Below are 57,671 nucleotides of genomic sequence, written 5' to 3'. Positions count from 1 at the left end.
ACCGAGGTGAGCTCGGACTCGGCCTCCGCGAGGGTGTCCGGGTCGTCCTCCTCCTCGGCCATCTCGAACAGCACGGCGAGATCATCGATCCGGCCGCGCAGCGCGTCCGCCTTCCTGACCTCGGCCTGGAGGTGGGACAGCTTGCTGGTGATCTTCTGCGCCTCGTCCGGGTTGTCCCACAGGGACGGCGCGGCCGCCTGCTCCTCGAGCACGGCGATGTCTGCCCTCAGCTTGTCGAGGTCCAGAACGGCCTCGATCGACTCCATGGTCGAGGAGAGGGACTTGAGCTCTTCGGATACATCGACGACTGCCACGCCTCCAGCCTAACGGACCCGGCATCCGAGCCCGCCCGGCCTCGACCGCCGAGCCCCGGCGGGCAGGTCCCGGTCCGCCCGACGCGGCCCGCCCGGCCCCGGTCGGCACCGCACAGCCCGTCCGGCGATCGAGGACGGGGCCCCTTCGGCGCAGAGCGGCGGCCGGCGGCGGCAGCCCGGGGTCAGGGAGACGCCGGAGCCGAGTTCTTCGTGTCCTGCGGGGTCGCCCCCGCGTCGTCGCCGGAGGTGGCCGCCCAGGTGCCGATGCCCGCCGCGGCGACCAGTGCCACCGCGGCCGCGCCCAGCGTGATCCGGCGCCGCCGGGTGGCGGAACGGTTCCGTGCCGAGCCGGGGCGGGGGGCGCCGGCCGCCCTCGGCACCCGTGCCGTGCCGTGGGCGCCGCCCGCCAGCTCGTCCGGCGCGGGCACCCGCATCGACGTGTGGGTGTCCCGGTTGGAGTCCGGTTTCGCGCCGGGCACCAGCGGGACCGAACCACGCCGCACCCGCCCGGCGGGAGCCGTGGGCGAGGACACGGAGGGCGCGGTCTCCGCCGGCTCGCCCTCCCCCTCCTCCTGCTCCGGGTCCGGCTCGTCGACGTCCAGCGGCGGCATCCCGGCCAGCGTCGGCAACTGCTCGCGCAGCCGGGCCGCCAGCTCGGAGGCCCGCAGCCGGGACGCCGGCGCCTTCGCCAGGCACTGCACGAGAAGCTGCCACAGCTCGTCCGTGATGCCGGGGAGCGGGGCGACGGACTCCGTGACGTGCCGGCGCAGCACCGCGCCGGGGTGGCCGCCGCCGAACGGCGTGAAGCCCGCGAGGAGCTCGTACAGCACGGTCGCCAGGGCGTAGATGTCCACCGAGGCACGCGGCGGCAGGCCCTCCACGATCTCCGGGGCCAGGTAGTCCGGCGTGCCGATGATCTTGGTGGCGCGGGTCCGTTTGGGGGTGTCGATCAGTTTCGCGACGCCGAAGTCGGTCAGCAGCGCGCGGTGCGAGCCGCCGGGGCCGAGCGGGCCCTGCATGTCGAGCAGGATGTTCTCGGGCTTCACGTCGCGGTGCACGATCCCGGCCGCGTGCGCGGCGGCCAGTCCCTCGGCGATGTCCGCGACGATCGCCACGGCGGCCTCGGGCGCGAGCCGCCGGTCGCGTTCGAGCCGGGTGCGCAGGTCCGTGCCGCGGACGAGGTCCATGACCAGGGCGAGGTCGTTGCCGTCGACCACCAGGTCCCGTACGGACACCACGTGCGGGTGCTCCAGGCCGAGCAGGGCCGTGCGCTCCTGCACGAAGCGGCCCACGAGCTCCTCGTCGGAGGCGAGGTCCTCGCGCAGCAGCTTGACGGCGACGGGCCCGTCCGGTCCCTCGCCCAGCCACACCGTGCCGGCGCTGCCCCGTCCCAGGATCTGGTGGGCGGTGTACCGGCTGCCGATCTTCCGTGCCAAGGCTGCTCCTACAGACGCGTGTTGCCCATCAAAGTACGCGTCCGAGGAGCCAACCTTCACCGCGGAGACGGAAATCACCCGCCGGATGTCGACAAGTACACAAACTCGCGGTCAGGACCGGAGCCCTCACCGGTCGTGGACGCTCCGATCGCCGGTGCTCCGGTCGCCGACGCTCCGATCGCCGGTGCTCCGGTCGCCGACGCTCCGATCGCCGACGCTCCCGGTCGCCGGTGCCTCAGTTGCCGGTGCCGCCCGTGCTGCCGCCGCCGGTCGAGTCGGCCAGGTCGCCGATCCAGCCGGTGACGTCGTTGAACCAGCCGCTGATCAGCTCCCAGTAGTTCTTGCCGGTGCCGATCCAGCCCTGGAGCGGGCTCAGCTCCCAGATCAGCCAGCCGGCCACGAACAGGATGACGATCGTGAACAGGCAGCCCTTCAGGCAGCCCAGTCCGGGGATCTTCATGGGGTTGGCGCTGCGCTGTCTCGGCTCCCGCGGCTGCCGGGGCGCGGGCTCGGGCCGCTGCCTCGGCTGCTGCTGGGGCGGCGCCGAGTACCGCTGGGGCTGCGGCTGCTGCTGCGGCGCGTACTGCTGCTGCGGCGGCTGCCCCGGGTACCCGTAGCCGGGCTGCTGCTGCGGACGCTGCTGAGGCCGCTGGTTGTGCTGGTTCTGGTGCTGCTGGGGGTACGGCTGCTGCGGCTGCTGCTGGCGGGAGACCTGCCGCTGCGGGCGGCGGCGCAGCGGGTCGTCGCCGGGGTCGAGGTACTGCTGGACCTGCGTCGGCTCGTTGCGGTCGCGGGCGGCCCGCATCTGGTTCTGCCAGGGATGCGGCTGTTCGGGCGACTGCCCCTGCTGCCCCTGCTGGTGCGGCGGCACCGGCGGCAGGACGGCGGTCGGGTCGGCGGCACCCGGCGCGCCCCCGCCGGTGTGCGGCAGCACGGCGGTGGGGTCGGCGGCGCCGGCGGGACCGCCCGTGTGCGGCAGGACGCTGGTCGCGGCGTTCGGGTCGTAGCCGCCGCCCGGCACGGTCGCGGGCGCCGGGTCGGGGGCGAGCAGATGGCCGACGCCGTCGGCGGCGGCGATCTGCATCGAGTTCGCGTGCACGCCGATGCCCTCGGCGACGATCCGCAGCCCGCGCGCGAGGTTCTCGGCGCTCGGCCGGTCGTCGGGGTTCTTGCGCAGGCAGCGCTCGATGACCGTCCAGAGCGGGTCGGGGACCGTGGACGGGCGGCGCGGCTCGGCGTTCAGGTGCTGGTGGAGGACCTCGAGGGCGGAGCCGCCGGAGAACGGCGGACGCCCGGTGACCAGCTCGTACAGCAGGATGCCGGCGCCGTAGATGTCCACGGCCGAGGTCTGCGGGCGGCCCTCGGCGGACTCCGGCGCGACATACGCGGGCGTGCCGACGAATTCGCTGGTCCGGGTCAGTCCCGGGGAGTCGGCGAGGCGGGCGATGCCGAAGTCGGTGAGCAGCGGGTGCATCTGCCCGCCGTCCTGCCGCAGCAGGACGTTGGCGGGCTTCAGGTCGCGGTGCACGACGCCGTCGGCGTGACTGGCGGCGAGCGCGTCGGCGACCTGGGCGGTGAGCAGCGCGGCGGCGACGGGCGTGAAGGGGCCGTTCTCGCGCAGGTAGCGGTGCAGGTCGGGGCCTTCGACGAGGTCCATGACCAGCGCCAGCAGATCGCCCTCGACGACCAGGTCCCGGACCCGGACGATGTTCGGGTGGGTCAGGCGCAGCAGCACGGACCGCTCGCGCAGGAAGCGCATCACGACGTCGGGGTCGTTCGCGAGCTCCTCCTTGAGGACCTTGATCGCGACGGTCTCGCCGGGCTGGCCGGCCACGGCCGCCTCGGCGCCCGCGGTCTCGCGCTGGCGGGCTCGCCAGACGGTGCCCGTGGCGCCGCGTCCGAGCGGCTCCTCGAGCAGGTACTTGCTGCCGACTGGCCGCACGTCACGCGCTCCCTGCTGCTTGCTTGGCTGTCCTGTCCGTGTTCCGACCCACTGTAGTGCCGCAGTGCGGACACGGGGCTGTCGTCTTTATCCGAAGGAAAGACGCTCGACGTGGTCGTCCTGGTTGCCGGGACCGGACGTGACCGATCTCAACTGATCGCCGGTGACGCACTTGTCCGGCACTTTTGCGGGCAGAGCCGACCAATCAAGATCACTTGTTCCCGGGTGTGGGGCGCGTTGTCAGTGACAGGTGCGAGGATGCCTTCAGTACTGGCCGCTGTGCTCGTGTGGGGTGGGGGGAAGTCCGCGCCCGTGCAGAAGGGACCGCTGACGGCGATGCAGATCCGGCTGACCGTCGTAGACCCGACGGGCTCGCCCTTCCCCGCGCCGGGCTCCGCTCGCGCGGGAGGACCTCAGGCGCGGGCCCGTGCCGCGAGCTGCGACGTGCTGGTCACGGCGCCCGCCGGCACGGCGCTGGCCGCGGTGGCCTCCGCGCTGGCCGCGGCGGTCTCCGGGGAGGGCGCCCCGTCGGCCTCCTCCGCCGCCGCCGTCGTGCTCTACGCGGGGGTGGAACGGCTCGACACCCAGCGCTGCACGCTCGGCGAGCCGCCGCTGGTCGACGGCGCCGTGCTGTCCCTGGGCGCCCCGGCCGATCCCGAACCGCATCCCGAGGTCGACGACGCCCCGGCCCGGCTGCACGTGGTGGCGGGGCCCGACGCGGGCGGGGTCCATCTGCTGCACGGCGGCCAGGTCCGCGTGGGCCGCTCCGCCGACGCCGACGTGCCCCTCGACGACCCGGACGTCTCCCGCCTGCACTGCGCGGTGACGCTCTCTCCCGAGGGCCGGGTCACGGTCGCCGACCTCGGCTCCACCAACGGCACCACCCTGGACGGCACCCCGGTGCGGACCCGTCCGGTCCGGCTCGTTCCCGGCGCCCTGCTGCGCGTCGGCGAGTCCGCCCTGCGGCTGGCCCCGCCCGGCGGCCCGGGCCCACGGGCGGCGACCACTCCGGACGGCGAGGGACATGTCCGGGTGCCCTGCGCGGGCACGGACCCGGCGGCGGCCGGCGGCCCGTCCGGCGACCGCCCCGACCCGGGCGCGGGCGCCGCACGCGCGCGTGCGGCGGCAACCGGCCCGGTCGGCCGGGAAGGCCCGGCGGGCCCGACCGGCCACGCCTACGGCACGGTGGACCGGCACGGCTCACCGGACGGCCGGGCCGGGCGGACACACGGCGCCGGGGAAACCCGTCCGGCACCTCCGGTGGTGCCCGGCCAGGGCACGGCGCCCCCCATCGAGAGCCGCTCCGGCGGCCCGGCACGCACGGCGGACGCCGGGCGCGGGACACCGCCAGGGGCGGGTCCCTCCGGTGGGCCGGCCGGAGCGGGTGAGGGCTCCTCGGCCACCCACGCGGGCCGCTCGGGCCTCGGTTCGTTCACGGCGCCGTACGACGACGTCCGCGGACCGCACGGCGCGCCGGAGGACGCGGGCCCCGCGTACCGCCCCGCCAACTCCGCCGTCCCGCCCGGCCGGTCCTCCGGCGCGCCGGCCGCGGCCCCCTACGACGACGCCCCCGAAGCCGATCCCCGCATGTCCGCCCACCGCAAGGGCACCCCGCTGCGCGGCACCGACGTGCCCCCGGGAGTCCGCAGACGCGGGGGCCTCTCCGCCTGGGCGCGCCGGCTGGCCGGCGGCCGCGCGGACGCGCAGGACACCGACGTCCCCGGGACCCACGAAGAGGAGGAGACCGCCGGAGCGCAGCCGTACCTGCCCGCCGCCCCCTCCCCCGCGCCCGAGACCTGGCCGGACCCGGCGGCGCTGCTGCTGACGGCGCTGGGCCCGGGCCCCCGGCTGTGGGAACGCGGGCCGGGGCATCCCGAGGCGCTCACGGTGCGCCTCGGCACCGCCGACCGGCCCGCGCCCGACGGTTCGGGCCTGCTGCCCGCCGTACCGGTGACGACCGGGCTGCGCGAGGTCGGCGCGCTCGGGCTGGCCGGGCCGCGCCCGCGGCTGTCCGGGCTGGCGCGGGCGGTGCTGGCCCAGCTCGCCGCGCTGCACTCCCCCGACACCCTGGAAATCGTCCTGATCAGCACGGACCGCGCGCGTTCGGAGGAGGAGCGGGTCGCCGAGTGGTCCTGGCTGGGCTGGCTGCCGCAGCTGCGCCCGGGGCACGGCCAGGACTGCCGTCTCCTGCTCGCCTACGACCGCGACCAGGCCACGGCACGCGCCGACGAGCTGCTGCGCCGCCTTGAGGACCACCTGGCCGACAGCGCGAGCGGTGCGAGCGGCCCGGGCGGTGCGGGGCCGGTCCAGGTGCCCGCGCCCCGCGCCGCCGGACGCCGCCCCTCGTGGGCCGTACCGGACGCGCCGGGCGACGGCGGCTTCCCCGGCCCGTACACCGTCGTCGTCGTTGACGGCGATCCCGGCGGCGCCGACCTGCGCGAGACGGTGGCCCGGCTGGCGGTGGCCGGGCCGCGCGCCGGCATACACGTCGTCTGCCTGGCGGAGACGCCCGCCGCCTCCCCCTCCTCCCCGGTGACCGAGACGTACGAGGCGGCCTGCGCGGCGGCGCCCACCTTCCGCGCGTGCGGGGCCGTCGCACTGCTCAGCGGGGACGTGGCGACGGCGCTGCGGCTGCTGCGGGTCGCGCCGGCCGGGGCGGAGACGGAGCGGCCCGGCCCGGTGGGTCCGGGCACGGTCGGCGCGGTCGACGCGGTCTCGCCCGCCTGGGCCGAACGCTTCGCGCGGGCCCTCGCGCCCCTGCGCCCGGACGGCGCGGGCGGCGGCGGTGAGCGGCTCACCCGGGTGTCGGCTCCGCTGCCCCAGTCGGCCCGGCTGCTGGACAAGCTCGGGCTCGCCCGGGCCACTCCCGCCTCGCTGATGGCCCGCTGGGCGGACGCCGCGGACGACGCCGAGGCGCTGGGCGGACGGGCCTGGGCCGTTCTCGGCGCCGGGCCGCGCGGCCCGGTCGGCGTGGACCTGGTCGCCGAGGGCCCGCACCTGCTGATCGAGGGCCCGACCGGCAGCGGGCGTACGGAGCTGCTGCGGGCGGTCGTGGCCTCGCTGGCCGCCGCGGAGCGACCGGACCGGCTGGGCATCGTCCTGCTGGACGGCCGCGACACCGTGGGCAAGGGCGGCGGAGGTCACGGCGACGGCCTGCGGATCTGTACGGACGTACCGCATGTCACCACCCACCTCACCGCCAACGACCCGGTCCGTATGCGGGAGTTCGCCCAGTCGCTGAGCGCCGAGCTGAAGCGGCGGTCCGAACTGCTGGGCCGGTCCGGCTTCGCGGAGTGGCACACGCAGCGCGCGGTGTCCGGCCGTATCGTCCCGCAACGCACCCCGAACTCCCCGCCCCCGGGAGCCGGCCCCGGCGGCGGCTCCGGCGGCGCCGCCGACATCGAGGCCCCGCCCAGCGCCACCCTGCGGCTGCGCCCCGGAGCGGCCGCCCGGCAGCGGGCCGAGGCCGCGTCGTCCCCGCTGCCCCGCCTGGTGGTGGTCGTCGACGACCTGGACGCGCTCGTCTCCCCGGCCCTCGGTTCGCCGGGCCGGCCGGCCGCCGGCTCGGTCATGCGCGCGCTGGAGGCGGTGGCCCGCGAGGGCGAGCGGCTCGGTGTGCACCTGGTGGCGGCGGCAGGCCCCGGCGGGCGGACGGCGGAGTCGGAACCGGCCCGGCTGTCCACCGTTCGGATCACCCTGGACCCACCGGGTTCCGGCACGGACGAACCGGCGCCGGGCAGGGGCCGCCTCAAGGGGGCGGACGGCCGGCTCACCCCCTTCCAGGGCGGCCGCGTCACGGGCCGCATCCCCCGGACGGCGACGCAGCGCCCCACGGTGGTCCCTCTGGAGTGGCAGCGCATGGGCGACCCCCCGACCCGCCGCCCGGTACGGGAACTGGGCAACGGCCCGACGGATCTCGCCCTGCTGGCCAGCGCCCTGGAGCGCGCCGCGCGGCAGCTCAGCCCGTCCGGAGGCGCACCCGCCGGGAGTGTGTGAGGCCGGCGCCGTGGAGGTGGCGGCGAGTCCGGAGCACCCGGCCGGGGGCGGAAGTCCCCGGCCGACACCCGTGCGGGAACGCGCGTCCTCGCGATCACGACGTGGTCACGATCTCCCGCTCGACAGCACAGGCGCCCTTGCCGAGCTCAGACACCCGGCGTAGACCAGTGCTCACGGGACAGCGCTCCAACGTTCACGAGTCGACGAGGACGAAGAACGGGGCAGTGATGCGCAGCACGAGCAACACCATCAGGACACGCAACACCGTGAAGGCGGCCGCCACGCTCCTGGCGGGGGCCCTCGCGCTCTCGCTCACGGCGTGCGGCAGCGACGACGACAAGAGCGGCGGAAGCGGAAGCAGCACCGGAAGCGAGGAGTCCGGCGGCACCCTCACCCTCCCGAAGCTCGACGGCACCACGCTCGAAGTGGCCGCCGTCTGGACCGGTACCGAACAGGCGAACTTCAAGAAGGTCCTCGCCGAGTTCGAGAAACGCACCGGCGCGAAGATCACCTTCGTGCCCGCCCAGGACCCGATCATCAACTTCCTCGGCTCGAAGATCGCGGGCGGCTCACCGCCGGACGTCGCGATGCTGCCGCAGCCCGGCGCCATCAAACAGGCCGCGGACAAGGGCTGGGCCAAGCCGCTGGGCGCCGAGGCCCTGGCGGAGCTCGCGAAGAACTACTCGCAGGGCTGGCAGGACATCGGGAAGGTGGGCGACAAGCAGTACGGCGTCTACTACAAGGCCGCCAACAAGTCGCTGATCTGGTACAACGCCAAGGTCTTCGAGAACGCGGGCGCCACCGACCCCGCGACGTGGAAGGACCTGCTGGCCACCGCGCAGACGGTGTACGACTCCGGCGTCACCCCGTTCTCGGTCGGGGGCGCCGACGGCTGGACCCTCACCGACTGGTTCGAGAACGTCTATCTCTCCCAGGCGGGCCCGGAGAAGTACGACCAGCTCGCCCAGCACAAGATCAAGTGGACGGACCCCTCCGTGAAGGAGGCCCTGACCACCCTCGCGCAGATCTGGGGCAAGAAGGACTGGGTGGCGGGCGGCGCGAGCGGCGCGCTCCAGACCGAGTTCCCCGCCTCGGTGACCCAGACCTTCACCGGCGGCGAGCAGCCGAAGGCGGCGATGGTCTACGAGGGCGACTTCGTGCAGGTCAACATCGCCGACACCAAGGCGGAGGTCGGCACGGACGCCAAGGTGTTCCCGTTCCCGAAGGTGGGCGACACCGCGCCGGTGGTCTCCGGCGGTGACGCGGCCGTCATCCTGAAGAACTCCAAGGGGGCGCAGGCCCTGGCGACCTTCCTGGCCTCGCCGGACGCGGCGGAGATCCAGGCGAAGCTCGGCGGCTACCTCTCGCCGAACAAGAACGTCGACGTCTCCGTGTACCCCAACGAGGTCCAGCAGACGATCGCCAAGGCGCTGATCGCGGCCGGTGACGACTTCCGCTTCGACATGTCCGACCAGGCCCCGCAGGCCTTCGGCGGCACCCCCGGCAAGGGCGAGTGGAAGGACCTCCAGGACTTCCTGAAGAACCCGACGGACGTGGCCGGCATCCAGGCGAAACTGGAGTCGGACGCGGCGGCGGCGTACGGGAACTGACCCGGCGATGACGACGCCCGCGGCGGCGGGGGCTCCCGGGGCCCCCGCCCCTCCCCGCTCGCGCAAGAGCGTGACCGGCACCCGAAGGACCGTGGCCGCGCTGTTCCTGCTGCCCGCCCTCGTGCTGCTCGGCGCGCTCGTGGTCTACCCGATCGGGTACTCGGTCGTGCGCAGTTTCTACGACCAGTCCGGCGACGGCTTCGCAGGCGTCGACAACTACAAGTCCCTCTTCACGGACGACGGCATCCGCACCGCCCTGAAGAACAACGTGATCTGGGTGGTGTTCGCGCCGACGGTCGCGACCGCGCTCGGTCTGATCTTCGCGGTGCTGACCGAACGGGTGCGCTGGGGCACCGCGTTCAAGCTGGTCGTCTTCATGCCGATGGCGATCTCGATGCTCGCCGCCGGCATCATCTTCCGGCTGGTCTACGACCAGGACCCGGACAAGGGCGTCGCCAACGCGGTGTGGGTGGGCGTGCACGACACGTTCGCCGAGTCGTCGGCGTTCCCCAAGGCCCACCCGGGCCGGGACTCGCCGCTGCGACCCGAGGGCGGCGGCTTCGTCACCGAGACGCCGGTGCGCGTCGGCGTTCCCGTCTCCCTCCCCCTGGTCGGCGTCGCTCCCGACCAGATGCCCGGCGACGCGCAGAAGGCGGTGAAGGCGCGGCCCGCGCAGGGCGAGATCACCGGAACCGCCTGGCAGGACTTCACCCGCGGCAAGGGCGTCGGCACCCTCGGCGCACCCGACCCGTCCGAACTGGGCTACGCCGGGATGCGGATCGAGGCGGTGAAGGACGGCGAGGTGGTGGCCTCGACGAAGGCGTCCGACGACGGCACCTTCACGCTTCCCGGCAAGGCCGACGGCGCACAGCTCCGGCTGCCCGCGAGCAACTTCAAGGAGGCGTACAACGGCCTGGACTGGCTCGGCCCGTCGCTGGTCACACCGGCGATCATCGGCTCGTACATCTGGATGTGGGCGGGCTTCGCGATGGTGCTGATCGCGGCCGGCCTGGCGGGCATCCCGCGCGAGCTGCTCGAAGCGGCCCGGGTGGACGGCGCCAACGAGTGGCAGGTGTTCCGCAGAGTCACCGTGCCGCTCCTGGCGCCGGTCCTCGCGGTGGTCGCCGTCACCCTGATGATCAACGTGCTGAAGGTCTTCGACCTGGTGTTCATCATCGCCCCCGGCTCCTCGCAGGACGACGCGAACGTGCTCGCCCTGGAGCTGTACCGCAAGGGCTTCTCGGAGGACCAGCCGGGCATCGCCAGTGCCATCGCGGTGTTCCTGCTGCTGCTGGTGATCCCGGTGATGTGGTTCAACGTGCGTCGGCTCAGGCGGGAGGTGCGGCGGTGACGGCGTCGACGGGCACGACGGGCACGACCGGGACGACGGAGACCACTGGGTCGGCGGGGGCGAAGGGGAGCGGGAAGCGGCTCGAATGGATCATGGAGAAGCTCAACGGCGGGCTGGTGCGAGCCTTCCTGATCGTCGTCGGCCTGTTCTGGCTGGTGCCGACCGTCGGACTGCTCATCTCCTCCCTCCGCTCCCCCGAGGACATGAGCGCCAGCGGGTGGTGGAAGGTGTTCAGCGAGCCCTCCCAGCTCACCTTCGACAGCTACCGGACGCTGCTGGAGAACGGCGACATCACCAGCTCCCTCGTCAACACCGTGCTGATCACGGTGCCGGCGACGGTCCTGGTCGTCGTCATCGGCGCGCTCGCGGGCTACGCGTTCGCGTGGATGGAGTTCCCGGGCCGGGACTGGTGGTTCCTCGGCGTCGTGGGGCTGCTCGTCGTGCCCGTGCAGGTGGCACTCATCCCGATCGCCGAACTGTTCGGCAAGATCGGCCTGTTCGGGAACATCCTGGGAGTGATCCTGTTCCACGTCGGGTTCGGCCTGCCCTTCGCGGTGTTCCTGCTGCGGAACTTCTTCGCGGAGATCCCCCGCGAACTGCTGGAGGCCGCCCGGCTCGACGGAGCCGGTGAACTGCGCCTGTTCGCCCGCGTCGTGATGCCGCTGGGCGGACCCGCGATCGCCTCGCTCGGCATCTTCCAGTTCCTGTGGGTGTGGAACGACATGCTGGTCGCGCTGGTGTTCACCAACGCCGACAGCCAGCCGATCACGGTCGCGCTCCAGACCCAGGTACGGCAGTTCGGCAACAACATCGACGTGCTCGCGCCCGGCGCGTTCATCTCGATGGTGATCCCGCTGGCCGTGTTCTTCGCGTTCCAGCGGCAGTTCGTGTCCGGGGTGATGGCGGGCGCGGTCAAATAGCGCGGGAGCGCCCTTTACCGCAGGGGCGGGCCGGGTCACCGGCCCGCCCCTTTCCGTTCACCCGCAATTCCCCCGTATGCCGTACGAAACGTAACCGATTCACTCCATCGGCCGTTCCCGGGCAAGGCCATGTCTTCCGCCCGCGCCGACCCATGGATGGATGTCCCTTGCCCAGGTTCAGTGTCATCGTCCCCGCGTACAAGGTTCAGGCGTACCTGCACGAGTGCCTCGAATCGGTGCTGTCCCAGTCGTTCGCCGATCTCGAACTGATCGCCGTCGACGACCGTTCGCCGGACGCCTGCGGCGAGATCATCGACGAGTTCGCGGCCCGCGACGCGCGCGTGCGGGCCGTGCACCTGCCGGAGAACGTCGGCCTCGGGCAGGCCCGCAACGCGGGTCTGGAACACGCGACCGGTGACTACCTGCTGTTCCTGGACTCCGACGACACGCTCACCCCGGACGCGCTGCGCTCCATCGCCGACCGGGTGAAGGAGACGGACGAGCCGGACGTCCTGGTCTACGACTACGCGAGCACGTACTGGTCGGGCCGGACCGTGCGCAACCAGTTCTCGGCGCAGCTCACCGAGGAGGGCCCCGCGCCCTTCCGGCTGGAGGACCGGCCGGGGCTGCTCAGGGTGCTGATGGTGGCCTGGAACAAGGCCTACCGCCGGGAGTTCGTCGAGAGCGTGGGCCTGACGTTCCCGCCCGGCTACTACGAGGACACACCGTGGACCTACCCGGCGCTGATGGCGGCGGAGTCGCTCGCGACGCTCGACCGGGTCTGCGTGCACTACCGGCAGCGCCGCCGGGGCAACATCCTGTCCACCACCAGCCGGGGCCACTTCGACATCTTCGAGCAGTACGACCGCGTCTTCGCGTTCGTCGAGCAGCGGCCCGAACTCGCTCACTGGCGACCGGTGTTGTTCCGCCGCATGATCGACCACCTGTCGACGGTCTTCACCAAGCGGGACCGACTCCCGCGCGGTTCGCGCGCCGAGTTCCTGCGCAGGGCCCGCGCCCACTACCGCCGTTACCGCACCCCGGGCGTCCCGGTCCCGCTGCGTTCCCGGCTGCGCCACACCCTGGTCCACTTCGGCGTGCACCGCACCTACCGGGTGCTCCAGACGTCGATGACCGTACGCCGGCGCACCCACAAGGCCGTCTCCAAGTTCGCCCGCGGGCTGCGGGCCGCCCTCCTCCAGGCCCACTACCGCGTCCAGCTGATGCTGCCGTTGCGCGCCGACCGGGCCGTGTTCGCCGCGTACTGGGGCCGCGGGCACAGCTGCAACCCGGGTGCGCTGGAGGCCGCGTTCCGTACCTTCGCGCCCCAGGTGCGCACCGCGTGGATCGCCCGCCCCGAGCACCTCGCGGCCGTCCCGCCGGGCCCGCGCCGGGTGCGCCCCGGGACGGCCGCCTACTGGACGGCGCTGGCCCGCTCCAAGTACCTGGTCAACAACGTCAACTTCGACCGTAGGCTGGTCAAGCGGCCCGGCCAGGTCTTCGTGCAGACCCAGCACGGCACCCCCCTCAAGCACATGGGCCTCGACCTCCAGGAGCGCCCGGCGGCCGCCCGCGACATGGACTTCGCCGAACTGCTGAGGGGCGTCGACAAGTGGGACTACGTCCTGTCGGCCAACCGCCACACCACCCTCACCTGGGAGCGCGTGTACCCCGGGCGCTACGAGACCCTCGAGTACGGCTACCCCCGCAACGACGTCTTCCAGCGGGCGACCGCGGCGGACGTGGCCCGGCTGCGCGAGTCCCTCGGCATCCCCCGGGACACGGTCGCCCTCCTGTACGCGCCCACCCACCGGGACTACCGCCGCGTCCAGCGCTCCCACCTCGACCTCGAGCGGCTGCTGCGCCGCCTGGGTCCCCGCTTCGTGATCCTGGCCCGCGCCCACTACTGGCAGGAGGCGCCGGCCGGCCGCCCGGTGCCCGGTGTCATCGACGTCACCGACCACCCGAGCGTGGAGTCCCTCTGTCTGGCCTCCGACGCCCTGATCACCGACTACTCGTCCCTCATGTTCGACTACGCCTGCCTGGACCGCCCGATCGTGATCCACGCCGACGACTGGGAGGCCTACGAGGCGGCCCGCGGCACCTACTTCGACCTGCGCGCCTGTCCGCCGGGCGCGGTCGCGCGCAGCGAGGACGAACTGATCGACATCTTCACGACCGGTCACTGGCGCGGCTCGCGCTCGACCCAGTTGCGGGCCGCGTTCCGCGAGCGGTTCTGCCCGTTCGACGACGGCCGCGCCGCCGAGCGCGTCGTACGGCGGGTGGTGCTGGGCGAGACGGCGGTGCCCCCGGTCGTGCCGCTCGCCGAGCGCCGGCCGGTGCCGTCGGCCGCCGCCTCGGCGTCGATGCCCGCGGGGCGCCCGGCGCTGGCCCACGTGCCCCCGCCCGCCGGTCCGGTCCTGCCGGTCACCGACCGGCGCTGAACCCCGCCCGTCCTTCCGGGAGTCGCCATGCCCTCCGGCTCGTCGCGGCCCACCCCGACCCGGCCGTCCACCTGCCGGCCGGCCGGGCGGCCGGGCCGCACCACCTGAAGAACCCCGCGGCGGACCGCGGACCGTGCAGGGTCCGCCGCGGACCGTCCGCCGGCACCGACAGAGAAAGAGCAGAATGCCCCGCTTCAGCATCATCGTCCCGTCCCATGGGGTCGCGGGCCGGTTGTCCCTGGCGCTGGACTCCGTCCTGGCCCAGTCCTTCGGCGACTTCGAGCTGATCCCGGTCAGCGACGCGCCCGGCACCCCGGCCTCGGCCCTCGCCGCCGGGTACGCGCGGCGCGACTCCCGGGTGGCGCCGGTGCACTCGCCGCCGTCCGCCGGACTGAGCGGGGCACGCAACGCCGGGATGCGGACGGCGACCGGCGCGTACCTGCTCTTCCTCGACGGCGACGACGTCCTCGCCCCGGGCGCCCTGGCGACGCTGGACGCCCGGCTGACCGAGACCGGTGACGTCGACGTCCTGTACACCGAGCACGAGCGCACCCCCTGGTGGGACGGCGAACCGGCCAACCCGGCCGCCCCGCTGCTGGCGAGGGCCCCGCAGGGCGCCTTCTCCCCCGCCGAGGCCCCGTACATCACCGGCGTGCGGCTGCCCGCGTGGGGCACCGCCTACCGGCGCTCCTTCGTCACCCGGCACCACCTCGCCTTTCCCGACGGGCACTTCACGGACATCGGCTTCGGCGGCCTGGTCACCGTGCACGCCGAACGGATCGCGGTGCTGCGCTCGGTCGTCGTCCGGCATCTGCTGCGCCGGCAGGGCAACCGGCTGAACCTGCCGGGCGACCACCATCCGGAGCTCCTGGACCGGGCCGAGGCGGTGCTGACGCGGGCCGCCGGACTCGGGCTGTCCGGGGACCGGTCGGGGCCGCTCTTCGAGCAGCTCTTCGCGGCCGTCCTGAAGACGGCCGCCCATCCGGCCCGGCTGACCGGGCGCCGCCGCCGGGCCTTCTTCCGCCGCGCGGGCCGGCTGTACCGGCGCCACCGCCCGGCCGGCTACCGCGGTCCCGGCGGCAGCCTGGGGGTGCAGCACCGGCTGCTGGCAGCCGGCGCGTACACGGCCTTCCGCGCGCTGCGCGGCGCCAACCGGAAGGCCGCGGCCGCCGTCGAGCGCCTCCCGCGCCCCCAGGGGCTGCGCACCCGGCTGCTCTACCGCAGCGCGCTGCGCCGCCGCGTCGACCCGAACCTGGCGGTGTACTGCGCCTACTGGGGGCGCGGCTACGCGTGCAGCCCGGCCGCGATCCACGCCAAGGCCGCCGAACTCGCCCCGCACATCCGCTCGGTGTTCCTCGTCGAGGCCGACCAGGCGCACACCGTGCCCGACGGCGTCGACCACGCCGTCATCGGCAGCCGCCGCTACTGGCAGGTCCTGGCCCGCGCCAAGTACCTCGTCAACAACGCCAACTTCGCGGAGGGCGTGGTCAAGCGCGCGGGCAGCGTGCATGTGCAGACCCAGCACGGCACCCCGCTCAAGAAGATGGGCGTCGACCAGTCGACGTACCCGGTCGTCGCCGCCGCGACCGGCTCCTTCACCAAGCTGCTCGGCCGCGTCGACCGCTGGGACTACAACCTCTCCTCCAACACCCACTCCACCCAGATGTGGGAGCGCGCCTTCCCCGGCTCGTACGAGCAGCTGGAGTACGGCTATCCGCGCAACGACGTCCTCTACACGGCGACCGCCGCCGACGTGACCCGGATCCGGCGGGAACTGGGGGTGCCGGAGGGCGCCACGGCCGTCCTGTACGCGCCCACCCACCGCGACTACCACACCGGCTTCGAGCCGGGCCTGGACCTGGAGGCCTTCTGCGAGGCGGCCGGCGAGGACGTCGTCGTGCTGCTGCGGGCGCACTACTTCTACGACGGGCGCGGCCGGCGCGGCACCGGCCGGATCATCGACGTCACCGGCCACCGCTCCTCCGAGGAGGTGTGTCTGGCCGCCGACGCGCTGGTCACCGACTACTCGTCGATCATGTTCGACTACGCCAACCTGGACCGCCCGATCGTCGTGTACGCCGACGATTGGGACGTCTACCGGGAGACCCGGGGCGTCTACTTCGACCTGATGGCCGCCCCGCCGGGACCGGTCGCGCACACCCCCGAGGAGCTGGCCCGGGTGTTCCGCGACGGCTCGTACGCGGACTCCGGATCCGCCGCCCGACGGGCCGCGTTCCGGTCCCGTTTCTGCCAGTTCGACGACGGCCGGGCCGCCGAACGCGTGGTGCGCCGGGTGCTGCTCGGCGAGCCCCCGGAGGCGATCGAGCCAGTGCGGCCGCTCGCCGAGCGCGTCCCGGCCCCCGCCGCCTCCACCCTCGTAAGGAGCTGACCTCCGCAGTGCCCCGCTTCAGCATCATCGTCCCCTGCTTCAAGGTGCAGGGCTTCCTGCGCGAGTGTCTCGACTCGGTCCTGGAGCAGTCTTACCGGGACATCGAGGTGATCGCCGTCGACGACCGCTCGCCCGACGGCTGCGGCGCGATCCTCGACGAGTACGCGGCCCGCGACGACCGCGTCCGGGTCCTGCACCTGCCGGAGAACGTCGGCCTCGGCCGCGCCCGCAACGCCGGTATGCCGCTCGCGGGCGGCGACTACCTGTTCTTCCTCGACAGCGACGACACCCTCACCCCGGGCGCGCTGCGCGCGACGGCCGACCGGCTCGACGAGACCGGCGACCCGGATGTGCTCGTCTTCGACTACGCGCGCACCCACTGGTGGGGCGGCACCCGCAGGAACGCCCTCGCGCACGTCCTCGCGGAGGCCGGCGAGGGCACCTTCACCGCCGCCGAACGCCCCGAGATCCTCGACCTGTTGATGGTCGTGTGGAACAAGGTCTACCGGCGGGAGTTCGTCGAGGACAACGGCTTCTCCTTCCCGCCCGGCTACTACGAGGACACCCCCTGGACGTTCCCGGTGATGCTCAGCGCGGAGCGGATCGCCACGCTGGACCGGATCTGCCTCCACTACCGGCAGCGGCGCCAGGGCAACATCCTGTCCACCACCAGCCGCAAGCACTTCGACATCCACGACCAGTACGAGCGGGTCTTCGCCTTCGTCGACTCCCGCCCCGCGCTGGCGGGTTGGCGGCCGTACCTGCACCGCAAGATGGGCGAGCACTGCCTCGACATCCTCGCCAAGCCGGACCGGCTGCCACCGTCGGACAAGGGCGAGTTCTTCCGCCGTACGGCCGAGCTGTTCGCCCGCCACCGGCCCGCCGGTGAGCCGGTGCCCGCCGAACTCCGCGTCCTGGAGGGCGGATACACGGCCTACCGGACCAAGCGGAAGGCGATCCGGGCGGGCCGGGAGCTGGCCCGGCGCGGCGGGCAGGCGACCCGGGCGGCGGGCAGGCGGCTGCGCCGGGTCCCGGACGCCGTGCGCGGGCACCGCCCGCCGGACCCGCACCTCGTCCTGTACTCGGCGTTCTCCCACCGGGGCGTGCTCGGCGATCCGGCGGCCGTCTACGACAAGGCGCGCGAGATCGCACCGCAGCTGCGCGGGGTCTGGGTGGTGCGCGACGAGGAGACGGCCGCCCGGCTACCGGCGGGCGTGGAGCATGTGCTGCTCGACTCCCCCGCCTACCGTCGCGTGAGCGCGCGGGCCGGCTTCCTCGTCAACAACGTCAACTGGCCGGGCAGCCTCGCCAAGCGGCCCGGCAGCGTCCACATCCACACCCACCAGGGCACCCCGCTGAAGTACATGGGGGCCGACCTGCTCCAGCGGCCGGGCGCCCGGCTCGGCGTGGACGTACCGCAGATGCTGCGCCGTGCCGACCGCTGGGACTGGAGCCTGGTCGCCAACCAGCACTCCGAACTCGTGTGGGAACGGGCGTACCCCTGCCACTTCACCTCGGCGCGGACCGGGAGCCCGCGCAACGACGTCCTCGTCGACGCCGGTACGGACGGCGGCAGGGCAGCCGGTGCGCGGGCGGGTCTCGCGGTCCGCGCCCGGCTCGGGATCCCGCCCGGTCACACGGTCGTGCTGTACGCGCCGACCCGCCGCGAGTACGTGCGCGGCGGACACGTCGAGCGGTTCGACCTGGCCCGGTTCGCCGCCGACCTGGGCGAGGGGCACACCCTCGTCGTACGGCTGCACCCGTCGCTGGCGGCCGGTCCGGCCCGCGGGACGGGCCTGGCCGACCTGCACCGGCGCGGTGTGCTGGTGGACGCGACGGACGAGCCGCGGGTCGAGGACGTCATGCTCGCCTCCGACGTGCTGGTCACCGACTACTCGGCCCTGATGTTCGACTACGCCAACCTGGACCGGCCGATCGTCGTCCACGCCGACGACTGGGCCGCGTACACGGCGAGCCGGGGCGCCTACTTCGACATCACCGCCGACGCGCCCGGCCATGTGTCGCGCACCTACCGGGAACTGGCCTGGCTGCTGGCCTCGGGCGGCTGGCGCGACGAGGAGTCGGCGAGGCTGCGGGCGGGTTTCCGGGAGCGGTTCTGCGCCTACGACGACGGGCGGGCCGCCGAGCGGGTCGTACGGCGGCTGCTGCTGGGCGAGGAGTTCCCCGAGGGGGCCGTCCGGCCGAGGATTCCCGGGCCCGCGGCGGCGCGTGATCTGTACGCGTCGACGTGAGGAACCCGCCGCGGACGCGCACCTGGGTGCTGGTCCTGGCCGCCGTGTTCGCGCTGTTCCAGCTCGCGAACGTGACCGGCCGGGCCACCCCGGACAGCAAGAACTACCTGTCGTACGCGCTGAGTCTGCGCGGTGAGGGCAAGCGCGAGGCGGCGGCCGCGACCATCGCCTACTTCTGCGCGGGCGAGGGTTCGGCCGCGGCCCGGCGGCAGAGCGTGGACGTGCTCCGCTTCGACGCTCCCGACCCGGGCCGACGGGTCGCCGCCGCGTGCCGGCAGCGGGAGTGGCGCGCCGTCGACGCGCGGCTGCGGGCGGGGCAGACCGGCGGTCACACCACGCCGTTCATGCCGGAGCGCTTCATGCGGATCTTCGAGGCGCGCCCCGGCTACCCGGTGTTCCTGCTGCCGTTCCTGACCCTGTTCGGCGTGACCTGGGGCGTGTGGCTGGCGGGGGTCGTGGTGACGGCGGCGGGCGGGGTGCTGGTGTTCCTGATCCTGCGCACCCGGCGTCTGCCGGCCGGGGCCTGTCTGACCGGGCAGGCCCTGTACTACGTGCTGCCGTGCGGGACGACCGCCATGCGCCCCATGACCGAGGGACTGCTGCTGGCGCTGACGCTGGCCGCGCTGTGGGGGTGCGCGCTGGCGCTCGACGGTGAGGTGCGGGCCGGAGTGTGGCTGGTCGGCGGTTCGCTGGCCGTCCTGTTCACCGTGAAGCACTCGCAGGCGCTGTTCCTCGGGCTGTGTCTGGCGGGCGCGGGCGCGCTGGTCGCCGTGCGGCAGCGGCGGCGGGGCGGGCCGGTGGGTGCGGGGGTGGTCGCGGTCGCCGTCACGGGTGGTTTCGGGGTGCTGGGGACGCTGGTACTGGCGAGGCTGCTGCACTGTCCGTCCGGGTCGGAGAGCCTCCAGGATCTGCTGACCCACCACTACGACCGGCCCGACCGCGCTCGGGTGTGGCCGGAGTTCCTGCGGCTCCAGGGGAACTTCTGGGTGGAGTGGCTGCGCCGGCAGCTGTGGGAGCCGCTGTTCCTGGCGGCGCTGGCGGCCGGGGCCCGGGGGGTGACGCGGGGGCGGCGGCGGGCGTTCGGTGTCTTCGTGCTCGGCGGCGCCTGCACCGGGTTCCTCACCCAGGCCGGGCACCCGGACATCGGCATCGGGGGCGGCCGGCTGATCGTGCTGGCGTGGCTGCTGCCGGTGCTGGGGGTGCCGCTGCTGCTGGAGCCCGTGCTGCGGGGGCGGGTGGCCCTGCCGGCCCAAGAAGGCTCCGTTCGGACTCACTCGTTGAGGTGACTTCCGGCAAGGCCGTTGACGGGGCGGGAAGGTAGGGCCAATGCCCCTCTTCGCCCAGCTCGGACCCCGGCACGGTGCGCTGTCGCGCCCCCTGCCCGGTTCCCCGCCCGACTCCCTCCCCGGCACGACCGGCACGACCCGATGCGGCACGGCCGGATGCGACGCGGTGCGGTCCGGTGTGGCCGGATGCGGTGCGGCCCGGGTCGGCGTGGTCCGGTCCGGTGCCGTCCGGTCGGGTGGGGGCGGGTCCGGTGCCGTCCGGTCCGGTGCCGTCCGGTCGGGCGGAGTCGGGTCCGGTACCGTCCGGTCCGGTGCGGTCCGTTGAGCACGGGTGTCGTGCTCCGGCGGGCCGCGCGCGGCGGGACGGCGCTGCGCGGCGGGCGGGGGTGGCGGCCGACCCCGTACCAGGTCTTCGGCTTCCTGTTCTGGCTGGTGATGTCGCTGGCGTACTGGCGGGTGCCGCAGTGCTGTGACGCCGGCCAGCACGCGGCGGTCGTCGAGCGTCTGAAGGACCGCCTCCTGGACCCGCGGCACCCGATGGGTGATCTGCCGGGCGCGGGCAGCCCGTACTACTCGCCGTACGCGGTGGCGGAGGGCGCGTTCGCCCGGGTGAGCGGGCTGACGGGCTGGGCGGTGCTGCGGGTCGCCGGGCCGGTGAACCTGCTGGTGCTGCTGACCGGCATCGGCCGCTTCACGCGCGTGCTGACGCCGAGACCGTGGGCGCCGGTGCTCGGGCTGGCGGCGATGACGCTGCTGTGGGGCACGGAGCGGGCCTGGTGGAGCGGCTATCTGGGCCTGATGTCGATGACCGGCAATCTCGGCTACCCGTCCACCTTCGCCATCGGACTCACCTTCTGGGCGTGGGCCCTGGCGGGCACGCGCGCGCGGGACGCCCGCCGGGTGCGCTACGTGGGTCCGAGCGGGCTGCGCGGCTACACCGGGTACGCGGCACTGGGTGTGCTGTACGGGGTGATCCTGCTGGTGCATCCGATCACGTCGATCGCGGCGGTGGCCGGGGGCGCGGCCTTCGTCGTGGGCCGGCAGCGGGGATGGCGGGCCGCGGTGGCCGCCCGATGGGCGGTGGCGGCGGCCGTGGCGCTGCTGGTGGCGGCGGTCTGGCCGTACTTCGACGTGTTCGGGCTGGCCGGGGACGGCAGCGTGGACGCGATGCACCGGCGGCTGTACGACGGGCTGCCGGGCCACTTCTGGCTGGCGCTGCTGGGGCTGCCGGCGCTGTGGGCGCGGGGCCGCCGCTCGCGGCGCGATCCGCTGGTGCTGATGTTCGTCCTGGAGTGCCTGGTGGTGGCGTACGGCTTCGTCAGCGGCCACTACACCTACGGGCGGATCCTGGGGCTCACCCTGGTGCCGCTCCAGTTCGCCCTGGCCGTGGAACTGGCGGCGCCCCGGCCCTGGCGGGCGGGGCGGCGGGTGCTGGGCGTGGTCGCGGCGGGCGCGGCCTGTCTCGGCTTCCTCACGGTGCAGGCGGGGGCGGTCGTGCCGCGCGCGCTGGACCCGGTCGGCTTCGAGCCCCCGCCGCGCTGGCCCACGTACGACTGGGCCGCCGCGTACATCGGGCCCGGCGAGGTGGTGGTCACCGACGGGTACCACGCGGTGCACGCGATCGCCGGGTACGGGCCGAACCTGGCCGCGCCGGCCTGGCCGGACGCGGCCCTGGACGAACGGGAGCGGCTGCGCCGGCTCGACGACGTCCGCACCTATCTCTCCCGCGGATCGACCCGCGCCGAGCGGATGGGGATCGCCCACCGCTACCGCATCCGCTGGCTGCTGCTGACGCGCCGGCACCCGGTGCCCGAGGAGGCCGTGGTGGTGGCGTGGAGCAGGCGGACGGGGGAGGTGCTGGCGCGGGTCGGGAGCCGCTGAACCGCCCGGAGGCGGCCGGCGACTACTCGATGACGAGGTCGACCTCGATGTTGCCGCGGGTGGCGTTGGAGTAGGGGCAGACCTGGTGGGCGGTCTCGACGAGCTTGCGGCCGGTCGCCTCGTCCAGGCCGTCGGGGAGCTCGACGCGCAGCGTCACCTTGAGGCCGAAGCCCTCGCCCTGCTTGCCTATGCCGACCTCGGCGGTCACGGCGGCGTCGGTGACGTCGACCTTCGCCTGGCGTCCGACGAGACCGAGGGCGCTGCCGAAGCAGGCCGCGTAACCGGCGGCGAAGAGCTGCTCGGGGTTGGTGCCCTGACCGTTGCCGCCCAGCTCCACCGGCGGGGCCAGCTGGAGGTCGATCCTGCCGTCGGAGGAGACGGCGCGACCGTCGCGGCCGTGGGTGGCGGTGGCGACTGCGGTGTAGAGCGCGTCCATGGATGAACCATCCCTCTCGGAAGTCGTGTCGGGGGGTGGCCGGCCCTCGCGCCGTTTCGCGTCCGGACCGCCTCACGGAGATAAGTAGAGCACACAACTCAGTTGTGCACAACTAAATGGCTCGCTAGAGCTACCCTGGACACATGACCGCGACGCCCCCACCCGCAGCGCAGGAGAACACCGAGGAGAACTGGCTCCGCCTGGACAGCCAGATCTGCTTCTCCCTGCACGCCGCATCGCGCGCCTTCAACGGCGTGTACCGCGTGATCCTCAAGGAACTCGGGCTGACCTACCCGCAGTACCTGGTGCTGCTGGTCCTGTGGGAGCACGGCGAACTGCCCGTCAAGAAGCTGGGCGAACACCTCCGCCTCGACTCCGGCACGCTCTCCCCGCTGCTCAAGCGGCTGGAGTCGGCCGGCCTGGTGCGCAGGGAGCGCAGCTCGCGCGACGAGCGCTCGGTGGAGATCCGGCTCACCGAGGAGGGCACCGCGCTGCGTCGGCGGGCGCTGCGGGTACCGCGCCGGATCGTCGCGGCGACCGGCTTCGGCCTGGACGAGATCCAGGAACTGCGCGAACACCTCGACCAGCTCACCTCCGCCCTCGACGCGGCGGCCCTGGAGGGAGCCCCGGAACACGACTGAGGAGCGGCCCTGGCCCACTCACGCGCAACGACCAGCCGGGCACGGGACCGGTCGCGACGCGCGCGGGACGGGTCACGGCGGGCGCGGGACCGGTACGGCCGAGCACGGGACCGGTTGCGGGGGCGCGGAACCGGTTGCGGGGGGCGCGGAACCGGTTGCGGGGGGCGCGGAACCGGTTGCGGCGGGCGCGGAACCGGTTGCGGCGGGCGCGGAACCGGTCTCGCCGGGCACGGGACCGGTTGCGGCGGCGCCGTAATGACCGCCCCCACACGGGCCTGACGGCATCGGGCACGAAGCCGGTGGCGGCACGTGCGGAACCGGTGCCGCCGGGCACGGCCTGACGGCATCAGGCACGGAACCGGTGCGGCCGCGCACGGAACCGGTGCGGCCGCGCACGGAACCGGTGCGGCCGCGCACGGAACCGGTGCGGCCGCGCACGGGACCGGTCGCGGCGGGCGCGGGAACGGCGCTGCCGTCGCGGCGGGTCAGGCGTGGTTCAGGTACGCCGGGGCGGCCGGCCCGGCAGGGCGTCGCCCCCGGCCGTGACGACCGGCCGTCACAGCACCTCGGCTGCGGGCAGGGCGCCCGCGCCGCTCACAGCGCCTTGATCGCCTCGGTGGTCGCACGGGCCAGCGCGCCCAGGTAGCCCTTGGGCAGCTTCGGGCTGCGGATCACCACCGAACGCCAGTAGAGCGGACCCGAGATCAGGTCGAGCGCCAGCTCCTCGTTCAGCCCCTCGCGGACCTCGCCGCGCCGCTCGGCCGCCGCGACGATCTTCAGGGCGACCTCCTCCTGCCCCTGCTTCAGCGCCTTCTGCAAGGCCTCGGCGATCTCCGGGTTGCGGGCCGCCTCGGCCTGGAGGTCGGGGATGATCTGCGAGGCCACCGGATGCCGCAGAGCCCGGGAGCTCACCTCGTAGAGCATGCGCAGATCGCCCTCCAGACTGCCCGTCTCCGGAGCCGGGAGCCCCTCCACGGCGATCACCGAGACGATGTCGAGGACCAGATGCAGCTTGGAGCGCCAGCGCCGGTACACCGCGGTCTTGCCCACCCCGGCGCGCCGGGCGATGCCCTCGATGGACATCCGCGCGTAGCCGACGGCCGCGAGTTCCTCGAACACGGCGGCCCGGATGGCCTCCGTCACGTCCTCGCGGAGCACGGCCGCGCCCGCGGGGGCCCGGCGGCGCGGACGCACCTGGGGTCCATCGGCGTTCGTCGCGTTCGTCGTCATACGGACCAGCATAGGGCGTGACGACGAAACGGTTGCGTTCCGACGGCGAATCGGCCTACTCTCACGTTGCGACGATACGGTCCCGTCCCGACGTAAGAAAACGTAAAGAAAAGCGTAAGGAAACGTCGAGCGGCCCCGGAAACGCCGCCGCCAGCACCCCCCTCCCCCGAGCGAAAGCAGCGGATGTGAGTCAGGTCCTCCACACACCGCCCCAGACACAGGCCGCCCCGCACGGCGACCTCGCGGCTCTGGCCGCCCGTCACGGCCTCACGGTCAGCGGCGCCCGCCCGTCCCTGCCCGCGTACATCCGCCAGCTCTGGGCGCGTCGCCACTTCATCACCGCGTTCGCCACCGCCAAACTCACCGCCCAGTACAGCCAGGCGAAGCTGGGCCAGGTCTGGCAGGTGATGACCCCACTGCTGAACGCGGCGGTCTACTACTTCATCTTCGGTGTCCTGCTGGAGACCAAGAAGGGCGTCGCGGACTTCATCCCGTTCCTGGTCACGGGTGTGTTCGTCTGGACGTTCACGCAGAGCTCGATCATGGCGGGCACCCGGGCCATCGGCGGCAGCATCGGTCTGGTGCGGGCGCTGCACTTCCCCCGGGCCGCCCTGCCGATCTCGTTCTGTCTCCAGCAGCTCCAGCAGCTGCTGTTCTCGATGGCCGCCCTGCTGATCATCCTGTTCGCCGTGGGCGTGCCGCCGGCGCTGTCCTGGGTCCTCGTCATTCCGGCCCTGACGCTCCAGTTCGTCTTCAACGCCGGCGTCTCGATGATCCTGGCCCGGCTCGGCGCGAACACCCCGGACATCTCCCAGCTGATGCCGTTCATCCTGCGCACCTGGATGTACATCTCGGGCGTGATGTGGAGCATCGACAACCTGCTCGAGAAGCACCAGGGCATGCCGACCTGGGTCGCCGACCTGCTGCGGGCCAACCCCGCCGCCGTCTACATCGACCTGATGCGCTTCGCGCTGATCGACAGCTTCCACGCCGACCAGCTGCCGCCCCACGTGTGGCTGGTCGCGACCGGCTGGGCGCTGCTCGCCGGTGTCGGCGGCTTCATCTACTTCTGGAAGGCTGAGGAGACGTACGGCCGTGGCTGAGAACGCAACGCGCACCGCGCCCACCGCGCCCGCGGCGCCCACCGAGCCCGTCGACGAGCGGGCCCCCACCGTCATCGCCGACGGCGTCGACATCGTCTACCGGATCAACGGCACCGGCAGCGGCCGGGGCAGCGCGACGGCCGCCCTCAACCGCATCCTGCGGCCGCGGCAGGCCCAGAAGGCCGCCGGCATGCGCACGGTGCACGCCGTCAAGAACGTCAGCTTCGTCGCGTACAAGGGCGAGGCGATCGGCCTCATCGGCACCAACGGCTCCGGCAAGTCGACCCTGCTCAAAGGCATCGCCGGTCTCCAGCCGGTGGAGAACGGCAAGATCTACACCGACGGCCAGCCCTCCCTCCTCGGCGTCAACGCCGCCCTGATGGGCGATCTGACCGGCGAACGCAACGTCTACCTCGGCGGACTCGCCATGGGGATGACGCGCGAGCAGATCAAGGAGCGCTACCAGGAGATCGTCGACTTCTCCGGCATCAACGAGAAGGGCGACTTCATCTCCCTGCCGATGCGCACCTACTCCTCCGGCATGGGCTCCCGGCTGCGCTTCTCCATCGCCGCCGCCAAGGACCACGACGTCCTGCTCATCGACGAGGCACTATCGACCGGCGACGCCCGGTTCCAGGCGCGTTCGGCCGAGCGCATCCAGGAGATGCGCGCCCACGCCGGCACCGTCTTCCTGGTCAGCCACAGCAACGCCGCGATCCGCGACACCTGCGACCGGGTCCTGTGGCTGGAGCGCGGCGAGCTGCGCATGGACGGCCCGACGGAGGAGGTCCTGGAGGCGTACGAGGCGTTCACCGGCGACAAGAAGAAGAAGCCCAAGCCGAAGCCCGCCTGACGGACGGCCCGAAGGAGAGAACGGGGTGCCCCCGAGCCGCGACGGCTCGGGGGCACCCCGTTCTCTCCTTGTTCCCCTGGTGTCCTACGAGTGCGTCCGCAGCAGCGTGCGCATCGTCCGCATGGCCACCGACAGGTTGGCCAGGTCGAACGTCTCCGAGCCCTGGATCTCCTCCAGCGTGGTGCGCGCCCGGCCCAGGATCGCCGCGTTCTTCTCCTCCCACGCCTTGAAACGCTGCTCGGGCGTCGAGGTGCCGTTGCCGACAGCCAGCACGTCCGCCGTCAGCGCCGCGTGGGCCGCGTACAGGTCCTCACGGATGGAGGCGCGGGCCATGGACTGCCAGCGGTCGGCCCGCGGCAGCTCGATGATGCGGTCCATCAGCTGGCTGATGTGCAGACGGTCGGCGAGGTCGTAGTACACCTCGGCGACGTCCAGCGGGTCCCGCCCCATGCGGTCGGCCACCGAGACGATGTCCAGCGCCGGGAAGGCCGAGGAGAACCCGGCCACCCGGGTGGCCAGCTCCTCCGGGACCCCGGCGTCCGCCAGCTCGTCGTGGATCCGCTGCCACCACTCCAGGTCCGCGCCCCGCAGCAGCTTCGTCAGCTGCGACCACACCTGCTCGACGCGCTCCGCGAAGAACTCGACGGTCTCGGCGAGCTGGAGCGGCTGCGGCCGGTTGTTCAGCAGCCAGCGCGTACCGCGCTCGACGAGCCGCCGCGAGTGCAGCCGGATACGGGTCTGGACCTCGGCCTCGACCTGGTTGTCGAGATCCTCCACCGCGTCCCACACCGGCGCCGACCGGAAGATCGCCCGGGCCGCGGTCTGGGCCCGCACGATCTCCTCCAGCGAGGCGCCGGTCTCCTCCCGCAGCCGGTGCAGATACGTCGTACCGCCCGTGTTGACCGTGTCGTTGACCAGGACGGTCGTGGTGATCTCACGGCGCAGCGGGTGGCTGTCGATGCTCTCGGCGAACCGCTCGCGCAACGCCGTCGGGAAGTACGCGTGCAGCAGACCGCGCAGGTACAGGTCGTCGGGCAGCGAGGTGTGCAGCAGCTCGTCCGACACCGTGATCTTGGTGTAGGCCATCAGGACGGCCGTCTCCGGGCTGGTCAGGCCCTGGCCGGCGCCGAGACGCTCACGGATCTGCCGGTCGGTGGGCAGGAACTCCAGGGCCCGGTCCAGGTGCTTCTCCCTGACCAGGTGGCGCATGAAGCGCTGCTGGGCGTGGAGCATGTCCTTGGACTGGGCGAGGGCGTTGGCGATCGCCGTGTTCTGCGCGTAGTTGTTGCGCAGCACGAGCGCGCCGACCTCGTCGGTCATCTCCGCGAGCAGCTTGTTGCGCTGCTTGACGGTCATGTCCCCCTCGCCGACCAGGCCGTTGAGCAGGATCTTGATGTTCACCTCGTGGTCGGAGGTGTCCACGCCCGCGCTGTTGTCGATGGCGTCGGTGTTGATCTTGCCGCCGTGCAGCGCGAACTCGATCCGGCCGAGCTGGGTCAGGCCCAGGTTGCCGCCCTCGCCGACGACCCGGACGCGCAGATCGGCGCCGTCCACCCGGATCGGGTCGTTGGCCTTGTCACCGACGTCGGCGTTCGACTCCGCGCCGGACTTCACGTAGGTGCCGATGCCGCCGTTCCACAGCAGGTCCACCCGCGCCCGCAGGATCGCCTTCATCAGGTCGGCCGGCGTCAGCTTGGTGACACCCGCCTCGATGCCCAGCGCCTCCCGGATGTGCCCGTTGACCGGGATCGCCTTCGCCGTACGCGGGAAGACACCGCCGCCGGCCGAGATCAGGTCACTGTCGTAGTCGGCCCAGCTGGAGCGGGGCAGCTCGAACAGACGGCGGCGCTCGGCGTAGGAGGTCGCCGCGTCCGGCTTCGGGTCGATGAAGATGTGCCGGTGGTCGAAGGCGGCGACCAGGCGGATGTGCTCGCTGAGCAGCATGCCGTTGCCGAAGACGTCACCGGACATGTCACCGATGCCGACGACCGTGAAGTCCTCGGCCTGCGTGTTCACGCCCAGCTCCCGGAAGTGCCGCTTCACGGACTCCCAGGCACCGCGGGCGGTGATGCCCATGCCCTTGTGGTCGTAGCCGGCCGAGCCGCCCGACGCGAAGGCGTCACCGAGCCAGAAGTTGTACGACTCGGCGACCTGGTTGGCGATGTCGGAGAACGTCGCCGTGCCCTTGTCGGCGGCGACCACCAGGTAGGTGTCGTCCTCGTCGTGCCGCACGACGTCGGCCGGCGGCACGACCTCCCCGCCCACCATGTTGTCGGTGATGTCGAGCAGCGCCGAGATGAACGTCTTGTAGCTGGAGATGCCCTCGGCCAGCCACGCGTCACGGTCCACGGCCGGATCGGGCAGCTGCTTGGCCACGAAGCCGCCCTTGGCGCCGACCGGCACGATGACGGTGTTCTTCACCATCTGCGCCTTCACCAGGCCGAGGACCTCGGTACGGAAGTCCTCCCGCCGGTCGGACCAGCGCAGACCACCGCGCGCGACCTTCCCGAACCGCAGGTGCACGCCCTCGACCTGCGGCGAGTACACCCAGATCTCGAACGCGGGCCGGGGCGCCGGCAGGTCCGGGATGGCCTGCGGGTCGAACTTCATGGAGACGTAGTCGTGCGGCTCGCCGCCCGCCCGCTCCTGGAAGAAGTTCGTCCGCAGGGTCGCCTTGATGACGGTGAGGAAGGACCGCAGGATCCGGTCCTCGTCCAGCGACGCGACCTGGTCGAGAGCGGCCTCCAGCTCCTCGAGCAGCGCGTCGACGATCTCGTGCCCGGCACGCTGCCGGTCGGGCGACATCCGCGCCTCGAACAGCGACACCAGCAGCCGGGTGGTGTGGACGTTGGTACGGAGGGTGTCCTCCATGTAGTCCTGGCTGAACGTGGACCCGGCCTGGCGCAGGTACTTGGCGTACGCGCGCAGCACCATCGCCTGCCGCCAGTGCAGCCCGGCACCCAGCACCAGCGCGTTGAACCCGTCGTTCTCCGCCTTGCCGGTCCAGGTCGCCGAGAACGCCTCCTGGAACCGCTCGCGCCCGTCGTCACCGAGGTCGCCCCCGGGACCCGCCAGCGACTTGGGGATCCGCAGACCGAAGTCGTAGATCCAGGCGTTGGTGCGGTCCGAGCAGCGCAGTTCGTACGGCCGCTCGTCGATGACCTCGACGCCGAGCCGGTTCAGCACCGGCAGCACCGCCGACAGGGAGATCGCGTCACCCTTGCGGTAGATCTTGAAGCGACGCTCGCCGGGCGCGGCACCCACCGGCTCGTACAGGCTGAGCGAGAAGTTCCGCTCCTCGGTGAGCCGCTCCAGGTGGCACAGGTCGGCGACGGCGGAACGCGGGCTGTGGTCGGCCTTGTACCCCTCCGCGAACGCATTGCCGTAGCGCCGCAGCAGCTCCGCGGCCCGCTCCTCGCCGAGCTCGGCCGTGAGCGCCTCCTGGAAGGCGTCCGCCCAGGAACGCGCCGCCTCGACCAGCCGCGCCTCGATGCGCTCCTTGTCGGCGTCGGACAGCTCCGGCAGCTCGGTGCCCTGCGGGACCCGCACGACGAAGTGCAGCCGGGACAGGATCGACTCGGTGTTCCAGGCGGTGAAGTCGACGTTCGTCCCGCCCAGCTCCTCCTTGAGGATGTCGATGATCCGCAGCCGCACGCCCGTGGTGTAGCGGTCGCGGGGCAGGTAGACGATCGCCGAGTAGTAGCGCCCGTACTCGTCCTGGCGCAGGTACAGCCGCAGCCGGCGCCGCTCCTGGAGATAGAGCACGGAGGTGACGATGGAACGCAGTTCGTCCACCGGCGTCTGGAAGAGCTCGTCGCGCGGGTAGGTCTCCATGATCTGGAGCAGGTCGCGCCCGTCATGGCTGTTGGGCGAGAACCCGGCGCCCTTCAGCACCGCCTCGACCTTGCGCCGTACGACCGGCACCCGCACCACGGACTCGGTGTAGGCGGCGGAGGAGAACAGCCCGAGGAAGCGCCGCTCCCCGACGACGTTGCCCTCCGCGTCGAACTTCTTCACGCCGATGTAGTCGAGGTAGGAGGGCCGGTGCACGGTGGCCCGGCTGTTCGCCTTGGTCAGCACCAGCAGCTTGTGCTCACGCGCCTTGGCGCGGGCGTCGGCGGGCAGCCGCTCGAAGGAGGGGCTGACGGGGTGGCTGTGGTGACTGTCGGCGTCGACGTGCTGCGGGTCGGAGCGCAGGATGCCGAGCCCGGTCCCGGGAACGGCGGCGAGGGAGTCGTCCCCGCGCAGCTGGTACTCCCGGTAGCCGAGGAACGTGAAGTGGTCGGCGGCCAGCCAGCGCAGCAGCTCACGGGCCTCGTCGACCTCGGGCCGCGCCAGATCACCGGGGACGGGCTCCTCCTGGAGCCCGTCGGCGACCCGCAGCGCGGTGTCCCGCATCTTCTCCCAGTCCTCGACGGCCTCCCGGACGTCGGACAGGACGCGCACCAGGTCCGCGGTGATCTGCTTGAGGTCGGCGCGGTCGGTCTCCCGGTCGATCTCGACGTGGATCCACGACTCGACGTGCCCGTCGTGCGGCAGGTCCGCGGCGGCGGGCGTGGAGCTGAGCACCTCGATGAGCTTGCCGGTCACATCGCGCCGCACGACGATCTGCGGGTGGATGACGAGGTGGATGCCCCGGCCCTGCCGGGTCAGCTCGTTGGTGACGGAGTCGACGAGGAACGGCATGTCGTCGGTCACGACCTCGACGACCGAGTGACTGCACGTCCACCCGTTCTCCTCGACGGTCGGCGTGTGCACCCGGACGTTGGCCGTCCCCTGCGGCCGGTTCTCGGCCAGCCGGTAGTGCGAGAGCGCGGCTCCGAAGACGTCGACCGGGTCACGGCCGCTCAGGTCCTCCGGAGCGGTGTGCAGGTAGTAGCGCTGGAGGAACGCGAGAAGGGTGGCGTGGTCCGGGGTTCCCGGAGCACCGCCGCCCTCGCCCGTCGTCCCAGTCGGTAGATGCCCCCCTACCGGGCTGTTCTCAGCGACCCGCGCCGCCCTCTCGAGCAGCTCGGCCTTGGCTTCGTCCAGCTTGGTCTGCATGGTCCTCTGGCTCCTGTCGCGCGCCGTTGCGTGACGTAGAAGGAAGTACTGCCTCTTCCCCTGCGGCTCGACGCCACGGCCCGGGTTCTCCGGTCTGCTCCGACGCTATGCCGCAAGGTGGGATGAGCGGGGGGTTATCAGCCATTCTCGACACCACTCCCGGGTGTGACGCTGCTCTCCGCGCCAGGTGCATCCGGGGTGAGTACGGCGTCCTGGGGGCCCTCTCGGCCCCGTCCCGCCCGCGCCGACCAGCGTCCGCCGCCCGGCTGCGGAGATGGTCCGCACACACCGGGCGCAGGGCGGGGACGACAAGGCCCCCGCGAACTATCGCGCTGATCACGCCACCAAGGCTATCGCCCCTCCCGGCCCTCCCGTCATGAGCCGTATGTGTACAAAACCCGACCCAGAACTTTGCCGTTCTGCACAGAGGCAAAACACCCCATGACATGGGAGAGGACAGCATTCCCCCCACCCACCCGAGCCCTCCGAGCAGGACGCGAGGGGTGGTGCGCGAGGGCACCGAGGGGGTAAGGGCCGACGCCTCGGGCAACTCGGGGCCGACCGCCCCCGGCGGGAAGGGGAACGCGGGCAGGGGCGCAGCCCCGGAGGGGTCCAGCCCCGGAGGGGTCCAGGGGCGCAGCCCCTGGGATGGGACGGGTAGGGGCGGCGGGGGCGGGAAAAGTCGACGGCGCCCCCACTCCGCGGGACGCTGAAAGCGCCCCCTCTTGGCAAGCCCACCCCCAAGAGACACGCTGCCCCTGGCAACGCCCGCCCGAGAGGAGCGCCCACCATGACAGCGAAAATCCTCATCGTCACCGGCGACGCAGCGGAATCCCTGGAAGTCCTCTACCCCTACCAGCGCCTGCGCGAGGAAGGCTACGAGGTCCACATCGCCGCCCCCACCCGCAAAAAGCTCCAGTTCGTCGTCCACGACTTCGAACCCGGCTTCGACACCTACACCGAGAAGCCCGGCTACACCTGGCCCGCCGACCTCGCCTTCTCCGAGGTCGACCCCGGCCAGTACGCCGCCGTCGTCATCCCCGGCGGCCGGGCCCCCGAATACCTCCGCAACGACCCCGAACTCCGCAAGATCCTCAAGTCGTTCTTCGACGCCGACAAACCGGTCGCCCAGATCTGCCACGGCCCCCTGCTCACCGCGGCCGCCGACGCCCTCCACGGCCGACGCGTCACGGCGTACCCGGCCCTGGAGCTCGACATGCAGTCGGCGGGCGCCACCTTCCAGGACGCCGAGGCAGTGGTCGACGGCACCCTGGTCTCCGCCCGCGCCTGGCCGGACCACTCGGCCTGGATGCGCGAGTTCCTGAAGGTGCTGCGCACCAAGGCCCCGGCGACGTGACCTGACCTGCCCCACCCGAGACTGATCCGTCCCGAGACCCGCCCGCCGGTCCACCGAAGCCGAACGACAGGGTCACCCCGCGGCGCCCTCGGACCACCGAGGACGCCGCACCCGACCCGCCACGCCCGCCACCCGACACCCGCCACGGCCGCCGCCACGGCTGCCGACACGGCTGCCGACACGGCCTGTCGACACCCCCTACGCGGCCGTGGCCAACCGCGCCGCGAGCTCCACCGCCTCCCCCAGCGTGTCCACCACGGGCACGCCCACGCCCTCCAGACTGGCCCGGCTGTGCGACCCGCCGGTGTAGAGGACCGCCCGCGCGCCCACATGCAACGCGGCCACCGCGTCGTCGGCGGCGTCCCCGATCACCACCGTGCGCTCCGCCCGCACCCCGGTCAGCGCCTGGAGGTGGCGGACCATGTGCTCGGCCTTGCTGCCCCCGGAGGGCCCGATCCGCCCCTCGACCCGCAGGAAGTGCGGCTCGATCCCGAACCCCCGGACCAGCGGGACGAGTTCGTCATGCACGTACATGCTCAGCAGGGACTGACTGTGCCCCGCCGACCGCCACCCCGCGAGCAGCTCCACCGCGCCCTCGGTGAGCCCGCACCGCACCCGGTGCTCGGCGTAGTACCGGTGGAAGACGTCGTCCATGACCTGCCACTCGGCATCGGTGGGCAGCCTGCCCATCAGCCGCTCGTAGAACTTCGGCACCGGAACGCAGTACAGCGCCCGATAGCGCTCCAGCGTGATCGGCTCCAGCCCCAGCTCGACGAACGCCGCGTTCGTCGCCCCGATGATCGCTTCGTTGTCGTGGAACAGCGTCCCGTTCCAGTCCCAGACGATATGCGCCGCTTTCTGCTTCCCCATACCCGCAAACGTACCCGTCGGCGACGAGCCGGACTCAGTCGCCCGACCCCACCAGCGTCGGGATCTCCTGCCCGGCGAACCACAGCAGCTCATGGTCCTCGGCCCCGTCGACGACGAACTGCGCGTCGTCGTCCCCGCCGTCCGCCGCCTCGACCGCCTCCGCCGCGGCGGCCACGTCCGTCTCCGCGTCCCCGGAGTCGACGTGCACCGCGGCCGCCTTGGCCAGCGGCACCGCACCCGTCACCCGCACCTCGCCCAGCGCCGCCGGATCGAGCCCCCGGTCGGGGTCCGCGACGGCCGCGCGGTCGGGCACGTCGACGGCGACGACGACCCGGCGCCGCGGAGCACCCGGGTCCGCCGCGAGCAGCCGCAGCGAGGCGAGCGCCGCCCTGCTGAGCGCCGCGTACTCCAGCTCCTCGATGTCGTCGGAGAGGTACCACTCGCGCAGCGCGGGCGTGACGGCGTACGCGGCGAGCGGCCCGGGCCCCAGCTCACCCGTCTTGTGCGCCTCGGCGAGGCCGGGGAGGGTCAGGGGGACGTAGACGCGCATGGCTGGCCGCTCTTTCGTGGTCGCAGGCTCGGACGACTCGGACTCGACTACCCGGGGCGGGCGGTTCCCCGCGTCCCGAGGGCCTTCAGGATACGTGCGGCCGTCCTCTTTCGGGCCCCTGCCCACACCCCCGCGACCGTCAACCCCGACCCCCGCCTCTCACCCGGGGCGCCCCCGTGACACCGGGCTCCGGCGACCCCGCACTCACACTGATAGGTGAATCCCCGGCCCGGCGACGGGAACTCTCCGCTTCCTTGCCGTCACACACCGCAACCCCGTACAAGATCCACAACGGCAAGTTACCGACCGGTAGAGCCGAGCCCAGCGAACGGGGACATCCATGAACAAGGTCATGACGAGGACGCAGCGCCATTCGGGCAACCGGCCTCCCGGCCGCCACGACACCCGCCGCCCCGCGGGCGCCCCGCCCCGCACCCCGAGCGGCGGCACCCCCCGCACGGCACCCGGCGGCGGCCGCCCACCCGGTCCCCCCGGCACCGGCACCGCCGCCCCCACCCGCCCCGCCGACGGCCGTCCCGCGACCCCTCACTCCCTCACCCGCCGCCCGGCTCCCCGCCCCGACAACACGGGAACCGGTACCGGCACCGGCCCGGGCACCGGTACCGGTCCGGGAGCCGGCACGGGCACCACACCGTCCGCCCCCGCCCAGCCCCGCCCCACAGACCTCTTCGCCGACCGACTCCTCGCGGTCCTGACCGGCCGTCGCCCCGTGCACTTCATGCTCCGGCACACCCTCGGCCACGCCTACGACGACCTCGCCCACCTCGCCGAACGCGGCCCCCTGCGCACCGCCCACGGCGCCCGCGCCGTCGTCCGGGACATCGGCTACTACGTCCCCCGCCCCGGCGCCATCGAGGCCTTCGCCCGCATCGGCGCCGGCGACCGCCTGCGGGCCATGGCCTTCCGGCTGGAACTCGGCACCGACCGCCGCTGGCGCTGCACCGCCGTGGAACTCGACGGCACCCGCGGGCCCCGCCCCCAGGACGACTGAGCCGCCCCCGCACCGCCCCACGGCACGCCCCCGCACCGCCCCACGGCAAAGGGCCGGACCACCCGAAGGTGACCCGGCCCCAAGCCGCTACGCGGCCCGCGGCGCCGACGGCGCCGCGGGCACCCGTGCCCTACTTCTTGCGGCGCCGCCCGGCCTTCGCCTGCTTGCGGCGCTCCGCGCGCGTGAGGCCGTCGGCCTCGGAACGCACCGGCTCGTCCTCGTCACTGTCGAAGTCGCCCTCGATCGTGCCGCCCTCGCCGTCCACCGTCGGAGCCGAGAAGTGCAGCTGACGACGCTGCGGAGCGTCCAGACCCTTCGCCCGGATCTCCGGACGCGAACCCGCCTGCGCCGGCACCACGTCCTGCTTCTCCATGTCGACCGGCGCGGCGTCCTGCACCGGCACCTCCTCGACCTGCTGCTCGACCTGGACCTCCAGGTTGAACAGGTAGCCGACGGACTCCTCCTTGATGCCGTCCATCATCGCGGAGAACATGTCGAAGCCCTCACGCTGGTACTCGACCAGCGGGTCCTTCTGCGCCATCGCGCGCAGACCGATGCCCTCCTGGAGGTAGTCCATCTCGTAGAGGTGCTCGCGCCACTTGCGGTCCAGGACCGACAGCACGACCCGACGCTCCAGCTCGCGCATGATCTCGGAGCCGAGCTGCGACTCCCGCGACTCGTACTGCTCGCGGATGTCGTCCTTGATGGACTCGGAGATGAACTCGGCGGTCAGACCGGCCCGGTCACCGGCCGCCTCCTCCAGCTCCTCGACCGTGACCTTCACCGGGTAGAGCTGCTTGAAAGCGCCCCACAGCCGGTCCAGGTCCCAGTCCTCCGGGAAGCCCTCGGCGGTCTCCGCGCCGACGTACGCGTCGATCGTGTCGTCCATGAAGTGGTGGATCTGCTCCTGGAGGTCCTCGCCCTCCAGAACGCGGCGCCGCTCACCGTAGATGACCTCACGCTGACGGTTGAGCACCTCGTCGTACTTCAGGACGTTCTTACGCGTCTCGAAGTTCTGCTGCTCCACCTGCGACTGCGCGGACGCGATGGCCCGCGTGACCATCTTGTTCTCGATCGGCACGTCGTCCGGCACGTTCGCCATCGACATCACGCGCTCGACCATCTGCGCCTTGAACAGCCGCATCAGGTCGTCACCCAGCGACAGGTAGAAACGGGACTCGCCCGGGTCGCCCTGACGGCCGGAACGACCGCGCAGCTGGTTGTCGATACGACGCGACTCGTGCCGCTCGGTACCCAGCACGTAGAGGCCGCCCAGCTCCTTGACCTCGTCGAACTCGGCCTTGACCGCCTGCTCGGCCTTCTCCAGGGCGGCGGGCAGCGCGGCCGCCCACTCCTCGATGTGCTCCTCGGGGTCCAGGCCGCGCTGGCGCAGCTCCGCCTCCGCGAGGTCGTCGGGGTTGCCGCCGAGCTTGATGTCGGTACCACGGCCGGCCATGTTGGTCGCGACCGTCACAGCGCCCTTGCGGCCGGCCTGGGCGACGATCGACGCCTCCCGCTCGTGGTGCTTGGCGTTCAGCACCTCGTGCTGCACACCCCGCTTGGAGAGCTGCTGCGACAGGTACTCGGACTTCTCGACCGACGTCGTACCGACGAGGATCGGCTGGCCCTTCTCGTGCTTCTCGGCGATGTCGTCGACGACCGCCTCGAACTTCGCGACCTCGGTCCGGTAGATCAGGTCGGACTGGTCCTTGCGGACCATCGGCCGGTTCGTCGGGATCGGGACCACGCCGAGCTTGTAGATCTGGTGGAACTCGGCGGCCTCGGTCATCGCCGTACCGGTCATGCCGGACAGACCGGGCTCTTCCTTGCCCTCGTGGTTGTGCCGCTTGTAGAGGCGGAAGAAGTTCTGAAGGGTGATCGTGGCGAGCGTCTGGTTCTCGTCCTTGATGTCCACCCCTTCCTTCGCCTCGATCGCCTGGTGCATGCCCTCGTTGTAGCGGCGGCCCGCGAGGATACGGCCCGTGTGCTCGTCGACGATCATGACTTCGCCGTCCATGACGACGTAGTCCTTGTCCTTCTTGAAGAGCTCCTTCGCCTTGATGGCGTTGTTCAGGTAGCCCACCAGAGGGGTGTTCACCGACTCGTAGAGGTTGTCGATGCCCAGCCAGTCCTCGACCTTGCTGACACCGGCCTCGTGGATGGCGACCGTGCGCTTCTTCTCGTCGACCTCGTAGTCGCCGGTCTCCTCGATGCCCTTGAGCGGGTTGCCGGCCTCGCCCTTCTTCAGGCGCGTCACCAGCTTGGCGAAGTCGCCGTACCACTTGGTCGCCTGGTCGGCCGGACCCGAGATGATCAGCGGCGTACGCGCCTCGTCGACCAGGATGGAGTCGACCTCGTCGACGATGGCGAAGTTGTGACCCCGCTGCACCAGCTCGTCCTGCGCCCACGCCATGTTGTCGCGCAGGTAGTCGAAGCCGAACTCGTTGTTCGTGCCGTACGTGATGTCGCACGCGTACATCGCACGGCGCTGCGCCGGCGTCATGTTCGCGAGGATGCAGCCGACTTCCAGGCCCAGGAACTTGTGGACACGACCCATCATCTCGGAGTCGCGCTCGGCCAGGTAGTCGTTGACCGTGATGAGGTGGACGCCCTTGCCGGACAGCGCGTTCAGATACGCGGGCAGCGTGCCGACCAGCGTCTTGCCCTCACCGGTCTTCATCTCGGCCACATAGCCGAGGTGCAGGGCGGCACCACCCATGATCTGTACGTCGTAGTGGCGCTGGCCGAGGACACGCTTGGCGGCCTCGCGCACGGTGGCGAACGCCTCGGGCAGCAGGTCGTCCAAGCTCTCACCGTCGGCGTACCGCTGCTTGTACTCATCGGTGAGGGCCCGCAGCTCGGCGTCGGAGAGGTCGACGAAGTCCTCTTCGATGGAGTTGACCTGGTCCGCGATGCGGTGCAGCTTGCGCAGGATCTTGCCTTCGCCTGCACGCATGATCTTCGAGAGGACGGACACGGGGGTTGGTCTCCTTGCCGGTCGGGCCTGGGACGGTCGGTTTCCAATGGACTAACTGAGCAACGGCCATCGTATGCGAGGACCCCGCCACCCCGGGAGGCCTGCCGCGACGAGGACCGCACACTGCTGCGCACCTGCTCCAAAATCTTCTTCGAAGGGGACAACGGCCGGGCCCCGCCGATGGTGCCGCGTCCGCCGGACGAATTGCGCGAATTGTGATCACGCGCTCACCCACGGCAAAGGAATGGCGCCCACCGGGACACCCCGCGCAGAATCGGCCGATGGAGCCCGAGCCCGTCACCCTCACCACCCCCCGTCTCGTCCTGCGCCCCCTCGACCCGCGCGACACCGACGCCGTGTACACCGCCGCCCAGGACCCCGACATCCAGCGCTGGACCACGATCCCCTCCCCCTACCTCCCCGAGCACGCCCGCAACTTCACCGAACTGCTCGCCCCGCAGGGCTGGGCGAGCGGCTCCATGTTCACCTTCGGCGTCTTCCTCCCCGACGGCGCCCTCACCGGCGCCCTCAGCCTCACCATGCGCTCCCCGGGCACGGCCGAGGTCGGCTTCTGGGCCGCCAAGGAACACCGCGGGCACGGCTACATCACCGAGGCCACCCTCACCGCGGCCCGCTGGGCCTTCACCACCCTCCCCGTCGACCGCGTCGAATGGCGGGCCGAGATCGGCAACACCGCCTCCCGCGCGGTCGCCGAGAACGCCGGCTTCACCCTGGAGGGCACCCTCCGCTCCGCCATCGCCAACAAGGGCGTGCGCCGCGACTGCTGGCTCGCCTCCCTGCTCCCCTCGGACCTGGGCCTCCCGTCGACCGCCCCGTACCTCCCGGCACCCGACGCCACCTCCCCCTGAAGGCCGACACCCCACCCCGGCCCCACGCACCCTCCCCCCGGGCCCCGACACCCCGCCCCAGAGGCACGAACGAGGGCGCGAACGGGAAGGGGCGGCGGAGGCGGAACCCCTCACCCGCACCCCACCTCCCCCGAACCCCCAGCTCACCCCGCACTGTCAGTCCCACCCCCTATCGTGCGAGCCATGACGACCCCGCGCCCCGACACCACCCTCTCGGCAGACGAAGCCCGCCGCATCGCCCTGCGCGCACAGGGCTTCCTCGGCACACCCGACCGCAAGGCCGGCGTCCGCGGCGTCCTCCGTCACCTCGGCGCGGTCCAGCTCGACACCATCTCGGTCCTGGCCCGCTCCCACGAACTGATCCCCTACGCCCGCCTCGGAGCCGTGGGCCGCAAGACGGTCGAGGACGCGTACTGGAAACCGGAGGCCCCGGGCACCCCCGCCGCCCGCCCGCACGCCTTCGAGTACTGGTCCCACGCCGCCTGCATCCTCCCCGTCGAGGAATGGCCCCACTTCGCCTTCCGCCGCCGCGCCTACCGGGCCCGCCCGCACTGGAACCACGCGCTCCCCGACGGCACGTACGACCAGGTCATCAAGCAACTGCGCACCGAAGGCCCCCTCACGGCAACCGAGTTGGGCGGCGCGAAGAAGACCAGCGAATGGTGGGACTGGTCCGGCACCAAGGTCGCCGTGGAGCGCGCGCTGATGTACGGCGAGGTGGTCTGCGTGGAGCGCCGCGGCTGGAAGCGCGTGTACGACCTCGCCGAGCGCGCCGTACCCGCCGACCTGCTGCACGACGAACTGGACGACACCGAGTGCCTGCGCCGCCTCGTCCGCCTGGCCGGCCAGTCCCTCGGCGTGGGCACCCGCGCGGACATCGCCGACTACCACCGCCTCCGGGGCGAGCAGGTCGACACCGTGATCGCCGACTCCGGCCTGGTCCCGGTCACCGTCGAGGGCTGGGGCAAACCCGCCTGGGCCGACCCGTCGGCGCTGGCGACACCCCCGCGCGGCCGCCACCGCACCACGCTGCTGTCCCCCTTCGACTCCCTCGTCTGGGAGCGGGCGCGCACCGAGCGGATCTTCGGCTTCACGCACCGCCTGGAGGCCTACGTCCCCAAGCCGAAACGGATCCACGGCTACTTCGCGATGCCGGTCCTGGCCGGCGGCCGGCTCGTCGGCCGCGTGGACCCGGCCCGCGAGGGCCGCACCCTGATCGCCCGGCAGGTCACCCTGGACGGCCCGAAGGCGGTCCCGGCGGTGGCCCAGGCCCTGCTCGAAGCGGCGACCTGGGTGGACTGCACGGACGTACGCGTGGAGCGCGTGGACGCCCCGGACCTGCGCGAGCCCCTCGTCGGAGAACTCACCCGCGCACTGGCCTGACCCGGATCCGAGCCGCGCCCGAGCCGGGCTTCACAGCCCCGGCTCACCGGGGCACCGCGGCACCGTCTCGGCAGCAGGCTCAGCGGATCTCGAGAATCTTCTCCCGCATCGCGTACACGACCGCCTCCATCCTGGAGTGCAGCTGAAGCTTCTCCAGGATGTTGCGCACATGGTTCTTCACGGTGTTCTCGGAGATGAACAACTCCTTGGCGATGTCACGGTTGTTCATTCCCGTGGCGACCAGCTTGAGCACCTCCAGCTCCCGGTCCGTAAGCCGCGGCGCGGGCACGAGACGACGCTCGTCGGTCCGCTGGATCATCGACTTGAACTCGGTGAGGAGCTTCGACGCCATGGAGGGGCTGATCTGTGACTGCCCGTCGGCGACCGCGCGGATCGCGGTGGCGACCTCGTCCGTGGAGATCTCCTTGAGGAGATAGCCGGTCGCACCGGCCTTGATCGCCTCGTAGAGGTCGGCCTCCTCGTCACTGATCGTCAACATGATGATCTTCGCGCTGGGGGCCACCTCCTTGATGGAGGTGCACGCCTCGATACCACCGCGCTTGGGCATCCGCACGTCCATCAGCACGATGTCGGGCAGCAGGTCGGCCGCCTTGTCCACGGCCTCGGCGCCGTCCCCCGCCTCACCGACGACCTGGATGTCCTCCTCGGCCGCGAGCACGATCTCCAGTCCACGGCGGAACAGGGCGTGGTCGTCCACGACAAGGACTCTGATCGGCTCCTTGCGTGAGGTGCCCCCGTCCGGGCCCATGCCGACGACGCCGTCGTCGGCATCGTCGTCCCGCATCGGTCCGAAGCTGTCCGCCATCGTTCCTCCCCCTGAAGGCTGTGGCCGTGGTCCTGTGCCGTCGCCAACCCAAGGCAGCGGCCCACCGGTTGAGCCGCCAGGCCATGATTCCATGCCCGGACGACAACGCGGTGACAGAGCGGTGCCCGAAGGGGTCGCACACGGGTGCCCCTGGGGGCGCACACAGCGCTCCAGGGGCACACCGCTCAGCTGTCACCGGGCAGCGTCAGCCACCCAACGCCCCGCCCGCGTCGGGCGAGTGCGCCTGGGCCACCATCGGGTCGGTGTCGAGGTAGATCACGCCGTAGTCGTAGGCGTGCCGCCGGTAGACGACGCTGGGCTGCTTGGTCTCGGAGTCGACGAACAGGTAGAAGTCGTGTCCGACCAGTTCCATCTCGTAGAGGGCCTGGTCGAGGGTCATCGGAGCGGCGACGTGGGTCTTCTCGCGCACCACGAGGGGGCCGTCGCCCTGCACCTCCAGCGAGCCGATCCGCTTGGTCGGCACGCTGTCCGACTCGTCGGCGGGGACGGGACGGCCGTTGCCGTTGAGCGTCGCCACGCCCGGAACGTAGTCGGAAACCTCCGCCGCGGAGATCCTGCGGGCGCCGCGGCGCGTGTATCGCTTGTCGTGCTGCTTGCGCAGCTGGGCATCCAGCTTCTCCGCCGCCAGGTCGAGTGCCGCGTAAGCGTCGCTGGCAGCCGCCTCCGCCCGGATCACAGGGCCGCGGGACCGGAGTGTGATCTCCACCCGGTCGCACCGGTCGGCCTGTCGGGGGTTGGGCTCCTTGGACACCTCCACGTCGAGGCTGATCACCTTGCCGTCGAGCTTCTGGATCTTCTCCAGGTTCAGCTTGTCGGCCACGTGCTTGCGGAACCGCTCGGGCACCTCGGTCTTGCGGCCCTTGACGACGATGTCCACGCAGAACTCCGTTCCCGGATCACTCCGCTTCCGTGCGGAGCGTCTCCCTTTTGCACCAGGTTCCGGTGAGCACCGGAACCTCGGACTCGGTGACTTCCACCTCCTCCTCCCCCATGGGCGAGATCTACACCCCAGGTGCCGCGGAAGATTACGAAAACCGCAGCACGGCATTCGGATTTGAGAGGTGTGGCCTGCGGCTTTCCCTCACAACCGAACATATCTCGCCCGGACGGATGTCGTCACCCTCTACTGCGGCGTACCTCCGATCAGGCGAATTGGCCCTCTCATTACCTGCAACGACGCAACTTCCCGCTCAGTTCCGGTTTATTTCGAAAGAGTCCGGAGACGCGGCGACGACGGCCGCGCAGAGCACGTCACCGGCTCCGCCCGCGATCTCGAGCGACCTCGGCGGCGCACCGCCCACGTCTGCCGTGCCTTCCACACCTTCCCTGTCTTCCGCACCGTCCATGCCCTCTACGCCTGCCTCCTCGGCTCCGGACGGCTCCTTGCTGTCTTCCCGACTGATACCCACGTACCCGGCCGTCGCCCCTTCACCACACAACGCTCCCTTGACCTCCTCCCCGTACCGCCCACTCTCCCCCCGTCCCGCCCGCTCCGCCGCCGCAGCCGCCCCCGCAGCCGCCCCCACGAGCCGCACGGCCCGCGCCGCCCGGACCGCCCGCGCGGCCTCCGCCAGCGAGGCGCCCGTCGTGACCACGTCGTCCACGAGCACCACCGGCCCACCGCACAGCACCCGCGCACCCCCGGGCACCACCGTCAGCGCGCCCACCAGGTTGTCCAGCCGCCCCCGGGAGTCCAGCCCCGACTGGTCGGCCACGGCCCGCCGCTGCCGCAACACCGCGGCCACCCGCGCCGGCACCCCCGCCCGCCGCAACGCGCCGGCCGCCGCCAACGCGATCCGCCGCGCCGGATCATGCCCGCGCGCCCGGACGACGGCACGGGCGGAGGGGACGGGGACGAGCAGCAGATCGCCGCGCGGTGGGGGGCCCTCCCCCTCCCCCCACCCCACCTCCCCCACCCCCGCCCGCACAGCCCCCGCCAACGCCTCGCCCAGCGGTCGTGCCAGGGCCAGCGCGCCGCGTTCCTTGTGGGCCAGCAGCGCGGCGCGTACCTCGTCCGCGTAGCGGGCCGCCGCGTGCACGGCGGGCAGCCCCGGCGGTTCCGGCAGCGGACGGACCCGGAACGGCTCGGCCCCGCCCAGCGCCGCACGGCACTGCGGGCAGAGCACCGTGCGCGCACTTCCGCAGCCCCCGCACTCGGCGGGCAGCACCAGGCCGGCGAGTTCCTGCCACCACCTGCGAACGCCTTCCACGTCGCCTACTGTGCCGAGGACGGGAGCGACCTGGCCACCCCTGTGGAAAACCATGGGGAGCGGGCTGTGGAAAACTTTCGGGAAGGCGGCCGTAAGGCGCTCGAAGCGAGCGCGGCGCCAAAAGGAGCGGGTGAAAAGCAGCCCCCGGGAAACCCGGGGCCAAAGAGAAGAAGGCCCAGGAGTTGCCCCGGAACTCCTGGGCCCCTGCGGCCCCCCGCGTTGCGCAACCCGAGCGAATGATCACCCGCCCCCGAGGATCACCCGGGGTAGAACGTGACCGAAGCGGTCTCCTTCAGCGTCCGCCAGCCGCTTCCGCCGGGCAGCCACAGCAGCCCGTCCTTGGAGGTCGCGAAGAGCGGGATCTCGGTGTCCTCGGAGGCGGCGATGCTCGTGACCTCCGTGAGTCCGGGGAGGGTTCCCGCCTCGGGGATCGAACCGTCGCACTGCACGTACTGCACCTGCTGCACGCCCCCGGACTCGCGCCCGACGACCACGAGCCGGCTGTCCCCGGCCCAGGACATCGCGGTGACCTGTTCCAACTCCGGTGTCGCGGAACGCAGTTCCTGGAGCGACACGGACTGCTGCTCGCCGCTGCCCGGGCCTCGCTCGATCCGCCCGATGAGCAGGGACTGCTTGCCGCCCTTGTCCACGACGAGCGCGATCCGCACCCCGTCGGCCGCCACCCGTACGGCGTTGATACGGCCGTCGAGTCCCGGGGTGAGCACCTCCAGCGGCTGCCCGCCGCCCTTCTCCAGCAGGAGCAGCCGGGGAGCGGCGGGGTCGCGGTCGGCCACCCACAGGTCCCCCTGGGTGTCCCAGCTGGGGGTGGTGAGCCGGTCGGTCTCCGTCTTGCCCTTGCTCTGGAGCACGGGGTCGCCGATGGAGCTGCCGGAGACGGTGGAGGTGACGTAGAGCGTCTTGCCGTCGAGGGCGACTCCGGCGGCGCTGTGTTCGTCGCGGGCCACGGCCACCGAGCGCAGCGCCTTGGCGCCGTCCCCGAGCGCTCCGGGCACGGGTTCGGCCTTGGTGTTGCCGCTGCCGCTCGTCATCCGTTCGAGGCGGTGCTGCCCGTCGATGAAGTACAGGTAGCCGGGGTTGGTCTCGGAGCCGCGTGCGGCGACCGTCGCCGCCCGCTCCTCGGTGAGGGAGCACAGCTGGGTGCCGCCGGAGCGCAGGGCGATCTCGTCGACGGCGGGGGCCAGGCTGCGGAGGGAGAACAGCAGCTGGGCCGCCATCTCCTCGCACTTGCCCTGTCCGATGTGGGCGGCCTTGTCGTTCAGCGGCACCGTGAGTTTGTTCTGGTCGTCGGGGGTCAGAGCGGTGACGCCCTTGGGCAGCGCGGTTCCGGTGGGGAAGCTGGATCTGACGACGGGGCGGAGCCAGTTGGTGGGTCCCGTGAGGACGGAGCGCACCATCTGCGTCATCGGGTCGACGCGCTCTCGGACGTAGACGGGGTCGGCGACGGCCATCGGCTGCCGGGCGCCGTCGGCGGTGGTGTTGGAGGCGAAGTAGTACTTGTTGACGGACACGTAGTTGCGCTGGAAGTCCGACTTGCCCATGACGACGCCCTGGGGGAGGGCGTCGATGCGCCACTGCCCGTTCTTCTTGTCGCGGCTGAGGTGGACCGCCTGGCCGTACTGGCCCGAGGCGGGCGCGTACGACTGCTGTGCGTCGACGGTGGCGACCCGGGTGCCGGTCAGGGTGTACGAGTAGTCGTCGCCGTCGTCCCTGCTCCCGGTGGGCCCGGCGTCGGTCGCCGGGCCGTCCGCGAGGACCGTGGTGGACCGTTCGGGCTCCCATTTCTGGGCGGCCTTCTCGGTCAGGTACTGCCGTGCCGTCGCGTAGCCGGGGTCGTCGCTGGTGAGCGCTTCGAGGAAGCCCTGGACGATCTCCAGGGGCTGCGCGTCGTCCCGGGGCGGCATCGCGAACACCCGTACCTGGGTGTCCTGGCGGGGCGTGGACTCGACGCCGCGCAGGTCCCCGCTGTCGGGCATCGAGGCGCATCCGGCCAGCAGGACGACGCCGCAGGTGGCGTAGGCCACCGTGCGCCCCGGCGTACGCCGGGTTCCCCCCTCGCGCCACTCAGCGCCCACGAAATGCCTCCCCTTGCTCGTTCGCGCCCTCCGCCCCGGCTCTGTGCCGGTCCGAAGTCCCCCTGAGTGCCGTTTCACGCGCGTCACCCGTGCCACCGTCGTCCGGGCCGTCCGGGTCCCCTGCCCCGGCCGTGTCCGTCCGGTTCGGGCTGTCGCCGCGTACCGTCCCGCCTGTCCCCGCGCCGACGCCCGTGCTCGTTCCCGCGCCCGTCCTCGGTCCCGTGCCCGGGCTCGGGGAGGGGCGGGGCACCACGCGCGCGCCGTTGCCGGGCAGCGCCGTCGGGTCGGCCGTGGCCGCGCCGGCCGTCCGGGGCGTGAGCGTGCTCCGTGCGGCCGACTGCTGTTCGCCGACGGGCTGTACCGGCACCGTCGCGCTCTTCTGGCCGCCGCCGCGCGGCAGGCCGGCGTCGTCGAGGTCTCCCCGGTTGCGGCGGGAGTCCTTGGGCTCGAGCGGTATCGGTGAGCCCCGCAGCGGCTCGTCGGCGGTCCTCGGCAGCGTCAGCCGGAACTGCGAGCCGCCACCGGGCTCTCCCCAGGCCTGGAGCCAGCCGCCGTGCAGCCGGGCGTCCTCCAGGGCGATGGACAGCCCCAGACCGGTACCGCCGGTGGTACGCGCGCGTGCCGGGTCGGCGCGCCAGAACCGGCTGAAGACGCGGGTGGCCTCGCCGGGCTTGAGGCCGACGCCGTAGTCGCGCACGGCGATCGCGACGGCCCCGCCCGCGGCGGCCAGTTTGACGATGACGTCCTTGCCCTCGCCGTGCTCCACGGCGTTGACCACCAGGTTCCGCAGCACCCGCTCCACCCGCCGGGCGTCGGCCTCGGCGACGACGGGCTGCTGGTCGCCGATGACGCGGACGGTCGTCCCCTTGCGTTCGGCGAGCGGCGCCGCCCCGCTGACGACCCGCCGGACGACCTCCCTGAGGTCGATCGGCTCGGCCTCGAGGGCGGCGGCGCCGGCGTCGAAGCGGCTGATCTCCAGCAGGTCGGCGAGGAGTGTCTCGAAACGGTCGAGCTGGTCGGCGAGGAGTTCGGCGGACCGCGCGGTGACGGGGTCGAAGTCGACCCGGGCGTCGTGGATGACGTCGGCGGCCATGCGTACGGTCGTCAGCGGTGTCCGCAGTTCGTGCGAGACGTCGGACACGAACCGCCGCTGCATCCGTGACAGGTCCTCCAGTTGCTGGATCTTCAGCTGGAGGTTCTGGGCCATCTTGTTGAAGGCCTCGCCGAGGCGGGCGATGTCGTCCTCACCGGTGACCTTCATCCGTTCCTGGAGGCGCCCGGCGGAGAGCCGCTCGGCGATGCCCGCGGCCATCCGCACCGGCGTGACCACCTGGCGCACCACGAGCCAGGCGATGGCTCCGAGGAGTACGACGACGAAAAGCCCGGCGGTCGCCAGCGTCCCCTTGACCAGGCTCAGCGACTTCTCCTCCTGGGTGAGCGGGAAGAGGTAGTACAGCTCGTACGGGTCGCCGTTGGGGTCGTTGACCTGCTTGCCGATGACCAGGGCCGGCTGGGATTCCTTGTCGCTGAGATAGATGATCCGCGAGTAGCTCTGGGCGGCGCCGGTGCTGCTGTTGACCTGCTCGCGCAGCTTCTCCGGGACGCTCTTGTCGGGGTCGACGAAGCCGGAGGCGCGCGGCCCGCGGGCGACGCCGCTGACGTCGCCGGGGGGCAGGGTGACCACGTCGAAGGCGCCCTGGCCACCACTGGACAGCGACAGCACGAGCTCGCTCATCCATTCGATGACGTTCTGCGAGGCGCCGCCGTCGGCCGGGGTCCCGTCGTCGGCGGACGCGCCGGCGGCCTCGTCGGCCTTCTGCTTGGCGACGGCGAACCCACCGGTGGCCTGGCTCTGGGACGCCTTCACCTTGGCGTCCAGCAGCCCGTTGCGCACCTGTCCGATGACGACGAAGCCGAGCAGCAGGACGACGCCCAGCGACATCAGCAGCGTCGTGGCGACGACCTTGAGCTGGATGTTGCGCCGCCACAGCCGCATGACGGGCAGCAGCGGCCGGCGCACCCAGCGCAGCAGCAGCCTCAGGACGGGGCTGCCCTGCACCCCGCCGTGCAGCAGCCCGCCTGCGAGGAGGCGTGCGAAGCGTGAACCCGGCGTCCTACGGCCGACAGGCCGCTCCGGACGGGCCCCGGAGCGTCCGGGGGCCGAAGCGGCACTGTCTCCGGACATGTCAGCTCGGTCCTGCCTTGTATCCGACACCACGGACGGTCACCACGATCTCCGGCCGCTCGGGGTCCTTCTCGACCTTGGAGCGCAGCCGCTGGACGTGCACGTTCACCAGGCGGGTGTCGGCGGCGTGCCGGTATCCCCACACCTGTTCCAGGAGCACCTCGCGGGTGAACACCTGCCAGGGCTTGCGCGCCAGCGCGACCAGCAGGTCGAACTCCAGCGGCGTCAGCGCGATCGACTGGCCCTCCCGCTTCACGGAGTGACCGGCCACGTCGATGACGAGGTCGCCTATGGCGAGCTGTTCCGGTGCCGGCTCCTCGGAGCGCCGCAGGCGCGCCCGGATGCGGGCGACCAGCTCCTTCGGCTTGAACGGCTTCACGATGTAGTCGTCGGCGCCGGACTCCAGCCCGACGACGACGTCGACGGTGTCGCTCTTCGCCGTGAGCATCACGATCGGCACCCCGGACTCCGCCCTGATCAGGCGGCACACCTCGATGCCGTCACGGCCGGGCAGCATCAGGTCCAGCAGCACCAGGTCGGGCTTCGCCTCCCGGAAAGCGGCCAGCGCCTTGTCACCGTCGGCGACGAAAGACGGTTCAAAACCTTCACCACGCAGCACAATGCCGAGCATCTCGGCCAGTGCGGTGTCGTCGTCGACGACAAGGACTCGTCCCTTCATAAACGACATCATCCCATTCTCATAACAGTGAAGGTGGCGCAGGTGAGAAGGCTCACCGGCCAGTGACGATAGTCGTACGGGGCGGTCACTGTCTGCCCCGGTTCCGCCGCCGTCGATGTCGGCACCGGTGTCGGACGGTCACGAGAAGCGACTCGTCGCCCGGGCGCCGTGACGCAGAGGAATCGCCTGCCGTCGTCGCGTGACGAGGAGAGATCCGGCTGCCTCCTCATCAGGTCGTGCTCGCGGGCTGTCGGCAGCACCGGTCGCACCGGTCGGCTCGCGCCGAGCCTCGGCTTCCTGTCACCGGTTCAGCGGCTCTCCGTCCGGTCCGAACACGTTGCCGAAACCCCACTCGACCCGCACGCTCACGCCTGCCGCCCACGTTCGCATCACGGCCTCGACGGCGGGGAACCCGACGGCGGCCGGCACCGTCACGACGATGAACCGCCGGTCGGCAGGCGCCTCCACCAGGCCGCCCAGCGAGGCGAAGGCATCGGTCAGGGATTCCAGTGCCCCGGCGTCGAAGGGCGGCTCGCCGAATGCCTGGACGCAGAAGTTCGGGCCTCGTCGCTCCACCCGGAAGCACCCGTCGGCGTCGATCTCCAGCAGGTCCCCGGCCGCGCAGCCCTCGACCATGCCCGGGCTGCCCGTCAGTTCGTACCGGCCGGGACCGACAGCCAGGGCAGGCAGCGTCTCGAACACCGGCTTCCCGGAACCGCCGAACCCGACGCGCAGCGCCACGTGGCAGTGATGGGAGGACTCCGAACTCTCGATGCTCATCCCGGCATCGTCGCAAAAGCGCTCCGCGCCGAGAAACCCGGCCTCCTTCACCCGGCCGGCACCGCGGGTGCTCCCAGCGGCCCGACAGGGCGGGACCGGCGCGGGTGCGGGCGGCGTCAGGGGCGGGACCGGCGCAGGCGCAGGTGGCGTCAGGGGTAGGACCGCGCGCAGGTGCGGGCGGCGGTCCCGGCGGGAAATCCCGGTGCGGCGCGGCACCGTCCAATGGTGGGATGCGCCGCATGAGCGACCCGTTGCGCGACCGCATCGAGCGGTACTACGCCACCGTGCCCCTGCTGTTCGCCGACGCCGAGGACTTCGGCTCCCTGCGCCTGTTCGTACGCAAGGAGCCCGGCGCCCCGTACTACGGCGGCCCCAGCCACGCCCAGCCCACCGGCGCGGCTTCGGTGGACGCCGCCGACATCGCCCGGGTGCGTGCCCGGCAGCGGGAGCTCGGCGTGCCACAGGCGTTCGAATGGCTGGCCGAGTCGGCACCCGCGCTCCGCGCCGAGATCGAGGCCGCCGGGCTCCTGGTGCTGCGCCGCCCGCTGATGGTGCTGCCGCCCCCGCACCCGCTGCCTCCGCAACCCCTGCCGGACGGCGTGACCCTGCGCGCGCTGACCGCGGACGACCCCGCGCTGCCCGCGGCCCTCGCCCTCCCGCGGCTGGCTTTCGCCGAGGAGTCCCCAGCCGGGGAGACCGGCGCCGCCGCACACCCGTCGGACCGCGCACGGTTGTCGAGGCTCGCCGAGGCGCTGACCGCGGACGGCACGGTGGCCGCCGTCCGCCCCACGATCCGCGCCGGACACAAGACCCTCGTCGCCGCCCTCGCCCCGGACGGCACCCCGCTGGCCACCGGCCACTACCACCCGTCGAACGCCACCACGGAGATCGGTGGGATCGGGACCCTCCCCTCCGCCCGCCGTCAGGGCCTGGCCGCCGCGGTGACGGCGGGCCTGGTCGCCCATGCCCGCGCCCACGGCGTCGAGACGGTCTTCCTCGCCTACGCGCGGGAATCCGTCGCCCGCCTCTACGCCCGCCTGGGCTTCCGCCCCACCGCCACGACCCTCCTGATCGCCGACCAGCCCGCCCGCTCATAGACCCCGGGCCGCCCCGCACGCCGAGCGCGCCCGAAAACCACCAGGACACCAAGGAACGCCCGGACGGCCACGAACACACCCAGGACGCCAGACGGGCCGCCGGACGCCCGGGCCGGCCCGACCGCCCGACGACCCGACGACCCGACCGCCCGACGACCCGACCGCCCGATGATGCACCGCCGACCGGCAACCAACGACCAGCAGCCGAAGGCCGACAGCCGACAGCCGATGACCAACCGCCGTACAAGCACCGGACGCTCAGCAACCATCAGCCACCCAGCGACCACCGCCGCTCAGCGCCCACCAGCCGCCCAGCGACCACCGGCCGCCCTGCAACCGCCGGACGGTCAAAGTGCCGCCCCCGCCTCCCCCCGGCGCGCCCCGCCGCACAGCTCGGCGAGCGCGTCGGCCGTCACCGGCGACACCACACCCTCCTCCGTGACGATCGCCGTCACCAGCTCGGGCGGTGTCACGTCGAACGCGGGGTTGTACGCCTGGGTCCCCAGCGGCGCCACCGGAATCCCGCCGCCCGCTCCCGTCACCGGCGCCTGGGCCACCATGGCCTCCGTCACCTCGAACCCGGGGCGCTGCTCCACCTCGATGGACGTCCCGTCCGGTGTCTCCAGGTCCACCGTCGTCACCGGCGCCACCACGATGAACGGCACATGGTGGTACCGCGCCAGCACGGCGAGCGGATAGCTCCCCACCTTGTTGGCCACCGACCCGTCGGCCGCGATGCGATCCGCCCCGATCAGCACGGCGTCCACCTCGCCCGCCGCGAAGAGCGAACCCGCCGCGTTGTCCGTCAGCAGGGTGTAGGCCATGCCGTTGCGGGCCGCCTCGTACGCCGTGAGGCGGGCGCCCTGGAGCAGCGGACGGGTCTCGTCCACCCACAGTCGGCGAAGCCGGCCCACCCGGTGCGCCGCGAGCGCCACCGCGAACGCCGTCCCCTCCCCGCCCGACACCAGCGCACCGGTGTTGCAGTGCGTGAGGACTCGATGTCCGCCGCCCGGCAGCAGCTCGTCGAGGAGCGCCAGCCCGTGCCCGGCCATCCGGACGCTGGCGTCGGCGTCCTCCCGGTGGAGCTGCCGCGCGGCCACGAGCGCGGCCCGCGCGCCCTGCGCCGGATCGCCGGTCTCGGCGAGCCCGGCCTGGTACGCGGCGAGCGCCCGGCGCACGCCGACGGACAGGTTCACCGCGGTGGGCCGGGCATTCGACAGCGCGTCCGCGGCCTCGTCCACGCCGAAGCCGCGTGCGGCGGCGAGCGCGACGCCGTACGCCCCGGCGATCCCGAGCAGCGGCGCCCCGCGCACGGCCAGCGATCGGATCGCCTCGACCAGCACGGACGCGTCCGTACACACCAGTTCGACTTCTTCGGCCGGCAGTCTCGTCTGGTCGAGGAGCACCAGTACGGGACCTTCGGGCAACTCCTCCCAACGGATCGCCGGTATCTCGGCCGGCCGCTTGTCCTCGCCGGATTGCGCGTACTGATCAGCCATGCGGTCAGTCTGCCCCCGATCCGGCGGAGAATTGAAGGTGTGCAGCCCCTACCTCGGCCGGTCGACCGAAGGGCACCCCATGGCACGATGGCTCCCAACCTGCCGCCGCGACCGCGGACGGGCACCGTGAAGGAGCGACGATGAAAGACACTCCGGGCTGGGCCTCGCCCGGATCCGCCCCGTCCGACGGACAGGAGCCCGGCGCGTCCCACCCCGCCGAGCCCACGGACCGCCCCGCCGACGCACCCCCCGCGGACCAGCCGGGCACGCATCCGGAGCGCCCCGGCGCGAAGTGGTCCAAGGAGCAGCCGCCGCCCGGCGCCGGCCAGTGGTCCGCGCCCGCGGGCCCCACGGACCAGAGCCGCGACCCGGGTCAGACCCCGCCGCCCCCGCCGCCTCCGCCGCCCGGCTCCGGCTGGGGCAGTTACCCGCCCGCGGGACCCGGCGGCGGCTACCCCGGCGGCCCGGCAGGCCCCGGGCAGGGCGGCTACGGCGGCTACGGCGCCCCCGGCTGGGGTGCGGGCTGGGGCGGCCCGCCGCCCGCGGCGAAGCCCGGCGTGATCCCGCTGCGCCCGCTCGCCGTAGGTGAGATCCTCGACGGCGCCGTCACCACGATGCGCACCTACTGGCGCACGGTCCTCGGCATCTCCCTGACCGTCGCCGTCATCACCCAGGTCTTCGTCGTCCTGTTGCAGGGTCTCGTCCTCGACGCCACCACGGACACCACCGCGCTCGGCGACCCGAGCGCCACCGCCGACGAGCAGCTCAACGCCATGGGCGACGCCATGCGCGCCTCCGGCCCCGTCCTCCTCATCACCCTCATCGGCACCATCACGGCGACCGCCCTCCTCACCGCCGTCACCAGCCGGGCGGTGCTCGGCAAACCGGTCACCCTCGGCGAGGCCTGGCGCGACGCCCGCCCCCAGGTCCTCAAGCTGTTCGGCCTGATCTTCCTGCTGATGTTCGCCGCCGCCGCCACCGTCCTCGTGTGCCTGCTGCCGGGCATCCTGGTGAGCGCCGCCGGGAACTCCGACGCGGGGGCCGCGCTCAAGGCCTTCGGCATCCTCGGCTCGATCGTCCTGGTGCTGGGGGTGCTGATCCGCTTCTCCCTCGCCTCGCCCGCGCTGATGCTGGAGAAGCAGAGCATCAAGAAGGCCCTGGGCCGTTCCGCGAAGCTCACCCGCGGCTCCTGGTGGCGCGTCTTCGGCATCCAGCTGCTGGCCCTGATCATCGCGAACGTCGTCGCGATGATCGTCGTCGTCCCGTTCGCCCTCCTCGGCGCCGCCCTGAGCGACGGGGGCGTCAGCGGCATGGTCGACGCGAGCAGCGACTACGGCTGGACCTACCTGATCGTCAGCGGCATCGGTTCGGTCATCGGCTCCATGATCACCTTCCCCATCTCGGCAGGCGTCACCGTGCTCCTCTACGTCGACCAGCGCATCCGCCGCGAAGCGCTCGACCTCGACCTGGCCCGCGCCGCGGGCCTCCAGGGCTACGGCACCACCACCCCCGGCACCACCCCGGGGAGTTGATGCGGTGAGCCCGGCGGGGGGAGTTCTCACAGCGGTACCGCTCCCGGGCACCCGGCCCGTCGGGGCACCGCTGACCGGCATCACAGACGCGGCCCCGGCCGCCCTGTCCCGCGTCGCCGACGGGGCCGTGGCCGCCCTGCTGCGGGCGGGCGACGCGGCCCTGCGGGCCCTGCCGGCCCGCTCGGACGACACCCCGCCGCTCACCGTCCCGCGCGACCCCGCGCGGGAGGCCGCCCGCCGTGAACTGTCCAAGGACCTGTACCACCAGAACGACCCCGGCCTGTTCCAGCGCGCCCTGGACACCCTCTGGGACTGGATCGGCGACCTGTTCGACACCGCCTCGACCGCCACCCCCCGCGGCACCCTCGGCCTGGTGGTCGTCGTCCTGGCCGTCGCAGCCGTCGTCGGCGCCCTGTGGTGGCGCCTGGGCTCCCCGCGCCGCCGTCCCACCTCCCCCGCCTCCCTCTTCGACGACCGCCCCCGCAGCGCCGCCGAACACCGCGCGGCCGCCGAGGCACACGCCGCCCAGGGCCACTGGAACCAGGCCGTCCAGGAACGCATGCGCGCCATGGTCCGCTCCCTCGAGGAACGCGCCCTCCTCGACATCCGCCCCGGCCGCACGGCCGACGAGGCCGCCGCCGACGCCGGCCGCACCCTGCCCGACCACACCGACCGGCTCCGCGCCGCCGCCCGCGACTTCGACGACGTGACATACGGCGGCCGCAGCGCCACCCGCCAGTCGTACGCAGGCATGGCCGAACTCGACCTCGACCTCGAACGCACCAAGCCCCGACTGACGACGAGCAGCACCCACGCCACGGCCCCCACCGCCCACCGGGGAGCCGCCGGATGACGACCGAGGCCACCCTCCCGTCCACGTCGGCCTCGCCCACCGCCCTGCGGCTGTGGACCCGCGCGCGCGGCATCACCCTCGCCCTCGTCCTGCTCCTCGCAGGAGCCGTCACCCTCGCCGCACTCCGGTCCGACGCCCGCCACGGCGCCCTCGACCCGCGCTCCGCCGACCCCTACGGAAGCCGCGCGGTCGCCCAACTCCTCGCCGCCCGCGGCGTCTCCACCCGCGTGGTGACCACCCTGGCCGAGGCCCGCGCCGCGGCCCGCCCCGACACCACACTCCTCGTCGCCGCCCCCGACCTCCTGGCGGAACGTCAACAGCGGGACCTCCATGCGGCGATCGCCGGCTCGGGCGGCCGCACCCTCCTCGTCGCCCCCGGCGGCTGGTCCGTGGAGACCCTCGCCCCCGGCGTGACCGCGGACCCCGCCACCAGCCGCGGCTCCGCGCTCTCCCCCGACTGCGCGCTGCCCGCCGCCCGCCGCGCCGGCACCGCCGAGACCGGCGGCATCCGTTACACCACCCGCCACCCCGACGCCGACCGGTGCTACCCCAGCGAACGCCTCGCCACCCTGCTGCGCGTCCCGGACGCCTCCGGCGACGGCGACACCGTCGTCCTCGGCGCGCCCGACATCCTCTACAACAACCGCCTCGACGAACAGGGCAACGCCTCGCTCGCCCTCCAACTCCTCGGCTCCCGCAGCCATCTGGTCTGGTACCTCCCCTCGCTCTCCGACACCGCCGCCACCGACCCGGACGACGAGAAAAGCCTCTTCGACCTGCTCCCCTCCGGCTGGCTCTGGGGCACACTCCAGCTGTTCGTCGCGGCAGCCCTCGCCGCCCTCTGGCGGGCACGCCGACTCGGCCCCCTCGTGCCCGAGAAACTCCCCGTGGCGATCCGCGCCTCCGAAACCGTCGAAGGCCGCGCCCGCCTCTACCGCAAAGCCAACGCCCGCGACCGCGCGGCCACCGCTCTTCGCTCCACCACCCGCACCCGCCTCGCCCCTCTCCTCGGCCTCCCCGCCACCCAGGCGCACACGCCCGAGGCACTCGTCCCCGCCCTGTCCGCCCACCTCCACGGCGACGGACAGCCCCTGCACTTCCTCCTCTTCGGCCCACCACCATCCGACGACGCGGCCCTCATCGCGCTCGCCGACCAACTCGACGCCCTCGAAAGAGAGGTACGCCGTCCATGATGGACCCGACCACTGACAACGCCGGGAACACCGGGGACGCGGGCCGCGCCCGCGCCTCCCTGGAAGCCCTGCGCGCCGAGATCTCCAAGGCCGTGGTCGGCCAGGACCCCGCCGTGACGGGCCTCGTCGTCGCCCTCCTGTGCCGCGGGCACGTCCTCCTGGAAGGCGTCCCCGGAGTGGCCAAGACCCTGCTCGTCCGCGCCCTCGCCTCCGCCCTCGAACTCGACACCAAACGCGTCCAGTTCACCCCCGACCTCATGCCGAGCGACATCACCGGCTCCCTGGTCTACGACACCCGCACCGCCGAGTTCTCCTTCCAGCCCGGCCCCGTCTTCACCCACCTCCTCCTCGCCGACGAGATCAACCGCACCCCGCCGAAAACCCAGTCGTCCCTCCTCGAAGCGATGGAGGAACGCCAGGTCACCGTCGACGGCACCCCGCGCCCCCTCCCCGACCCCTTCCTGGTCGCGGCGACCCAGAACCCCGTCGAGTACGAGGGCACCTACCCCCTCCCCGAAGCCCAACTGGACCGCTTCCTCCTCAAACTTACGATCCCGCTCCCCTCCCGACAGGAGGAGATCGACGTCCTCACCCGCCACGCCGAGGGCTTCAACCCCCGCGACCTCCGCGCCGCCGGCGTACGCCCCGTCGCGGGACCGGCCGACCTCGAAGCGGCCCGCGCCGCCGTCGCCAAGACGACGATCTCCCCCGAGATCACCGCCTACGTCGTCGACATCTGCCGCGCCACCCGCGAGTCCCCGTCCCTCACCCTCGGCGTGTCACCCCGGGGCGCTACGGCCCTCCTCGCCACCGCCCGCGCCTGGGCCTGGCTCACCGGCCGCGACTACGTCATCCCCGACGACGTCAAAGCCCTCGCCCTCCCCACCCTCCGCCACCGCGTGCAACTCCGTCCGGAAGCCGAGATGGAAGGCGTGACGGCCGACTCCGTCATCACCGCGATCCTCACCCACGTCCCCGTACCCCGCTGATGGCGCTCACCGGACGCACCGCACTCCTCGCGGCCCTCGGCGCCCTCCCCGTCGGCATCTGGGACGCCGGCTGGACAGGCATGCTCGCCGTCAACGCCCCCCTGGCCGTCGCCTGCGCCTGCGACTTCGCCCTGGCCGCCCCCGTACGCCGACTGGGCCTGACCCGCTCCGGCGACACCACCGCCCGCCTCGGCGACCCGGCCGACGTCACCCTCACCCTCACCAACCCCTCCCGCCGCCCCCTGCGCGCCCACCTCCGCGACGCCTGGCCCCCCAGCAGCTGGCAACCGGGAACGGAGACGGCAGCATCCCGCCACCGCCTGACGGTCCCGCCCGGCGAACGCCGCCGCATCACCACCCGCCTACACCCCACCCGCCGCGGCGACCACCGGTCCGACCGCGTCACGATCCGCTCCTACGGCCCCTTAGGCCTCTTCTTCCGCCAGGGCACCCACAAGGTCCCCTGGACCGTACGCGCCCTCCCCCCGTTCACCAGCCGCAAGCACCTCCCCTCGAAACTGGCCCGCCTGCGCGAACTGGACGGCCGCACCAGCGTCCTCACCCGCGGCGAAGGCACCGAGTTCGACAGCCTGCGCGAATACGTCCCCGGCGACGACACCCGCTCCATCGACTGGCGCGCCACCGCCCGCCACGCATCCGTGGCCGTCCGTACTTGGCGCCCCGAACGCGACCGCCACATCCTGCTCGTCCTCGACACCGGCCGCACCTCCGCGGGACGGGTCGGCGACGCCCCCCGTCTGGACGCCTCCCTGGACGCGGCACTCCTCCTCGCCGCCCTGGCATCCCGCGCCGGCGACCGGGTCGACCTCCTCGCCTACGACCGCCGCGTACGGGCCCTCGTCCAGGGCAGGACTGCCCGCAACGTCCTCCCGTCCCTGGTCGACGCCATGGCCACCCTCGAACCCGAACTGGTCGAAACGGACTCCCGAGGCCTCACCGCGACAGCCCTGCGTACGGCGCCCCGCCGTTCCCTCATCGTCCTGATGACCACACTGGACGCGGCCCCGGTCGAGGAAGGCCTCCTCCCCGTCCTCCCCCAGCTCACCCGACGCCATACGGTTTTGGTGGCATCGGTCGCCGATCCCCACATCGCCCATATGGCCACCTCCCGCGGCGACGCCGAGGCCGTTTTCGACGCGGCGGCGGCAGCCCAAGCCCAGACAGAACGCCGGCACACAGCCGACCAACTCCGCCGACACGGCGTCACCGTCGTCGACGCGACCCCGGACCAACTGGCCCCCGCACTCGCAGACGCCTACCTGGCCCTGAAAGCAGCAGGACGCCTGTAAAGAAAGTGGGCTCTGCCGAAACAGAGCCCACTCGATCAAAACGCTCGTGCCCCTGAAACGCAGAAAACCCCCGCACCGTGAGGTGCGGGGGTTTCCCGTAATATTTGTTCGGCGGTGTCCTACTCTCCCACAGGGTCCCCCCTGCAGTACCATCGGCGCTGTAAGGCTTAGCTTCCGGGTTCGGAATGTAACCGGGCGTTTCCCTCACGCTATGACCACCGAAACACTATGAAACTGTCCAGCCGCACCATGTGTGGCA

39 protein-coding genes and 1 rRNA gene (1 of these 40 running past the window's edge) are annotated in these 57,671 nt (G+C 72.6%); 22 read left to right on the top strand and 18 right to left on the bottom strand.

Annotated elements, in window-relative coordinates:
• From prfB to AOQ37_RS27465, 3 genes are all read right to left on the bottom strand, one after another.
• Positions 1-314 carry the 5' portion of a peptide chain release factor 2 gene (gene prfB, locus AOQ37_RS27475; RefSeq protein WP_062647954.1) on the bottom strand. It extends 793 nt beyond the left edge of the window, so the window shows 314 of its 1,107 coding nt (coding positions 1-314); it begins with the start codon at positions 312-314; its stop codon lies beyond the left edge, outside the window.
• Between the two features lie 182 nt (positions 315-496).
• Positions 497-1,750, bottom strand: coding sequence for a serine/threonine-protein kinase (locus tag AOQ37_RS27470; protein ID WP_062647952.1), 1,254 nt, complete (start codon positions 1,748-1,750; stop codon positions 497-499).
• A 235-nt stretch (positions 1,751-1,985) separates the two neighbouring features.
• Positions 1,986-3,692, bottom strand: a complete 1,707-nt coding sequence (locus AOQ37_RS27465) for a serine/threonine-protein kinase (protein WP_062647950.1) — start codon at positions 3,690-3,692, stop codon at positions 1,986-1,988.
• A 336-nt stretch (positions 3,693-4,028) separates the two neighbouring features.
• On the opposite strand from AOQ37_RS27465, the gene AOQ37_RS27460 reads away from it, so the two are divergent.
• The 9 genes from AOQ37_RS27460 to AOQ37_RS27415 all read left to right on the top strand — a co-directional run bounded on the left by AOQ37_RS27460 (position 4,029) and on the right by AOQ37_RS27415 (position 21,821).
• On the top strand, positions 4,029-7,688 hold the full coding sequence (locus tag AOQ37_RS27460) for an FHA domain-containing protein (RefSeq protein ID WP_062648433.1): 3,660 nt from the start codon (positions 4,029-4,031) through the stop codon (positions 7,686-7,688).
• Positions 7,689-7,915: 227 nt separating this feature from the next.
• Entirely contained in the window at positions 7,916-9,298 is a 1,383-nt protein-coding gene (locus tag AOQ37_RS27455) for an ABC transporter substrate-binding protein (RefSeq protein WP_062647948.1), read from the top strand.
• Positions 9,299-9,305: 7 nt separating this feature from the next.
• Positions 9,306-10,649 (top strand): carbohydrate ABC transporter permease, encoded by a 1,344-nt coding sequence (locus tag AOQ37_RS27450; protein ID WP_078890383.1) that lies wholly within the window; start codon positions 9,306-9,308, stop codon positions 10,647-10,649.
• A 92-nt stretch (positions 10,650-10,741) separates the two neighbouring features.
• The gene (locus tag AOQ37_RS27445) at positions 10,742-11,569 is read left to right on the top strand and encodes a carbohydrate ABC transporter permease (protein ID WP_062647946.1); all 828 of its coding nucleotides are present in this window, start codon (positions 10,742-10,744) and stop codon (positions 11,567-11,569) included.
• A gap of 167 nt (positions 11,570-11,736) precedes the next feature.
• Positions 11,737-14,013 (top strand): bifunctional glycosyltransferase/CDP-glycerol:glycerophosphate glycerophosphotransferase, encoded by a 2,277-nt coding sequence (locus tag AOQ37_RS27440; protein ID WP_062647944.1) that lies wholly within the window; start codon positions 11,737-11,739, stop codon positions 14,011-14,013.
• Between the two features lie 184 nt (positions 14,014-14,197).
• Positions 14,198-16,402 (top strand): bifunctional glycosyltransferase/CDP-glycerol:glycerophosphate glycerophosphotransferase, encoded by a 2,205-nt coding sequence (locus tag AOQ37_RS27435; protein WP_062647942.1) that lies wholly within the window; start codon positions 14,198-14,200, stop codon positions 16,400-16,402.
• Positions 16,403-16,410: 8 nt separating this feature from the next.
• Complete coding sequence (locus AOQ37_RS27430; protein ID WP_062647940.1) at positions 16,411-18,654, top strand: bifunctional glycosyltransferase/CDP-glycerol:glycerophosphate glycerophosphotransferase; 2,244 nt, start codon at positions 16,411-16,413, stop codon at positions 18,652-18,654.
• Between the two features lie 26 nt (positions 18,655-18,680).
• The gene (locus AOQ37_RS27425; protein WP_107085312.1) at positions 18,681-19,940 is read left to right on the top strand and encodes a hypothetical protein; all 1,260 of its coding nucleotides are present in this window, start codon (positions 18,681-18,683) and stop codon (positions 19,938-19,940) included.
• 321 nt (positions 19,941-20,261) lie between these two features.
• A complete protein-coding gene (locus AOQ37_RS27415) occupies positions 20,262-21,821 on the top strand; it encodes a hypothetical protein (RefSeq protein WP_062647934.1) in 1,560 nt (519 codons plus the stop codon).
• Positions 21,822-21,843: 22 nt separating this feature from the next.
• Here the strand turns inward: AOQ37_RS27415 and AOQ37_RS27410 are convergent, their stop codons facing one another.
• Positions 21,844-22,257, bottom strand: coding sequence for an organic hydroperoxide resistance protein (locus tag AOQ37_RS27410; protein WP_062647933.1), 414 nt, complete (start codon positions 22,255-22,257; stop codon positions 21,844-21,846).
• Positions 22,258-22,400: 143 nt separating this feature from the next.
• Between AOQ37_RS27410 and AOQ37_RS27405 the strand changes: the two genes are divergently transcribed.
• Positions 22,401-22,898, top strand: a complete 498-nt coding sequence (locus AOQ37_RS27405) for a MarR family winged helix-turn-helix transcriptional regulator (protein ID WP_062647930.1) — start codon at positions 22,401-22,403, stop codon at positions 22,896-22,898.
• A 594-nt stretch (positions 22,899-23,492) separates the two neighbouring features.
• Here the strand turns inward: AOQ37_RS27405 and AOQ37_RS27400 are convergent.
• Positions 23,493-24,140, bottom strand: a complete 648-nt coding sequence (locus AOQ37_RS27400; protein WP_062647929.1) for a TetR/AcrR family transcriptional regulator — start codon at positions 24,138-24,140, stop codon at positions 23,493-23,495.
• 173 nt (positions 24,141-24,313) lie between these two features.
• Here AOQ37_RS27400 and AOQ37_RS27395 point away from each other — a divergent pair, with 173 nt between their 5' ends.
• On the top strand, positions 24,314-25,231 hold the full coding sequence (locus AOQ37_RS27395; RefSeq protein WP_062647927.1) for an ABC transporter permease: 918 nt from the start codon (positions 24,314-24,316) through the stop codon (positions 25,229-25,231).
• Positions 25,224-26,084 carry an ABC transporter ATP-binding protein gene (locus AOQ37_RS27390; protein WP_062647926.1) on the top strand — a complete coding sequence of 287 codons (861 nt, stop codon included), beginning with the start codon at positions 25,224-25,226 and terminating at the stop codon, positions 26,082-26,084. Before AOQ37_RS27395 ends, AOQ37_RS27390 begins: the two co-directional genes overlap by 8 nt.
• A gap of 84 nt (positions 26,085-26,168) precedes the next feature.
• Here the strand turns inward: AOQ37_RS27390 and AOQ37_RS27385 are convergent, their stop codons facing one another.
• Positions 26,169-31,127: an NAD-glutamate dehydrogenase gene (locus AOQ37_RS27385; protein WP_062647924.1), complete on the bottom strand. Its 4,959-nt coding sequence runs from the start codon at positions 31,125-31,127 to the stop codon at positions 26,169-26,171.
• Between the two features lie 790 nt (positions 31,128-31,917).
• Between AOQ37_RS27385 and AOQ37_RS27380 the strand changes: the two genes are divergently transcribed.
• Positions 31,918-32,484 (top strand): DJ-1/PfpI family protein, encoded by a 567-nt coding sequence (locus tag AOQ37_RS27380; RefSeq protein ID WP_062647922.1) that lies wholly within the window; start codon positions 31,918-31,920, stop codon positions 32,482-32,484.
• A 198-nt stretch (positions 32,485-32,682) separates the two neighbouring features.
• Here AOQ37_RS27380 and AOQ37_RS27375 read toward each other — a convergent pair whose 3' ends face one another.
• Positions 32,683-33,354: an HAD family hydrolase gene (locus AOQ37_RS27375; RefSeq protein WP_062647919.1), complete on the bottom strand. Its 672-nt coding sequence runs from the start codon at positions 33,352-33,354 to the stop codon at positions 32,683-32,685.
• Between the two features lie 34 nt (positions 33,355-33,388).
• Positions 33,389-33,904 (bottom strand): DUF6912 family protein, encoded by a 516-nt coding sequence (locus AOQ37_RS27370; protein ID WP_062647917.1) that lies wholly within the window; start codon positions 33,902-33,904, stop codon positions 33,389-33,391.
• Positions 33,905-34,244: 340 nt separating this feature from the next.
• Here AOQ37_RS27370 and AOQ37_RS27365 point away from each other — a divergent pair, with 340 nt between their 5' ends.
• Complete coding sequence (locus tag AOQ37_RS27365; protein ID WP_062647915.1) at positions 34,245-34,916, top strand: Rv3235 family protein; 672 nt, start codon at positions 34,245-34,247, stop codon at positions 34,914-34,916.
• Positions 34,917-35,046: 130 nt separating this feature from the next.
• On the opposite strand, the gene secA is transcribed toward AOQ37_RS27365, so the two are convergent.
• Entirely contained in the window at positions 35,047-37,893 is a 2,847-nt protein-coding gene (secA, locus tag AOQ37_RS27360; protein WP_062647913.1) for a preprotein translocase subunit SecA, read from the bottom strand.
• A gap of 281 nt (positions 37,894-38,174) precedes the next feature.
• Here secA and AOQ37_RS27355 point away from each other — a divergent pair, with 281 nt between their 5' ends.
• Complete coding sequence (locus tag AOQ37_RS27355; protein WP_062647911.1) at positions 38,175-38,762, top strand: GNAT family N-acetyltransferase; 588 nt, start codon at positions 38,175-38,177, stop codon at positions 38,760-38,762.
• Positions 38,763-38,945: 183 nt separating this feature from the next.
• Complete coding sequence (locus AOQ37_RS27350; protein WP_062647909.1) at positions 38,946-40,145, top strand: winged helix-turn-helix domain-containing protein; 1,200 nt, start codon at positions 38,946-38,948, stop codon at positions 40,143-40,145.
• Between the two features lie 79 nt (positions 40,146-40,224).
• Here the strand turns inward: AOQ37_RS27350 and AOQ37_RS27345 are convergent, their stop codons facing one another.
• From AOQ37_RS27345 to AOQ37_RS27315, 7 genes are all read right to left on the bottom strand, one after another.
• Positions 40,225-40,971 carry a response regulator gene (locus AOQ37_RS27345; protein WP_020133042.1) on the bottom strand — a complete coding sequence of 249 codons (747 nt, stop codon included), beginning with the start codon at positions 40,969-40,971 and terminating at the stop codon, positions 40,225-40,227.
• Between the two features lie 205 nt (positions 40,972-41,176).
• Positions 41,177-41,869, bottom strand: a complete 693-nt coding sequence (hpf, locus tag AOQ37_RS27340) for a ribosome hibernation-promoting factor, HPF/YfiA family (RefSeq protein WP_062647907.1) — start codon at positions 41,867-41,869, stop codon at positions 41,177-41,179.
• 313 nt (positions 41,870-42,182) lie between these two features.
• A complete protein-coding gene (locus AOQ37_RS27335) occupies positions 42,183-43,202 on the bottom strand; it encodes a ComF family protein (protein ID WP_062648429.1) in 1,020 nt (339 codons plus the stop codon).
• A 257-nt stretch (positions 43,203-43,459) separates the two neighbouring features.
• The gene (locus AOQ37_RS27330; protein ID WP_062647905.1) at positions 43,460-45,295 is read right to left on the bottom strand and encodes an LpqB family beta-propeller domain-containing protein; all 1,836 of its coding nucleotides are present in this window, start codon (positions 45,293-45,295) and stop codon (positions 43,460-43,462) included.
• On the bottom strand, positions 45,285-47,480 hold the full coding sequence (gene mtrB / locus AOQ37_RS27325; RefSeq protein ID WP_078890380.1) for an MtrAB system histidine kinase MtrB: 2,196 nt from the start codon (positions 47,478-47,480) through the stop codon (positions 45,285-45,287). The genes AOQ37_RS27330 and mtrB overlap by 11 nt, the downstream gene beginning before the upstream one ends.
• Position 47,481: 1 nt before the next feature.
• Entirely contained in the window at positions 47,482-48,171 is a 690-nt protein-coding gene (gene mtrA / locus AOQ37_RS27320; RefSeq protein ID WP_187281934.1) for a two-component system response regulator MtrA, read from the bottom strand.
• Positions 48,172-48,459: 288 nt separating this feature from the next.
• Positions 48,460-48,939: a DUF4265 domain-containing protein gene (locus tag AOQ37_RS27315; protein WP_062647903.1), complete on the bottom strand. Its 480-nt coding sequence runs from the start codon at positions 48,937-48,939 to the stop codon at positions 48,460-48,462.
• A gap of 230 nt (positions 48,940-49,169) precedes the next feature.
• Here AOQ37_RS27315 and AOQ37_RS27310 point away from each other — a divergent pair, with 230 nt between their 5' ends.
• On the top strand, positions 49,170-50,036 hold the full coding sequence (locus AOQ37_RS27310; protein ID WP_374701545.1) for a GNAT family N-acetyltransferase: 867 nt from the start codon (positions 49,170-49,172) through the stop codon (positions 50,034-50,036).
• 347 nt (positions 50,037-50,383) lie between these two features.
• On the opposite strand, the gene mtnA is transcribed toward AOQ37_RS27310, so the two are convergent.
• The gene (gene mtnA, locus AOQ37_RS27305) at positions 50,384-51,535 is read right to left on the bottom strand and encodes an S-methyl-5-thioribose-1-phosphate isomerase (RefSeq protein WP_062647901.1); all 1,152 of its coding nucleotides are present in this window, start codon (positions 51,533-51,535) and stop codon (positions 50,384-50,386) included.
• 140 nt (positions 51,536-51,675) lie between these two features.
• On the opposite strand from mtnA, the gene AOQ37_RS27300 reads away from it, so the two are divergent.
• The 5 genes from AOQ37_RS27300 to AOQ37_RS27280 are packed head-to-tail and all read left to right on the top strand — an operon-like array spanning position 51,676 to position 57,412.
• A complete protein-coding gene (locus AOQ37_RS27300) occupies positions 51,676-53,067 on the top strand; it encodes a glycerophosphoryl diester phosphodiesterase membrane domain-containing protein (RefSeq protein WP_062647899.1) in 1,392 nt (463 codons plus the stop codon).
• Positions 53,068-53,071: 4 nt separating this feature from the next.
• Entirely contained in the window at positions 53,072-53,920 is an 849-nt protein-coding gene (locus tag AOQ37_RS27295; RefSeq protein ID WP_078890378.1) for a DUF4129 domain-containing protein, read from the top strand.
• Positions 53,917-55,113 (top strand): DUF4350 domain-containing protein, encoded by a 1,197-nt coding sequence (locus AOQ37_RS27290; protein WP_062647898.1) that lies wholly within the window; start codon positions 53,917-53,919, stop codon positions 55,111-55,113. The genes AOQ37_RS27295 and AOQ37_RS27290 overlap by 4 nt, the downstream gene beginning before the upstream one ends.
• A complete protein-coding gene (locus AOQ37_RS27285; RefSeq protein WP_107085311.1) occupies positions 55,113-56,102 on the top strand; it encodes an AAA family ATPase in 990 nt (329 codons plus the stop codon). The genes AOQ37_RS27290 and AOQ37_RS27285 overlap by 1 nt, the downstream gene beginning before the upstream one ends.
• A complete protein-coding gene (locus tag AOQ37_RS27280; protein ID WP_062647894.1) occupies positions 56,102-57,412 on the top strand; it encodes a DUF58 domain-containing protein in 1,311 nt (436 codons plus the stop codon). The genes AOQ37_RS27285 and AOQ37_RS27280 overlap by 1 nt, the downstream gene beginning before the upstream one ends.
• A 106-nt stretch (positions 57,413-57,518) precedes the next feature.
• Here the strand turns inward: AOQ37_RS27280 and rrf are convergent.
• Positions 57,519-57,635 (bottom strand): 5S ribosomal RNA (rrf, locus tag AOQ37_RS27275).
• Between the last annotated feature and the right edge of the window lie 36 nt (positions 57,636-57,671).

It is taken from the genome of Streptomyces maremycinicus (assembly GCF_001184025.1).
GTDB classification, from domain to species: domain Bacteria; phylum Actinomycetota; class Actinomycetes; order Streptomycetales; family Streptomycetaceae; genus Streptomyces; species Streptomyces maremycinicus.
This window is presented reverse-complemented; position numbering and strand designations above follow the sequence as displayed.

Coding starts and splice junctions, on each gene's coding strand:
- AOQ37_RS27460 (WP_062648433.1), top strand. CDS start 4,029: ATGCAGATCCGGCTGACCGTCGTAGACCCGACGGGCTCGCCCTTCCCC.
- AOQ37_RS27455 (WP_062647948.1), top strand. CDS start 7,916: ATGCGCAGCACGAGCAACACCATCAGGACACGCAACACCGTGAAGGCG.
- AOQ37_RS27450 (WP_078890383.1), top strand. CDS start 9,306: ATGACGACGCCCGCGGCGGCGGGGGCTCCCGGGGCCCCCGCCCCTCCC.
- AOQ37_RS27445 (WP_062647946.1), top strand. CDS start 10,742: ATGGAGAAGCTCAACGGCGGGCTGGTGCGAGCCTTCCTGATCGTCGTC.
- AOQ37_RS27435 (WP_062647942.1), top strand. CDS start 14,198: ATGCCCCGCTTCAGCATCATCGTCCCGTCCCATGGGGTCGCGGGCCGG.
- AOQ37_RS27410 (WP_062647933.1), bottom strand. CDS start 22,257: ATGGACGCGCTCTACACCGCAGTCGCCACCGCCACCCACGGCCGCGAC.
- AOQ37_RS27405 (WP_062647930.1), top strand. CDS start 22,401: ATGACCGCGACGCCCCCACCCGCAGCGCAGGAGAACACCGAGGAGAAC.
- AOQ37_RS27400 (WP_062647929.1), bottom strand. CDS start 24,140: ATGCTGGTCCGTATGACGACGAACGCGACGAACGCCGATGGACCCCAG.
- AOQ37_RS27385 (WP_062647924.1), bottom strand. CDS start 31,127: ATGCAGACCAAGCTGGACGAAGCCAAGGCCGAGCTGCTCGAGAGGGCG.
- AOQ37_RS27380 (WP_062647922.1), top strand. CDS start 31,918: ATGACAGCGAAAATCCTCATCGTCACCGGCGACGCAGCGGAATCCCTG.
- AOQ37_RS27375 (WP_062647919.1), bottom strand. CDS start 33,354: ATGGGGAAGCAGAAAGCGGCGCATATCGTCTGGGACTGGAACGGGACG.
- AOQ37_RS27370 (WP_062647917.1), bottom strand. CDS start 33,904: ATGCGCGTCTACGTCCCCCTGACCCTCCCCGGCCTCGCCGAGGCGCAC.
- AOQ37_RS27365 (WP_062647915.1), top strand. CDS start 34,245: ATGAACAAGGTCATGACGAGGACGCAGCGCCATTCGGGCAACCGGCCT.
- AOQ37_RS27355 (WP_062647911.1), top strand. CDS start 38,175: ATGGAGCCCGAGCCCGTCACCCTCACCACCCCCCGTCTCGTCCTGCGC.
- AOQ37_RS27350 (WP_062647909.1), top strand. CDS start 38,946: ATGACGACCCCGCGCCCCGACACCACCCTCTCGGCAGACGAAGCCCGC.
- AOQ37_RS27345 (WP_020133042.1), bottom strand. CDS start 40,971: ATGGCGGACAGCTTCGGACCGATGCGGGACGACGATGCCGACGACGGC.
- mtrB (WP_078890380.1), bottom strand. CDS start 47,480: ATGTCCGGAGACAGTGCCGCTTCGGCCCCCGGACGCTCCGGGGCCCGT.
- mtrA (WP_187281934.1), bottom strand. CDS start 48,171: ATGATGTCGTTTATGAAGGGACGAGTCCTTGTCGTCGACGACGACACC.
- AOQ37_RS27315 (WP_062647903.1), bottom strand. CDS start 48,939: ATGAGCATCGAGAGTTCGGAGTCCTCCCATCACTGCCACGTGGCGCTG.
- AOQ37_RS27310 (WP_374701545.1), top strand. CDS start 49,170: ATGCGCCGCATGAGCGACCCGTTGCGCGACCGCATCGAGCGGTACTAC.
- mtnA (WP_062647901.1), bottom strand. CDS start 51,535: ATGGCTGATCAGTACGCGCAATCCGGCGAGGACAAGCGGCCGGCCGAG.
- AOQ37_RS27300 (WP_062647899.1), top strand. CDS start 51,676: ATGAAAGACACTCCGGGCTGGGCCTCGCCCGGATCCGCCCCGTCCGAC.
- AOQ37_RS27290 (WP_062647898.1), top strand. CDS start 53,917: ATGACGACCGAGGCCACCCTCCCGTCCACGTCGGCCTCGCCCACCGCC.
- AOQ37_RS27285 (WP_107085311.1), top strand. CDS start 55,113: ATGGACCCGACCACTGACAACGCCGGGAACACCGGGGACGCGGGCCGC.
- AOQ37_RS27280 (WP_062647894.1), top strand. CDS start 56,102: ATGGCGCTCACCGGACGCACCGCACTCCTCGCGGCCCTCGGCGCCCTC.